48 protein-coding genes and 4 pseudogenes are annotated in these 57671 nt (G+C 59.1%); 38 read left to right on the forward strand and 14 right to left on the reverse strand.

Annotated features, from left to right (window positions below; translation table 11 throughout):
* Positions 1–338 precede the first annotated feature (338 nt).
* Entirely contained in the window at positions 339–1664 is a 1326-nt protein-coding gene (gene hemN, locus CK218_RS15910) for an oxygen-independent coproporphyrinogen III oxidase (protein WP_095807908.1), read from the forward strand.
* An 88-nt stretch (positions 1665–1752) separates the two neighbouring features.
* On the opposite strand, the gene CK218_RS30170 is transcribed toward hemN, so the two are convergent.
* On the reverse strand, positions 1753–2064 hold the full coding sequence (locus CK218_RS30170; RefSeq protein WP_143749642.1) for a hypothetical protein: 312 nt from the start codon (positions 2062–2064) through the stop codon (positions 1753–1755).
* A 20-nt stretch (positions 2065–2084) separates the two neighbouring features.
* On the opposite strand from CK218_RS30170, the gene CK218_RS15920 reads away from it, so the two are divergent.
* The 14 genes from CK218_RS15920 (at position 2085) to CK218_RS15985 (ending at position 16081) form a co-directional block, all read left to right on the forward strand.
* Entirely contained in the window at positions 2085–2474 is a 390-nt protein-coding gene (locus CK218_RS15920; protein ID WP_095828281.1) for a hypothetical protein, read from the forward strand.
* Between the two features lie 565 nt (positions 2475–3039).
* A complete protein-coding gene (locus tag CK218_RS15925) occupies positions 3040–5070 on the forward strand; it encodes a conjugal transfer protein TraG (RefSeq protein ID WP_095776541.1) in 2031 nt (676 codons plus the stop codon).
* A gap of 116 nt (positions 5071–5186) precedes the next feature.
* Complete coding sequence (locus tag CK218_RS15930) at positions 5187–5600, forward strand: CopG family transcriptional regulator (protein WP_095776689.1); 414 nt, start codon at positions 5187–5189, stop codon at positions 5598–5600.
* Entirely contained in the window at positions 5597–6565 is a 969-nt protein-coding gene (gene trbB, locus CK218_RS15935) for a P-type conjugative transfer ATPase TrbB (RefSeq protein WP_095828282.1), read from the forward strand. The genes CK218_RS15930 and trbB overlap by 4 nt, the downstream gene beginning before the upstream one ends.
* Before the next feature lie 10 nt (positions 6566–6575).
* The gene (locus tag CK218_RS15940) at positions 6576–6884 is read left to right on the forward strand and encodes a TrbC/VirB2 family protein (protein WP_095776539.1); all 309 of its coding nucleotides are present in this window, start codon (positions 6576–6578) and stop codon (positions 6882–6884) included.
* Positions 6884–7156: a VirB3 family type IV secretion system protein gene (locus tag CK218_RS15945; protein WP_095776538.1), complete on the forward strand. Its 273-nt coding sequence runs from the start codon at positions 6884–6886 to the stop codon at positions 7154–7156. Before CK218_RS15940 ends, CK218_RS15945 begins: the two co-directional genes overlap by 1 nt.
* Positions 7150–9600, forward strand: a complete 2451-nt coding sequence (trbE, locus tag CK218_RS15950) for a conjugal transfer protein TrbE (RefSeq protein ID WP_095828283.1) — start codon at positions 7150–7152, stop codon at positions 9598–9600. The genes CK218_RS15945 and trbE overlap by 7 nt, the downstream gene beginning before the upstream one ends.
* The gene (trbJ, locus tag CK218_RS15955; protein ID WP_095828284.1) at positions 9597–10322 is read left to right on the forward strand and encodes a P-type conjugative transfer protein TrbJ; all 726 of its coding nucleotides are present in this window, start codon (positions 9597–9599) and stop codon (positions 10320–10322) included. Before trbE ends, trbJ begins: the two co-directional genes overlap by 4 nt.
* Positions 10323–10355: 33 nt before the next feature.
* Positions 10356–11678 carry a P-type conjugative transfer protein TrbL gene (gene trbL / locus CK218_RS15960; protein WP_095802349.1) on the forward strand — a complete coding sequence of 441 codons (1323 nt, stop codon included), beginning with the start codon at positions 10356–10358 and terminating at the stop codon, positions 11676–11678.
* The gene (gene trbF, locus CK218_RS15965) at positions 11679–12410 is read left to right on the forward strand and encodes a conjugal transfer protein TrbF (RefSeq protein ID WP_095828285.1); all 732 of its coding nucleotides are present in this window, start codon (positions 11679–11681) and stop codon (positions 12408–12410) included.
* Positions 12400–13428, forward strand: a complete 1029-nt coding sequence (gene trbG, locus CK218_RS15970) for a P-type conjugative transfer protein TrbG (RefSeq protein ID WP_095828286.1) — start codon at positions 12400–12402, stop codon at positions 13426–13428. Before trbF ends, trbG begins: the two co-directional genes overlap by 11 nt.
* Before the next feature lie 11 nt (positions 13429–13439).
* Complete coding sequence (locus tag CK218_RS15975; RefSeq protein ID WP_095828287.1) at positions 13440–14654, forward strand: TrbI/VirB10 family protein; 1215 nt, start codon at positions 13440–13442, stop codon at positions 14652–14654.
* Positions 14655–14667: 13 nt separating this feature from the next.
* Positions 14668–14955, forward strand: a complete 288-nt coding sequence (locus CK218_RS15980; RefSeq protein ID WP_095776531.1) for a DUF2274 domain-containing protein — start codon at positions 14668–14670, stop codon at positions 14953–14955.
* Positions 14956–15322: 367 nt separating this feature from the next.
* On the forward strand, positions 15323–16081 hold the full coding sequence (locus CK218_RS15985; RefSeq protein ID WP_095825950.1) for a Crp/Fnr family transcriptional regulator: 759 nt from the start codon (positions 15323–15325) through the stop codon (positions 16079–16081).
* Here CK218_RS15985 and CK218_RS15990 read toward each other — a convergent pair.
* Positions 16078–16497 (reverse strand): hemerythrin domain-containing protein, encoded by a 420-nt coding sequence (locus tag CK218_RS15990; protein WP_245420474.1) that lies wholly within the window; start codon positions 16495–16497, stop codon positions 16078–16080. The genes CK218_RS15985 and CK218_RS15990 overlap by 4 nt on opposite strands.
* A gap of 240 nt (positions 16498–16737) precedes the next feature.
* Here CK218_RS15990 and ccoN point away from each other — a divergent pair, with 240 nt between their 5' ends.
* The 8 genes from ccoN to ccoS all read left to right on the forward strand — a co-directional run bounded on the left by ccoN (position 16738) and on the right by ccoS (position 24812).
* On the forward strand, positions 16738–18348 hold the full coding sequence (gene ccoN, locus CK218_RS15995; protein ID WP_095776528.1) for a cytochrome-c oxidase, cbb3-type subunit I: 1611 nt from the start codon (positions 16738–16740) through the stop codon (positions 18346–18348).
* A gap of 11 nt (positions 18349–18359) precedes the next feature.
* Positions 18360–19091 carry a cytochrome-c oxidase, cbb3-type subunit II gene (gene ccoO / locus CK218_RS16000; protein ID WP_095776527.1) on the forward strand — a complete coding sequence of 244 codons (732 nt, stop codon included), beginning with the start codon at positions 18360–18362 and terminating at the stop codon, positions 19089–19091.
* A gap of 10 nt (positions 19092–19101) precedes the next feature.
* Complete coding sequence (locus CK218_RS16005) at positions 19102–19257, forward strand: cbb3-type cytochrome c oxidase subunit 3 (RefSeq protein ID WP_095776688.1); 156 nt, start codon at positions 19102–19104, stop codon at positions 19255–19257.
* Entirely contained in the window at positions 19254–20117 is an 864-nt protein-coding gene (gene ccoP, locus CK218_RS16010) for a cytochrome-c oxidase, cbb3-type subunit III (RefSeq protein ID WP_095776526.1), read from the forward strand. The genes CK218_RS16005 and ccoP overlap by 4 nt, the downstream gene beginning before the upstream one ends.
* Positions 20118–20348: 231 nt before the next feature.
* Complete coding sequence (ccoG, locus tag CK218_RS16015; protein ID WP_095828288.1) at positions 20349–21890, forward strand: cytochrome c oxidase accessory protein CcoG; 1542 nt, start codon at positions 20349–20351, stop codon at positions 21888–21890.
* Complete coding sequence (locus CK218_RS16020; RefSeq protein ID WP_095776525.1) at positions 21887–22384, forward strand: FixH family protein; 498 nt, start codon at positions 21887–21889, stop codon at positions 22382–22384. Before ccoG ends, CK218_RS16020 begins: the two co-directional genes overlap by 4 nt.
* Positions 22381–24660 (forward strand): cation-translocating P-type ATPase, encoded by a 2280-nt coding sequence (locus CK218_RS16025; RefSeq protein ID WP_095776524.1) that lies wholly within the window; start codon positions 22381–22383, stop codon positions 24658–24660. The genes CK218_RS16020 and CK218_RS16025 overlap by 4 nt, the downstream gene beginning before the upstream one ends.
* Positions 24657–24812, forward strand: a complete 156-nt coding sequence (gene ccoS / locus CK218_RS16030; RefSeq protein WP_095776523.1) for a cbb3-type cytochrome oxidase assembly protein CcoS — start codon at positions 24657–24659, stop codon at positions 24810–24812. Before CK218_RS16025 ends, ccoS begins: the two co-directional genes overlap by 4 nt.
* Positions 24813–25065: 253 nt before the next feature.
* Here the strand turns inward: ccoS and groL are convergent, their stop codons facing one another.
* The 8 genes from groL to CK218_RS16065 all read right to left on the reverse strand — a co-directional run bounded on the left by groL (position 25066) and on the right by CK218_RS16065 (position 34758).
* A complete protein-coding gene (gene groL / locus CK218_RS16035) occupies positions 25066–26715 on the reverse strand; it encodes a chaperonin GroEL (protein ID WP_095828289.1) in 1650 nt (549 codons plus the stop codon).
* Positions 26716–26777: 62 nt separating this feature from the next.
* Positions 26778–27074 carry a co-chaperone GroES gene (gene groES, locus CK218_RS16040; RefSeq protein WP_095776521.1) on the reverse strand — a complete coding sequence of 99 codons (297 nt, stop codon included), beginning with the start codon at positions 27072–27074 and terminating at the stop codon, positions 26778–26780.
* Between the two features lie 318 nt (positions 27075–27392).
* A complete protein-coding gene (locus CK218_RS31140) occupies positions 27393–27560 on the reverse strand; it encodes a hypothetical protein (RefSeq protein ID WP_245435056.1) in 168 nt (55 codons plus the stop codon).
* Positions 27557–27730 carry a hypothetical protein gene (locus CK218_RS31145; RefSeq protein ID WP_245322453.1) on the reverse strand — a complete coding sequence of 58 codons (174 nt, stop codon included), beginning with the start codon at positions 27728–27730 and terminating at the stop codon, positions 27557–27559. Before CK218_RS31145 ends, CK218_RS31140 begins: the two co-directional genes overlap by 4 nt.
* A 234-nt stretch (positions 27731–27964) precedes the next feature.
* Positions 27965–29134 (reverse strand): Wadjet anti-phage system protein JetD domain-containing protein, encoded by a 1170-nt coding sequence (locus CK218_RS16050; protein WP_095828290.1) that lies wholly within the window; start codon positions 29132–29134, stop codon positions 27965–27967.
* Complete coding sequence (locus CK218_RS16055) at positions 29131–32595, reverse strand: SbcC/MukB-like Walker B domain-containing protein (protein WP_095828291.1); 3465 nt, start codon at positions 32593–32595, stop codon at positions 29131–29133. The genes CK218_RS16050 and CK218_RS16055 overlap by 4 nt, the downstream gene beginning before the upstream one ends.
* Positions 32592–33242 carry a DUF4194 domain-containing protein gene (locus CK218_RS16060; RefSeq protein WP_095802963.1) on the reverse strand — a complete coding sequence of 217 codons (651 nt, stop codon included), beginning with the start codon at positions 33240–33242 and terminating at the stop codon, positions 32592–32594. Before CK218_RS16060 ends, CK218_RS16055 begins: the two co-directional genes overlap by 4 nt.
* Positions 33232–34758, reverse strand: coding sequence for a Wadjet anti-phage system protein JetA family protein (locus tag CK218_RS16065; protein ID WP_095802962.1), 1527 nt, complete (start codon positions 34756–34758; stop codon positions 33232–33234). Before CK218_RS16065 ends, CK218_RS16060 begins: the two co-directional genes overlap by 11 nt.
* Before the next feature lie 773 nt (positions 34759–35531).
* Between CK218_RS16065 and CK218_RS16070 the strand changes: the two genes are divergently transcribed.
* The 10 genes and pseudogenes from CK218_RS16070 to CK218_RS16110 form a co-directional block, all read left to right on the forward strand.
* Positions 35532–36383, forward strand: coding sequence for a type IV toxin-antitoxin system AbiEi family antitoxin (locus tag CK218_RS16070; protein WP_095802961.1), 852 nt, complete (start codon positions 35532–35534; stop codon positions 36381–36383).
* Positions 36370–37296, forward strand: a pseudogene (locus CK218_RS16075) (nucleotidyl transferase AbiEii/AbiGii toxin family protein). Before CK218_RS16070 ends, CK218_RS16075 begins: the two are co-directional and overlap by 14 nt.
* Before the next feature lie 148 nt (positions 37297–37444).
* Positions 37445–38131: a hypothetical protein gene (locus CK218_RS16080; RefSeq protein WP_095828292.1), complete on the forward strand. Its 687-nt coding sequence runs from the start codon at positions 37445–37447 to the stop codon at positions 38129–38131.
* Positions 38128–38625, forward strand: a complete 498-nt coding sequence (locus CK218_RS16085) for a hypothetical protein (protein WP_179294522.1) — start codon at positions 38128–38130, stop codon at positions 38623–38625. Before CK218_RS16080 ends, CK218_RS16085 begins: the two co-directional genes overlap by 4 nt.
* A 330-nt stretch (positions 38626–38955) precedes the next feature.
* Positions 38956–39612 carry a LuxR family transcriptional regulator gene (locus CK218_RS16090; RefSeq protein WP_245322454.1) on the forward strand — a complete coding sequence of 219 codons (657 nt, stop codon included), beginning with the start codon at positions 38956–38958 and terminating at the stop codon, positions 39610–39612.
* Between the two features lie 81 nt (positions 39613–39693).
* The gene (locus tag CK218_RS16095; RefSeq protein WP_095828294.1) at positions 39694–40374 is read left to right on the forward strand and encodes an acyl-homoserine-lactone synthase; all 681 of its coding nucleotides are present in this window, start codon (positions 39694–39696) and stop codon (positions 40372–40374) included.
* 69 nt (positions 40375–40443) lie between these two features.
* Positions 40444–40866, forward strand: coding sequence for a hypothetical protein (locus tag CK218_RS30180; protein ID WP_141245923.1), 423 nt, complete (start codon positions 40444–40446; stop codon positions 40864–40866).
* A 39-nt stretch (positions 40867–40905) separates the two neighbouring features.
* Positions 40906–41997, forward strand: a complete 1092-nt coding sequence (locus tag CK218_RS16100; protein WP_143749643.1) for a serine protease — start codon at positions 40906–40908, stop codon at positions 41995–41997.
* Position 41998: 1 nt separating this feature from the next.
* On the forward strand, positions 41999–42337 hold the full coding sequence (locus tag CK218_RS30185; protein WP_141245924.1) for a hypothetical protein: 339 nt from the start codon (positions 41999–42001) through the stop codon (positions 42335–42337).
* 1020 nt (positions 42338–43357) lie between these two features.
* Positions 43358–43831: pseudogene (locus CK218_RS16110) on the forward strand (transposase); the annotation flags it as partial.
* Between the two features lie 769 nt (positions 43832–44600).
* Here the strand turns inward: CK218_RS16110 and hxsC are convergent.
* Entirely contained in the window at positions 44601–45761 is a 1161-nt protein-coding gene (gene hxsC / locus CK218_RS16120; RefSeq protein WP_095802535.1) for a His-Xaa-Ser system radical SAM maturase HxsC, read from the reverse strand.
* A gap of 1 nt (position 45762) precedes the next feature.
* A complete protein-coding gene (hxsB, locus tag CK218_RS16125; protein ID WP_210201065.1) occupies positions 45763–47181 on the reverse strand; it encodes a His-Xaa-Ser system radical SAM maturase HxsB in 1419 nt (472 codons plus the stop codon).
* A gap of 2179 nt (positions 47182–49360) precedes the next feature.
* On the opposite strand from hxsB, the pseudogene CK218_RS16135 reads away from it, so the two are divergent.
* The 3 genes and pseudogenes from CK218_RS16135 (at position 49361) to CK218_RS30625 (ending at position 54499) form a co-directional block, all read left to right on the forward strand.
* Positions 49361–50472 (forward strand): annotated as a pseudogene (locus tag CK218_RS16135) (DUF6361 family protein).
* Positions 50465–53785, forward strand: a complete 3321-nt coding sequence (locus CK218_RS16140) for a helicase-related protein (RefSeq protein WP_210201068.1) — start codon at positions 50465–50467, stop codon at positions 53783–53785. Before CK218_RS16135 ends, CK218_RS16140 begins: the two are co-directional and overlap by 8 nt.
* Positions 53786–54247: 462 nt before the next feature.
* On the forward strand, positions 54248–54499 hold the full coding sequence (locus CK218_RS30625) for a hypothetical protein (protein WP_170954326.1): 252 nt from the start codon (positions 54248–54250) through the stop codon (positions 54497–54499).
* Between the two features lie 417 nt (positions 54500–54916).
* Here CK218_RS30625 and CK218_RS30950 read toward each other — a convergent pair whose 3' ends face one another.
* Positions 54917–55315: a hypothetical protein gene (locus tag CK218_RS30950; RefSeq protein ID WP_210201071.1), complete on the reverse strand. Its 399-nt coding sequence runs from the start codon at positions 55313–55315 to the stop codon at positions 54917–54919.
* Between CK218_RS30950 and CK218_RS16150 the strand changes: the two are divergent.
* Positions 55247–55548: pseudogene (locus tag CK218_RS16150) on the forward strand (DUF2958 domain-containing protein); the annotation flags it as partial. The gene CK218_RS30950 and the pseudogene CK218_RS16150 sit on opposite strands and share 69 nt — an antisense overlap.
* A 26-nt stretch (positions 55549–55574) precedes the next feature.
* On the opposite strand, the gene CK218_RS16155 reads toward CK218_RS16150, so the two are convergent.
* Positions 55575–56015 (reverse strand): MucR family transcriptional regulator, encoded by a 441-nt coding sequence (locus CK218_RS16155; protein ID WP_095802530.1) that lies wholly within the window; start codon positions 56013–56015, stop codon positions 55575–55577.
* 513 nt (positions 56016–56528) lie between these two features.
* On the opposite strand from CK218_RS16155, the gene CK218_RS30630 reads away from it, so the two are divergent.
* A complete protein-coding gene (locus tag CK218_RS30630; protein ID WP_170954327.1) occupies positions 56529–56786 on the forward strand; it encodes a hypothetical protein in 258 nt (85 codons plus the stop codon).
* The last annotated feature ends 885 nt before the right edge of the window (positions 56787–57671 follow it).

Raw genomic sequence — 57671 nt, forward strand, 5'->3', positions numbered from 1 at the left:
CGCCGATCCGGTCGATATCGAAGCTGGGATACTGGCCGAGCTCCGCATCCGACTAGTCGGATGCGCCATGCCGCCTTCCAGCAGCATCTCCTCGCCCACGCGGACGCTGAAGGGAAGGGGATAAGATACTAGCCCCAAACCGTGTGCACGATACTCTCGACGGGAAACCCATGGCGCTTGTCGCGGACCAGCGCGTCCTCATACCGTCGCTGTCCAGCCAAGGCTGAACAGCGCTTATCGCTGCGAATCAGACCGAAAGCGGAACGGCCTGATATAGCGCAGAGACTCAGGAGAGCGCAGTGGTAAGGATGGAAGGCATCAACATGGGACGGTAAGTATTGCAGACCATAAAAGATCGCGAGGCCCGCCTGCCTTGGTACACCATCTATCCGACTGTCTCGGAGTTCTCTGGGGCGGTCGGCGCCGAGGCTTATGAGGAATGGCTCAAGAACCTACCGGCTGACGATCCGGCGTCACTCTACTTGCACGTTCCGTTCTGCCGATCAAAGTGCTGGTTTTGCGGCTTTCCCACCGCCATCACTCGCCATGATGCGCCGATCTTCGATTATCTGGCGGCGCTGCGTGACGAGATACGTTTGGTCTCGGAGCACGCGCCGCAGGCGCTGCCCGTCAGCGATGTGCATTTTGGCGGCGGAACGCCAACTCTCATGGGGCCAGTAGAGTTTCTCGCCCTGATGGAGTTCCTGCGCCGCCACTTTGCGCTCGCGAAAACGGCTACGATCGCCGTTGAGATCGACCCACGCACGTTCACGGCCGAGATGGCCGAAGCCTTGGAAGCAGCAGGCGTGAGCCGCGCGAGCCTCGGCGTGCAGAGCTTCGATCCCATTGTTCAAAAAGCGATCAACCGGGTCCAAAGCGAGGCGCAAACGGCGGCTGCCGTCGAAATGCTGCGTCGGCATGGAGTGAGAAGCATCAACTTCGACCTCATCTTTGGTCTCCCGCATCAAACGGTGCAATCTTGCGTCGAGACCACGAGAGCGGCGGTCGCCATGCGCCCCAACCGGCTTGCGGCGTTCGGCTACTCGCACATCCCGTCCTTTATTAAGAATCAGCGCCTCATCGAGGAGGCATCTCTTCCAGGCAGCGCTGCCCGCGCCGAACAGCATGCGGCCATTGCTGTGACGCTGATTGCCGCCGGCTACCGAGAGATCGGGCTCGACCATTTCGCCTTGCCCCACGACGATCTCGCCCTAGCACAGAAAACCGGTCGCCTGCGACGCAACTCGCTGGGTTACTCGGCCGACACCTGCAAAACCGTGATCGGTTTCGGCGCGTCGGCTATCGGGCGTGTCGGCGAGGGTTACGTCCAGAACGAGGTTACACGGGATTCCTACAGCCGGCACATCGCAGCTGGCCGTCTGGCGACGTCAAAGGGCTACCGTCTTACCGACGAAGACCGCGCGCGAGCCGCAATCATCGAGCGACTAATGTGCGATCTCAAGGCCGATGTGCCGGCAATCTGTGCCGCCCACGGGTCTGATCCGATCCATTTTCTCGAATCAGCTGAACGCTTGGCGATGCTTACCAAGGACGGAATTGTGGACATCGAAAAGGGTTTTGTCCGCGTATCGCGGCAGCATCGCTTTGCGATTCGCGCTGTTGCTGCCGCATTCGATGCTTTTCTCGACCGGGTTGCCCCGTGAGTCAGCCAACGAGTGTGAGGGAGGCCAAGGCGACGCCGAAGCGAAAGTCGACGCACATGCGGTTTGCCTTCTTGTAGATCAGGATTTTTTAGCCGTCGCCGGCGTAGCGGGCCTCAAGCGGCTTCCCGCCCTCCAAGAAGGCCGCGGTGAGGGCGCAACGAGCCTCGAGATCTGCTTCCGATATGCGGACGGCTGCACAGGCGACGCGCAGATAGGCGAAGCGGGGAAGCAAAAGTTTCTCAAGAGTGGTGAAGAAGCCCGGCCTCGTTAACGCCAGCGAGCGCCCCTCAGGAGCGGCAGCCAAGGAGCAGCCGTTTATCGGCGATCGACTAAAACGATCGGTCGTGTGGAGTTGGTCGACACCTGTGAACAAGCCGTGTGCGACATTGCAATAATCCATCTAATGGCTCAACTGCCCACATGGCCGCGAATGAACTGGATTTGTTGGTTTTCCAGATGGCAGTGGAAAGCGTCCGCTCACTCTGCTTGAGCTTCAATGACAAAGCGGCGGAAATAGCAGCGAGGAGCCGCGGAACCCTGCTTTTCGACGTGCGGGTTGACGATGACGCCGACATTCAGCGGATCGCAGCCATCCGATATCGAGACGACCAGATGGGTGTGGTGGCGTTGGACAGACAAGGCCTTGTTAGCCGCTACTGCGTCGTAAATGGTACCTTTTCCCGCTTCATTGTGCCGTTGGAAAATTGGACCAGCATGCCGGTGTCAATGCAGGCCAAAATCGATGTCACTCACCTTGCTAGCCTGTTCCTAGGGGCGTTGCGAAATGCGGGTCATATGCTTGGCAACTAGCGCTTGGCGGAACGCGTCTGTGGAATCCGCGTGGGCGTTGAACCGGTGGCCCATCGAGTTTCTGCAGCGCGCAGATGTGCCACGGCCGGGGAGTGATAGCCGCCTGTTCGACAGCATCGCCGGCGAACCTTGACACACAAGGAATGTTGGCAATTCGGCGTCCGAGAAGATCGCCCAAGATATCCTCAGCGCCCAATATGTCCCAGCTCGCCTGAGAAATTCCCATGGCGGCCAGGCTCACCTCGCGATCCGATCTCGATAGGCCTGTTGTGCCCCAGATCGGACTCGATGTTCAGGATTCCTCAGCGGCTTGCCCGCACCGCCACCGCCAGCTCTCCTACCAAATATCCGACGTGCTCACGATAAGCACGAACGATACGGGCCCCGCTCCGACACAGCAGTCAAGACTTGCTCGGGAATGCGCGAATATCGATACACATCTCGAAGGGAGAGCAACGGCGCGCCAAACAGCCTCATCGCACCAAGTCGTACATAGGGTGTATTCCCGTTCCGGCCGCGCCGGGCGATTCTCGATCCACCTCTCCAGAACGGCGGAGCAATCTCAGTGACGCCCACAAAGCTTCTGATTGGGCAGATCGCCATTGTGTTCGCCATCGTTCTCCTCGGCGTGTGGGCTGCCACACAATGGTGCGCTCATATGCTAGCCTTTCAGGAACAACTCGGCGCGCCCTGGTTTGTCGCGGCTGGCTGGCCGATCTACGAGCCGTGGAAACTGTTGGAATGGTGGTTCCAATTTGATGCCTATGCGCCCGAGGTATTCGACAAGGCCGGCATGCTTGCGGGCACCAGTGGATTGATGGGTTTTGCCGCTGCGATCGCTGGTTCCCTCTGGCGCGCGCGTCAGCGCGGGTTGGTCACTACCTATGGCTCCTCTCGATGGGCGGCGACGCGGGAGATCGAGAAAGCAGGGCTGTTTCAGCCGGCAGGCGTCTTCCTTGGCAAACTGAATGATCGGTATCTGCGTCATGACGGGCCAGAGCACGTCATGGCGTTTGCGCCGACACGTTCGGGCAAGGGCGTCGGACTGGTTGTGCCAACTCTTGTCTCCTGGTCCGGATCGGCCGTCATTCACGACATCAAAGGCGAGAACTGGCAGCTGACCGCCGGCTGGCGGTCGAGGTTCTCATATTGCCTATTGTTCAATCCGACTGATCCGCGATCGGCCCGCTACAACCCGCTCTTGGAAGTGCGCAAAGGTCCGAACGAGGTCCGCGACGTTCAGAACATCGCCGACATCTTGGTCGATCCTGAGGGCGCGCTGGAGCGGCGTAATCATTGGGAGAAGACCAGCCATTCACTCTTGGTCGGCGCCATCCTGCACGTCCTCTATGCCGAGGAGGAAAAGACACTCGCTCGGGTCGCCACGTTCTTGTCGGACCCGCAGCGCTCATTTGTTGCAACGCTACAGCGGATGATGACGACCGACCATCTGGGCGCGGCGGAAAGGCCTCAAGTACACCCCGTTGTGGCTTCTGCGGCGCGCGAGGTGCTGAACAAGTCGGAGAACGAGCGTTCAGGCGTCCTCTCGACCGCCATGTCTTTTCTCGGGCTCTACCATGATCCGACCGTGGCTGCGGCCACTTCGTCTTGTGACTGGCGGATTGCCGACTTGATGGATGCCGCGCGACCTACATCGCTCTATCTGGTCGTGCCGCCATCTGACATTTCGCGCACCAAGCCTTTGGTGCGACTGATCCTGAACCAGATCGGCAGACGGCTCACGGAGCGCCTCGAGGGTGACCCAAAGAAGAGTCGCAAGCATCAACTGCTCATGATGCTGGATGAGTTTCCGGCGCTCGGTCGCCTCGACTTCTTTGAGACCGCGCTCGCCTTTATGGCCGGTTACGGAATTCGCGCCTACTTGATCGCGCAATCGTTGAACCAGATCTCCAAAGCGTATGGCGAGAACAACGCCATTCTGGACAATTGCCATGTGCGAATTGCCTTTTCCTCCAACGATGAGCGCACGGCCAAGCGAATCTCGGACGCGCTTGGCACGGCCACGGAATTGAGATCGATGCGCAACTATGCGGGCCACCGGCTGGCGCCCTGGCTCTCGCATGTCATGGTGAGCCGCCAGGAGACGGCCCGCCCGCTGTTGACGCCGGGCGAGGTGATGCAATTGCCGCCCTCGGACGAACTGGTGCTCGTTTCGGGATTGCCCCCCATCCGCGCCAAAAAGCTGCGCTACTACGAGGATCAGAACTTCACCGAACGGATGCTGCCTGCGCCGGTGCTGCATGACGGTCTCTACCCCGACTGCCCTGCGCCGCGCCAAGACGACTGGACTGGCCAAGTACGCCGAGTCGACCGTCGTCTTGCCTCCGACGACGAAAACGCTGGCGCCGCGCTTGCGGACGAGGGAGGTGTTCAGCAGCAGCGCCATCCCGGCCTGCCCGAAGAACATACCGCCGTCACCCGGGAACCGGACCAGGACGATCTGTCCAGACCCGCAGACGATGATAGCGAGGCGATGGCCGACAAGCGCGTCATGGACCGGATCTCCACCGTCGGACGTGCCTATGGCATCAACGAGGGAAGGGGCGATGACAAGGATATCGTCCCCGGCTTCTGAAGGCCGGCGCGTAGCCGGCGTACTTCAGCGTAGATAACGGCCATAAGCGATTTCGGGGGTTTGGCCGATGCTTGTTCCCGTCGCCGGCGCAACGCCGGCCCGTCGGAACGAGCCGCATGAAGACCCACCGCATTCGTCACCAGTTTCTGCTCGAACCCGAATTGAGCGAGAGGCTGGAGAACCTCAGTCGCGATCCCTCGACGACCAAATCAGCCATTGTGGCCAAGGCTGTTGAGGCGTTCATCGAGCGGCGTGGCGAGAACGAGCTCGACCGGCGCTACGGTGTGCGGCTCGATCGTCTTTCACGCGACCTCGTTCAAGTCCGGCGCGATGCCGAAATGATCCTGGAGAGCCTGGCGCTCTTCATTCGCTTTTCGATCACGCTTCACGCGCACACGCCGGTTCCAGACAAGGCGACGCAAGCCATTGCTCAGGACCGTTTCGACAAATTCATCGAGCAGGTCGGTCGCCAGATTGCTTCCGGGAAACGGTCTCTCGGCAAGGAGAACGGCAGGGGAGGGGAACGATGAGCTCTCATCCGGAGGCCGACCATCGTCGCCGCGCGATGCTGCGCACCGCCATGGGCCCTGCGATCACCGAGGCGCTCTCCGATTCATTGGTGATCGAGGTGATGGTCAATCCCGACGGCGCGCTGCGGCTCGACCGGTTGGGCGAAGGCCGCGTCGATACGGGCGTGCACATGCATCCTTCGGAGGCGGAGCGCATTATCCGCCTGGTCGCGTCCCATATGCGCGCCGAGGCTCATGCCGACAACCCGATCGTCAGTGCGGAACTGCCGTCGGGCGAACGATTCGAAGGACTGCTGCCGCCTGTGGTGCTGGCGCCGTGCTTCGCCATTCGCAAACCAGCGGCAAAACTCTACACGCTGGCCAACTATGTCGCCGACCGCATCATATCGCCGCTGCAGGCCGATGTGCTGAGTAAGGCAGTGCGCGAGCGGCGCAATATCCTGGTCGCAGGCGGCACGTCCTCGGGCAAAACGACCCTTGCCAATGCGCTGCTGACCGAAGTCGCCGACTGCGACGAGCGGGTGATCCTGATCGAGGATACGCGCGAGCTGCAATGCGCAGCAAAGGACTGCGTTGCCTTGAGAACGAGGCGTGGTTCTGTAACGCTTGCCGATCTCGTGCGCACGACGCTCCGGCTCAGACCCGACCGCATCATTGTCGGCGAAGTGAGGGGCGCGGAAGCGCTCGATATGCTCAAGGCATGGAACACGGGCCACCCCGGCGGCATCGCCACCGTTCACGCCAATTCGGCGCGCTCGGCTCTTTACCGTATTGAGCAACTCGCTCAGGAGGCCGTCGTCACCGTTCCTCGACGCCTCATCGCCGATGCGATCGATCTGATCGTCTTCATCGCCGGGCGCGGATCATCGCGCCGCATCGACGCGATTGCTGAGGTCACCGGTCTCGACGGCAGCGGCGATTACGCCGTCACCCAGCTCACGCCTCCTCAACTCCAGCAGCTTTGAAAGGTACTTCATGCTCAAGAAGCTTCGCTTTCTTTCGTCCACCGCGCTCGCGCTTCTAGTCACCGCCCCGGCATACGCGGCTGGTTCCGGCATGCCCTGGGAACAACCGCTGCAGCAAATTTTGGAATCTGTGCAGGGCCCGGTCGCCAAGATCGTCGCGGTGATCATCATCATCACCACCGGCCTGACGCTCGCCTTTGGTGACACGGCCGGCGGTTTTCGCCGGCTTATCCAGATCGTCTTCGGGCTGTCGATCGCATTCGCGGCATCGAGTTTCTTCCTCTCCTTCTTCTCCTTCGGCGGCGGGGCACTCGTCTGATGGCCACCGGAGAACAGCATATCGACGGCTTCGAGGTACCGGTTCACCGGTCGCTGACCGAGCCCATCCTGCTTGGCGGTGCGCCGCGAGCGGTAGCGATCCTCAACGGTACAGTTGCCGCAGCCATCGGGCTCGGCCTTGAGCAATGGATAGCCGGGCTGGTGCTCTGGACTGCCGGCCACACGCTGGCGGTCTTTGCCGCCCGCCGCGATCCGGACTTTGCCAGCGTGCTTGTCCGGCACCTTCGTCTGAGGGGGTGGCTGGCATGCTGAACCTTTCGGAATATCGCGGGAAGGCCGACCGGCTTGCCGACCATCTGCCCTGGGTAGCACTCGTCGCGCCGGGCATCGTGCTCAACAAAGACGGCAGCTTTCAGCGGACGCTGCGGTTCCGCGGCCCCGATCTCGAAAGCGCGACGGAAGCCGAACTCATCGGCATTTGCGCGAGGGCGAACAATGCGCTGAGACGCCTCGGCACCGGCTGGGCATTGTTCTTCGAGGCAGAACGCGTCGAAGCGTTGGGCTATCCGGCCTCGCGCTTTCCCGACGCGGCGTCGTGGCTCATCGATGAAGAACGGCGCGCGGCTTTCGAGGGCAAGGTCGCGCATTTCGAGAGCCGCTACCATCTAACATTGCTGTTCATGCCGCCAGCGGACAGCCAGGCTCGTGCGGAAAGCGCGCTCGTCGACTCTCATCATCCAGAATCCGAAAGAGACTGGCGCCAGGAGCTATCGCGGTTCCGCGACGATACCGACCGCGTGCTGGATCTGCTGTCCGGCTTCATGCCCGAAGTGCGCGCGATCGACGATGCCGAGACGCTGACTTACTTACACGGCACAATCTCGACCCGTCGCCATCCGGTCACAGTACCGGAAACGCCGATGTATCTGGACGGCATCCTAGTCGATGCGCCGCTCACCGGCGGCTTGGAACCGATGCTGGGCGATCAGCATCTTCGCACGCTTTCAATTCTTGGTTTCCCGAACCTCACTCGCCCCGCAATCCTCGATGCCCTCAACCATCAGGATTTTGCCTATCGTTGGACGACGCGTTTTATCCCTCTCGACAAGACGGAAGCGACCAAGACGCTTACCCGGTTGCGGCGGCAGTGGTTTGCCAAGCGCAAATCGATCGTGGCTATCCTGCGCGAGGTTGTAAGCAACGAGCCCGTTCCGCTCGTTGACAGCGATGCCGACAACAAGGCGCTCGATGCCGACGAAGCACTTCAGACATTGGGCGGGGATCATGTCGGCTTCGGCTATCTCACCACGACCGTGACGGTGTGGGACGAGGATCGCCAAGCCGCCGCGGAGAAACTTCGCGCGGTCGAGCGCATCGTCAATGGGCTCGGCTTCACGACAATCCGTGAAAACGTCAACGCGGTCGAGGCGTGGCTCGGGTCGCTGCCAGGCCATGCCTATGCCAATGTTCGCCAGCCGCTCATTCACACGTTGAACCTTGCCCATCTTATGCCGCTGTCGTCGGCGTGGGCCGGTCCGTCGACAAACGAGCATCTCGCCAAGGTCACCCGGCAAGAGGCCCCTCCGCTTCTCTTCGCCGTGACCAGCGGGTCGACCCCGTTTCGGCTCTCCACTCATGTCGACGACGTCGGTCACATGCTGATCGTTGGTCCGACCGGTGCCGGCAAGTCGGTCCTGCTTGCGCTGATCGCACTTCAGTTCCGACGCTATGCCGGCGCCCAGGTCTATGTCTTCGACAAAGGCAATTCAGCCCGCGCAGCAACACTCGCCATGGGTGGAGAGCACCACGCACTGGGTGCCGACGGGGCGCTTTCGTTCCAACCGCTGCGCAACATCGACGACCAAGCCAGCCGGAGCTGGGCGGCCGAATGGATTGCCACCCTCATCGCGCATGAGAACGTCACCATCACGCCTGAGGTGAAGGAGGCAATCTGGTCGGCGCTCGGCAGCCTCGCCACCGCGCCGGCGCAGGAACGTACGCTGACCGGCCTTTCGGTCCTGCTTCAGTCCAATGCGCTGAAGTCCGCATTGATGCCCTACACACTAGATGGCCCCTACGGCCGGCTGCTCGATGCCGATGACGATCGCCTGGCTCTGTCCGACGTGCAGTGTTTCGAGACCGAGGAGCTGATGCACAGCCAAGGCGCTGTGCTGCCGGTGCTCACCTATCTGTTCCATCGTCTCGAGGAGCGGTTCGACGGACGGCCGACGCTGCTCATGCTCGACGAGGCTTGGGTCTATCTCGACAACCCGCTGTTTGCCGCCCGCATTCGCGAATGGCTGAAGGTGCTGCGCAAGAAAAACGTGTCGGTGATCTTCGCTACGCAGTCGCTTGCGGATATCGCCGGCTCTTCAATAGCGCCCGCGATCATCGAGAGCTGCCCGCAGCGGATTTTTCTTCCGAATGACCGCGCCGTGGAGCCACAGGCGAGAGCGGCCTATGAGGGCTTCGGTTTGAACGAACGGCAGATCGAAATGGTCGCCCGCGCGATGCCGAAGCGGCAGTACTATCTGCAGTCGCGTCGCGGCAACCGCCTCTTCGAGCTGGGCTTGGGTCCCATCACACTCGCACTTTGCGGCGCCTCCGACCCAGCCACACAGACGCTGATCGACAGCGTCTTGTCCGAAGACGGGCAGGAGAATTTTGCCTCCCGATTTCTCGATGCGCGTGGCCTCGGTTGGGCCGCCGAGCATCTCCAGCAATTCCCTCAACCTGACATGGAGCAATCGTCATGATGCGACGCCGCCTTCTCTCCAGCCTGATCACTCTTTCCCTAATCGCCAAGCCATTGGCCGACTATGTCCAGCCAGCCTATGCCCTGATCGTCTTCGATCCATCGAACTATACGCAGAACATGCTCTCGGCCGCGCGCGCGTTGGAGCAGATCAACAACCAGATCCAGTCGCTGCAGAACCAGGCGACCATGCTGCAGAACATGGCGCGCAATCTTCAGAGCATGGACTTTTCCTCGGTTGGCCAGCTTACCGGTTCGCTGCAACGGATCGACGGGCTGATGGACCAGGCGAGTGGCCTGAGCTTCGATGTCGGCAAGCTCCAGGACCAGTGGCGCCAGCAGTATCCAGAAAGCTACGACGCCACGATCAAGGTCAGCGACGTGGCGAGCGCGGCTCGCGAGCGTTGGCAGAGTGCCATGCAGGCGTTCCGCCAGACCATGGGTGTCCAGTCGCAAATTGTTGAGAATGTCCGCGGCGATGGCGACCTGCTTGCCGACCTTGTCAACCGCAGCCAAGGCGCGGCCGGTGCGCTTCAGGCAAGCCAAGCCACCAATCAGCTGATCGCGCTTTCGACCAAGCAGCAGATGCAGATCCAGACGCTGCTTGCGACGCAGTTCCGCGCCGAGGCCGAGGATGCCGCCCGCAAGGCGCAGTCCGAGGAAGCTGCCCGACAGACGACAAAACGCTTCCTGGGCACCGGCACCGCCTATCTCGGCAACTGATCACTCGCACTTCAACATGAGGAAGGCGGCGGCATGAACGACCTTGGCGTCATCGATCGCTTCATGGAGACTTTTATCCGCTATATCGATAGCGGGTTCGGTCTTCTTTCGGTCGACGTCGCCTTCCTCACCACCATCCTGATCGGCATTGACATCACACTTGCCGGCCTGGCCTGGGCATTCGGCGGCGAGCCCAACATTCTCGGCCGCCTCATCCGCAAGGTGCTCTATGTCGGCGTCTTCGCCTTCATCCTGAACAATTTCAAGAACCTCGCCGACACCATCTACCGCTCCTTTGCCGGCCTCGGCATCAACGCATCCTCCGGCAATCTCTCCGCCGACAATCTCCTGCATCCAGGCCGCATTGCCGCGACCGGCTTCGAGGGCGCTTGGCCGCTTCTCGATCAGGCGAGCCAGCTCCTTGGCTTCCCGGAAATCTTCGGCAACGCGCTCACCATCTTCGTGCTGCTCATAGCCTGGTTCCTGGTCATCATCGCCTTCTTCATTCTGTCGATCCAGCTCTTCATCACCATCCTCGAGTTCAAGCTCACCACCCTGGCTGGCTTCGTACTTGTGCCCTTCGCGCTCTGGAACCGATCGGCGTTTCTCGCTGAACGCGTTCTCGGCAATGTCATCTCGTCGGGCATTAAGGTGATGGTGCTCGCGGTGATCGTCGGTATCGGCTCCACGCTTTTCGGCGAGTTCGCTTCGGCGCTCCATGGCAAGGAGCCGGATCTGGCGGCGGCCATGTCACAGGTGCTGGGCGCGCTGGCGCTTCTCGGGCTCGGAATCTTCGGCCCTGGGATCGCCTCGGGCCTAGTCTCTGGCGCACCGCAGCTCGGGGCCGGCGCCGCGCTCGGGACCACGGCGGCCGCTGCCGGATCGGCGCTCGTTGCCGGGGGAGCTGCCTTTGCCGGTGTGCGCTTGGCAACCGGCGGCGGGCTTGCCGCCGTCCGAGCCGGCACGACCGTGGGCTCGGCAGCTTCCTCGGCTTGGCAGCTAGGACGAGCAACCTCGCCCGACTCCGGCCTGTCCGGTGTGGCTGCTGGAATGCAGGGTGTGGCAAGCGCCGCCGGCGGCGCCGCGATGCGAGCAGCAGGATCTGCTGCGGGGAGCTTCGGGCCTGGCGTCAATGCCGGGCGCGAAGCCGCATGGACCGCCAGCGGCGGTGCGCCGACCGCGTCAATGACCGGAGGTCCGGCCGGTTCTGCTCCTACTACCGCGCCCAATTGGGCGAGACGCATGCGCGCCGAACAGACCGCTCGTGCCCATCGCCACGCCGCCGTCCAAGCCGTCCGCGACGGTGACAGACCGGGCGGCACCGCCAATCCCTCTCTCAATGACAAGGACGACTAGATGCTCTTCAAGCGACCCGTTCAACGTTACGGCAAGACGCCCGAGCCGGTCACGCCATATCAGAAGGCCGCCCAGCTGTGGGATGAGCGCATCGGCTCATCGCGGGTGCAGGCCCGGAATTGGCGGCTGATGGCTCTTGGCTGCCTGGCTTTGACGACTGGGCTCTCCGGCGGACTCGTGTGGCAGTCGATGCAGAGCCGTGTCGTGCCATACGTCGTCGAGGTCGACCGCTTCGGTGAGGCGCGCGCCGTTGCACCGGCAATCCGGGACTACGAGCCGTCCGATGCACAGATCGCCTGGCATCTCGGCCGCTTCATCCAGAATGTCCGTTCGATCTCCACCGACCCAGTGCTGGTACGGCAGAACTGGCTTGCGGCCTACGACTTTGCCACGGACCGGGCGGCGCTTTTCCTCAACGAGTACGCCAAGTCGAACGACCCCTTCGGTAAGATCGGCACGCGCAGCGTGTCGGTGCAAGTGACCAGCGTGATCAGGGCTTCCGACAGCTCGTTTCAGGTCAAATGGACTGAGCAGGTTTTTGAGCGCGGCAGCCTTGCCAGCACGACGCGCTGGACCGCGATCCTCACCATCGTGATCCGCCCCCCGAGCAATACCGACCAGCTGCGCAACAACCCGCTCGGCGTCTTCATCAACGCCATCGACTGGTCGCGTGAGCTCGACAGCGCCGCGCCAACATTCGTTGCCCCGAAGGAGCCTGCAAATGACAAATAGAGTCCCATCATTCCGTGCCGCGCTACTCCTGTTCGCGTCAGCAGCCGTCCTTCCCGCTTGCGCCTCGAAGCCGGTGCCACCGCCTGAGATTTCCTACGATGCTGCCGATTTCAAACCAGCTGCGATCGAAAAGCCGCCGGAGAAATCGGTGAAGATTGTCCAGGTCCCAAAGCCGCTACCGCTACCGGGCCAGTTGCAGCCCGATCCGGATAAGGTCGCTGAGGAAAAGCGCTCCCCTGAAGAAAGGGTAACCGATGCCAACAAGGCGGCGACGCAGCAACCCACGAGATATGGCTATGTCAATGCGGTCCAGGTCTATCCCTTCACCGACGGCGCACTTTATCAGCTCTACGCCGCGCCGGAGCGCGTCACCGATATCGCTCTACAGCCGGGCGAGAAGCTAACAGCCGTGTCGGCTGGTGACACCGTGCGCTGGGTGATTGGCGACACCGTCAGCGGCACCGGTGACAATCAGCGCACCCATGTGCTGGTCAAACCGTTCGCCCCGGCGCTTAGCACCAATCTGGTGATCACCACGGAACGGCGCACATACCATTTGCAGCTTCAAAGTACCGAAAAGACTGCCATGGCGGCGATCTCCTGGACTTACAGCGAAGACCAGATCATCGCGTTACGCCAGCGGAATGCGCAGGCCGACGCCGCCATGCCGGCAGCTTCAAATGTGGCGCTCGAAAACATTCGCTTCCGCTACTCGATAAACGGTGACACGCCGCCTTGGCGGCCGATGCGTGCCTTCGACGACGGCAACAAGGTTTATATCGAATTCCCGCGGCGCATTGATCAGGGTGAGGCACCGCCACTCTTCATCGTGGGTGCTGACGGGAGCAACCAGCTCGTCAATTACCGCGTGCGCGGGAACTATTACATCGTCGATCGTCTCTTTGCCGCCGCCGAATTGCGCCTCGGCGTCAAGCAGCAGCAAGTGGTCCGCATCACCAGGATCGACGGCCGGCAACCGCCGCGGCGAATACCGCTCTTCGCGCGGTCCAGCAGGTGAGGGGAGCACTCATGACCGACAGTTTCCCACCAGATGCACCGCCGAAACTCGATCCCGAGCAGCTGCAGTTGCGGGCTTCTCCTCGCCGCGCGGTGCGGTTCAGACGCGGCGTGATCGTCGCCATCGCTGCACTTGGATCTGGCGCAATTCTGGGCGTCACGATGATAGCGCTTCAGGGGACGGCGTTGCGCATCAGAGAGCAGGCGGAAGACCTCTACAACACCGAACGTAAGCCAACCGCGGAGGGACTTGAAACGCTTCCCAAGGACTATTCCGTAATGAAGCCGAAGCCTGCCGTGCTTGGGCCACCTCTGCCCGGCGATCTCGGCCGCCCCATTCTTGAACGCCAGCGACAGCTTGGCATTGCCCCGGGGCAGGAGGCCTCCGCCGAGGAGGACCGGCTTGCCCAGCAGGCGATCGAGGCACGTGAGTCGCAAGTCATGTTCCGGATCGAGAACCGGCCCAGGGAAACGAAGGTCGCCGACAATGCGCAGGGAGCGCGGCCGCCGTTTGAAGCACCACTTGCACAACCCGACGCGGGAGACGCCAAGGCTTCCGTTGCACCGGCTGAGGGTGATCAGAACAATCAGCAGCGCAAGCTCGACTTCGTCCAGCAGAGCACAAATGGGATCTATAATCCGCACGCGCTGCAGACTCCGGCTTCGCCCCACCAGCTGATGGCCGGCAGCGTGATCGCCGCAAGCCTCATCACCGGCATCAATTCCGACCTGCCTGGCCTCGTGGTTGCACAGGTCACCGAGAATGTGGAGGACACAGTCACCGGCAGCACCTTGCTCATCCCGCAGGGCTCGCGGCTCATCGGCACCTATGACAGTGTCGTCGCTTTTGGACAGAAGCGCGCGTTGCTAGTCTGGCAGCGCATCGTGATGCCCGACGGGTCGTCGATTGAAATCGACAATCTGCCAGCGACAGATACTGCCGGCTATGCAGGGCTGGAGGACCAGGTGGATTTCCACACCTGGCAGCTGATCAAGGGAGTTGCTCTAGCCACGCTGTTGGGCGTCGGCACCGAGTTGAGCTTTGGAGAAAGCGAAAGCGACCTCGTCAAGGCGATCCGGGAATCCACTCAACAGAACGTCAGTCAAGCTGGCCAGCGCATCACCGAAAAAAACCTCAATATTCAACCCACCATTATTGTCCGTCCTGGTTGGCCGCTGCGCGTCATCGTGCACAAGGACCTCGTGCTACGACCATACACAAATTGAATAGGAGCCGCTCATGGCGAACTTGAAGTTAGGAAAGCTTCCGGACCGGACGCCTTCCAAGATCACCATCACCGTCAGCGCGGGCCTCAGCCAAGCACTGAAGGACTACGCGGCGCTTTACCGACAGACCTATAATGAGTCTGAGACAGTAGCTGAGCTCATCCCATTCATGCTGGTCGGGTTCTTGGAAGGCGATCGCGCGTTTGCCCGGGCCAGAAAGGAAAGCTTGCCTGCCGCCGGCATGTCAGAGAAATTGCGACGCGTGTCAGGTTCAGGTTCCGAGTTATCGAAGGCTGAGTAGCGGAGCCGCAATGGGGTGCGTCGCTGACATTCAGTGAAAGAATCGCCAAACGAACAATCCAAGGTCCTGAGCGGATACAAACCGGAGCCCTGCCTGCGGGTTCCGGCGGGCCTCCTCTGCCATGCGACCCCCATTGGGAATACACGCGTCGTCAAAGGATCATAAAGTGGCGCCCTATGTCTCGCCAAGCCTGGCAGCTAATTCCGGTCTCATTGGTGGTCCGTCGTTTTTGCCTCGCCGGAAGTCTGGACTCGTCAAAGAGTCAAAGCCCTGATTTCGGTCAGCCTCCGCACGGACAAACTGCCGCAAGGATTTCTCTGCCATCGCTTGCTATCCTGCCGAACTTGGGATCGATGGCGCGAGCGTAATGACAGTACAGCAGGACATTCACAGTTCCGGCATTCCCGTTCTTTGCCTGTCTTGCGCCGCACGGCATCGCGGGATCTGTGGTGCGCTCGATCGAAACCATTTGGTTTGGCTCGCCAAGACTTCGTCGCGGCACAAAATCGAGCCGGGGGTCGAACTGATCGCCGACGCCGCGGCTGTTGACAGCTATTCAAACATGCTTTCAGGCGTTGTGAAGCTGACGAAGTGCCTTTCGGACGGCCGCCAGCAGATTGTCGGTCTTCGGTTCGCACCGGATTTTCTGGGCCGGCCCTTCAAGGTGAAAAGCACGATCAATGTGGAAGCGGCAACCTCCGTCTCGCTGTGCTCGTTTCCGAAGGCGGCCGTTGAACGGATAATGAAGGAATCACCGGAACTCCAGCTTCGCTTGCTCAAGCAGACGCTGAACGAACTCGACGAGGCACTTGAATGGATGGTGACTCTCGGGCGCAAGACCGCACCCGAGAAGGTGGCGAGCTTTCTCCTCATGATCGCCCAGAATATGGATTCCAGTATCGACCCGGCGGCTAGGTCCTCATGCTTCGATCTGCCCCTGACACGTGCCGACATCTCTGATTTCCTTGGACTGACGAACGAGACCGTGAGCCGCCAGCTTACGCGGTTGCGGGCTGACGGCGTGATCCGGATCAAGAACAACCGCCATGTAACGGTGGACAGCATGATCCGGCTGGAGCAGCGCTGCGGCGGCCGAGGCTCGCGGCAACCGGCCTTTGAGACCTAAGCGCCTGCGTCGCTTATTGCGATCCGCGGCAGGACGTGCTCGCGTTCGAAAGCGATGTGTCGCCGCAAGCCTTCGAAGAAGCCTCGTAGCATGAACCCGACAGCTTCCGGGCTCTCTATCGGATTACCATGACCTATCGCTAGGAGCGTTTCGGCCACCGCGCTAGCGAAGCATTGATCCTCAAGGTGCTCGACGCGCAACCGGCTGGTAGAGGCAAGTTTGCCCTCGGCCGGCGTCAACTGCGCCTCATACGCAGGGAAGACCACCGTCTCCTCAAACCCATGAATGTCACGGAGCAGCGGAACGATTTTCTTGGCCGTTCCAAGACATTTGAGGCGGTCGACGTTCGGCAGTGCATCGGCAATGCTTTCCAGTGAGTCGCAGAGATTCAGCTTTTCCCGATGGGCACGCTTCATGACCTCGCCCGGAATCGCCTCTGTGCCGGCCCGACGCGAGGAAGCTGCACTTGTCCGTGAGTGGGGTCGCCCGTGCTGCGTTTCCTCGTTCAAATCGCCACCTTCTGATTCACCGAACTCGATGCTGCCCGAAGCAAAATCGTGCGGCTCTGACATAGATCAGGGCAAGCAGGCGGCAACTAGGGAATTAATGCACCGCGGTTTAGCGTCGCGCATTGGAATCCTGGTCGGGGACATGTCATGAAATTTGGCACGGAGATCGTCCTTCTAAGCCTGTTTGCCTTTGGCGCCCTCGTAGCTGCCGGCCTGGGGGTGGATGAACCTTTTCGCCAGCACATGTGGGTTTTGTTCTTCGCCGTGGCTGGCTTCACTGCGATCCTGCTGCGCAATACGGATTTCAAGCCCGCGGCGCCGATCGACCCATCCGCCTATGTGGATGGTCCAATCCGCTACGGCGCCATCGCGACGGTGTTCTGGGGCGTCGTCGGCATGCTCGTCGGCGTGCTCATCGCGCTGGAGCTTGCGTACCCTCAGCTTAATATCGGCCCTTGGTTCAATTTCGGCCGTTTGCGCCCGCTGCACACATCGGGAGTCGTCTTCGCCTTCGGCGGCAACGCACTGCTTTGCACATCGCTCTATGTTGTCCAGCGCACCTGCCGCGCCCGGCTGTTTGGCGGCAATCTGGCCTGGTTCGTCTTCTGGGGTTACCAGCTGTTTATCGTCATGGCCGCGACCGGCTACCTGCTCGGCATCACCGAGGGCCGCGAATATGCCGAACCCGAATGGTACGTGGACCTCTTGCTGACCATCGTCTGGGTTGCCTATCTCATCGTGTTCCTCGGCACCATCCTGAAGCGCAAGGAACCGCATATCTACGTCGCCAACTGGTTCTATCTATCCTTCATCGTGACCATCGCGATGCTGCATGTGGTCAACAACCTGTCGATGCCGGCCTCTTTCCTCGGCTCGAAGAGCTACTCCGCCTTCTCCGGCGTCCAGGACGCCTTGACGCAATGGTGGTATGGCCACAATGCGGTCGGCTTCTTGCTGACGGCCGGCTTCCTTGGCATGATGTATTATTTCGTGCCCAAGCAGGCGAGCCGCCCGGTCTATTCCTACCGGCTGTCGATCATCCACTTCTGGGCGATCATTTTTCTCTACATCTGGGCCGGCCCGCACCACCTGCATTACACCGCCTTACCCGACTGGGCGCAGACGCTCGGGATGGTGTTCTCGATCATGCTGTGGATGCCGTCATGGGGCGGCATGATCAACGGCCTGATGACCCTGTCGGGCGCCTGGGACAAGCTGCGCACTGATCCGATCATCCGCATGATGGTGATGGCAGTCGCCTTCTACGGCATGTCGACCTTCGAGGGTCCGATTATGTCTATTAAGACGGTCAATTCGCTGTCGCACTACACGGATTGGACCATCGGGCACGTCCATTCCGGCGCGCTCGGTTGGGTCGGCATGATCTCGTTCGGCGCGATCTACTACATGGTGCCGAAACTGTGGAACCGTGACCGACTCTATTCGCTGCGGCTCGTCACCTGGCACTTCTGGCTGGCGACGCTGGGGATCGTCGTCTACGCCGCGGTGATGTGGGTGTCCGGCATCATGCAAGGCCTGATGTGGCGCGAATACGACGAGCAGGGGTTCCTCGTCTACTCCTTCGCCGAAACCGTCGCGGCCATGCATCCCTACTACGTCATGCGTGCCATCGGCGGTGCCATGTACCTCTCCGGTGCCATGATCATGGCCTGGAACATCACCATGACCATCCTCGGATACCAGCGCGAAGAGCAACCAATGCCGGGTTCCGAGCCCGCCCTTCGGCCGGCCGAATAGGGAGCCAGACAATGGGCTTGACAGACAAACACGCGATCATCGAGAAGAACGCCACGCTGCTTCTCGTTGGCTCTCTTCTTGTCGTCACCGTCGGCGGCATCGTCGAAATTGCACCGCTGTTCTATCTCGACAACACGATCGAGAAGGTCGAGGGCATGCGTCCCTACTCGCCGCTCGAACTTGCCGGACGCAACATCTATGTGCGCGAGGGGTGCTACCTCTGCCACAGCCAGATGATCAGGCCTTTCCGGGACGAGGTCGAACGCTACGGCCACTACAGCCTGGCGGCTGAGTCCATGTACGACCACCCCTTCCAGTGGGGCTCGAAGCGCACCGGCCCTGACCTTGCACGAGTCGGCAACCGCTATTCCAACGAATGGCACGTTCAGCACCTTGTGGATCCACGTTCGGTGGTGCCGGAATCTATCATGCCTCGCTATGCCTTCCTGAAGGACGCTCCGATCGAGGTGAAACACTTCTCGACACATCTGGTTGCGAACGCGGGTGTTGGCGTCCCGTACTCCGATGACATGATCGCGCACGCCAATGCCGATCTAATGGCCCAGGCCGACCCGAATGCCGATAGCTCCGGCCTCGAGAAACGCTATCCGAAAGCCAAGGTCGGCGATCTGGACGGCAATCCGCAGCAGGTGACCGAGATGGATGCCCTCGTCGCCTATCTGCAAATGCTGGGAACACTGGTCGATTTCAAGACCTATGACGATGCAGCCGGCTACCGCTGAGGGGGACGCAATGAGCTATGATTTGATGCGGGAATCCGCGGACAGCTGGGGTCTGCTTGCTATGGCGCTCTTCTTCGTCGGCAGCATTGCCTTTGCCTTGCGTCCCGGCGGCAAAACACAGGCCGAGCAAGCCGCCCAGATTCCACTCAAGGGCGACCGAACATGAGCGACGAGCACATCGACGAAGTCTCGGGCATCTCAACGACCGGTCATGAATGGGACGGGATAAGGGAGCTCAACAACCCATTGCCCCGATGGTGGGTGATAACCTTCTACATCACCGTCGGTTGGGCGGTGGCTTATACAATCGCGTATCCCGCTTGGCCCATGCTGTCTTCCGCAACCAAGGGTGTGCTTGGATATTCCAGCCGCAACGATGCCAAGAATGAGCTGGCGGCGGCGGAAGCGGCGAAAGGCAAATACGCCGCGGCGGTGGACTCGAAAAGCGTCTCTGAAATTGCGTCGGACTACGCCTTGCGCGAATTCGCGGTCGCGGCCGGCGGCGCCGCATTCAAGGTCAACTGCACGCAGTGCCATGGCTCCGGCGCCCAAGGGTCGAAAGGTTTTCCAAACCTGAACGACGATGACTGGCTGTGGGGCGGCACGACCGAGCAGATCCAGCAAACGATCGCGCACGGCATCCGCTTCGCGTCAGATCCGGACACGGGCCTGTCGGAAATGCCGGCCTTCGGCGACATCATCACCGCCGATCAGATCGCACAGGTGAGCGCCTATGTTGCCAGCCTTTCCGGCAAGGTCCGCGATGCAAGTCTGATTCAACCCGGCGCCAAGATTTTCGCAGAAAACTGCGTCGCCTGTCACGGCGACAATGCGAAAGGCAACAGGGAACTCGGCGCACCCGACCTGACCGACGCGATCTGGCTCTACGGATCGGGCGAGACAGCCGTCGCCGTCCAGGTCCGTGCGCCGAAGCACGGCGTCATGCCGGCCTGGATCGGGCGTCTCGGCGAGACCACGGTTAAGGAAATTGCGGTTTATGTGCATTCGCTTGGCGGCGGAGAATAGGAACGGAAGCCTATTCTCAGCCCTCCCCCGCCAAGCGACGAGGCCCGGCTTTGCCGGGCCTCGACACCATTCCGGCATGCGGCGAGTTGTACCCTGCTGCAAGGCGACGCGGTCCCATTCGGCGAAGCGGGCTCGCTGCAAGAGCGGACGTCTGTCGACGCGGACAAGTCCGCCGCACAACGATGCATAAGCCGTGGGCAAGTGGAGATACAGGTGCCGGATAAAACGCAGATGGAGCGGCTCGAGGCAAAAGTGGTTAACTCCGCCAAGACACGACAGCCGCTCTATGCACCGCGCAAGAAAATCTTCCCCAAGCGCGCCTCGGGTAGCTTCCGCCGCTTCAAGTGGCTCGTGATGGCGATCACGCTGGGCATCTACTATCTGACTCCCTGGCTGCGCTGGGATCGAGGACCGTTTGCTCCTGATCAGGCCGTGCTGATCGATCTTGCCAACCGCCGCTTCTATTTCTTCTTCATCGAGATATGGCCGCAGGAATTCTACTATGTCGCCGGCCTTTTGATGATGGCCGGAACCGGCCTCTTCCTGATCACGTCCACCGTCGGCCGCGCCTGGTGCGGCTATATCTGCCCGCAGACGGTATGGGTCGATCTTTTCGTGGTGGTGGAGCGAGCCATCGAAGGCGATCGCAATGCCCGCATAAAGCTCGACGCCGGCCCATGGACGGTGCGTAAACTGGTACTGCGCGTATCGAAGCACGCCATCTGGCTGGTCATAGCGGCAGCCACCGGCGGCGCCTGGATCCTCTATTTCGCCGACGCGCCAACGCTGATCAGCGAGGTATTCACCGGCACCACCGCTCCGGTCGCCTACGTCACCATCGCGGTGCTGACGGCGACCACCTACACGTTCGGCGGGCTGATGCGCGAGCAAGTCTGCACCTACATGTGCCCGTGGCCGCGCATCCAGGCTGCCATGCTCGACGAGAATTCGCTCACAGTCACCTACAATGACTGGCGCGGCGAACCTCGTTCGAGGCACGCCAAGAAGGCCCACGCGGTCGGGCAGCGGCTCGGCGACTGCGTCGATTGCAATGCCTGTGTCGCGGTGTGCCCCATGGGGATCGACATTCGCGACGGCCAGCAGCTCGAATGCATCACCTGCGCGCTGTGTATCGACACCTGCGACGGCGTCATGGACAAGCTCGGCAAGGAGCGTGGGCTGATCTCCTACGCAACGCTCTTTGACTACAATGCCAACATGATGCTGGCGACAGCAGGCGGCTCCAGTTCGATCAATCCGTCGCTGGTCAGGACTGCTGTCGGCACCTTCTGCGATCAGGTGGCGTATTTTCACATTCGCAAGATCTTTCGGCCGCGCACCTACGTGTACATAGGCCTGTGGTCGATGATCGGGCTGGGCCTGCTCTATTCGCTGCTGACGCGCGATAGGCTCGAACTGAACGTCCTGCATGACCGCAATCCACAGTTCGTGACGCTGTCCGACGGTTCGATCCGCAATGGCTATACCGTCAAACTGCTCAACATGATCCCCGAGCCAAGGACAATCATTGTCGCGTTGCAGGGCTTGCAGGGAGCCGAAATGAGCGTCGTCGGCAGTGATCTGCCGGCAGATCGCTTCTCCAGCATCGCGGTCGAACCCGACCGGCTGAAGATACTGAATATTTTCGTGCGCCAGCCAGCGGGTGAGGTGCGACATGTTGCACAAACCTTCAAGTTCCGGGTCGAGGATAAGGCGAACTTCGAATCGGACGAATACACGGCCACCTTCAACGCACCGGAGATCGCCAGATGAGCACCCATACGCGAAATACGCGTGAGTTCACCGGCAGGCATATGCTGCTCACCATTCTCGGCTTTTTCGGCGTGGTTGTCGCCGTCAACCTGACCATGGCGGCACTCGCTAGCAAAAGCTGGACCGGGCTTGTCGTCGAGAACACCTATGTGGCCAGTCAGCTATTCAACAAAAAGGCCGAGGAAGGGCGCGCGCAGGCGGCACTCGGCTGGACCGGCAACCTGACGATCGCTCGGAGTGAGGTCCGCTACAGCTTAAGCGATGCCACCGGCAAGCAGGTTCCCGTGCATGGCGTGAAGATACTGTTTCGTCATCCCGCTTATGAGGCCAAGGACAAGTCCGTCACTCTTGCCTTTGCTTCGGCTCAGGAGTTTGCAGGACAGGATGTGCCTGAGGATGGCGTCTGGATCGTCGAAGTCGATGCCGACGTCGGACTCGCGGAGCCCTATCGCGACGTTCGCCGGATCATGATTTCGCAAGGAGCGCTGCAATGAGCTGCTGTGCACCCGGCGCGGAACTGCCGATGGATCTGACCGGTACCACATCGGTCCTGCCGTCTGGCCAGGAGATCAGATTGGCGAGCCACTTGGTTGGCGATGATCTTCGCCAGATCGACCTTTCAGTTCCGACAGTTCATTGCGCAGCCTGCATCCAGACGATCGAGAAGGCATTGGGAAAGCTCGATCGCGTCGAGAGCGCCCGCGTCAACCTGTCGACGAAACGGGTCTCGGTCAGATGGCGTGGTTACGACGTGCCACCGTTCGTCCTCGCGCTTGGGCGGCTAGGCTACCAGGTGCATCTGTTCGACCCCGAGGTCGGCGACAAGAACAAGACATTATCCGAACTGATCCGCGCGGTCGCGGTTGCTGGTTTTGCGGCGGGCAACATCATGCTGTTTTCGGTCTCGGTCTGGTCCGGCGCCGAAGGCGCGACCCGCGACTTGTTCCACTGGGTCTCTGCGCTGATCGCCCTCCCAGCGCTTGCCTTCGCCGGCGGCATTTTCTTCCGCTCGGCCTGGAACGCGCTGCGCCACGGCCGCATGAATATGGACGTGCCGATCGCGGTCGGGGTGTCGCTGGCCTACGCCATGAGTCTCTATGAGACGATCAATCATGGCGATCACGCCTATTTCGACGCGTCGGTATCGCTGCTATTCTTCCTGTTAATTGGGCGTACGCTCGATCATGTCATGCGCGAGCGGGCCCGGACCGCCGTAAACGGTCTGTCGCAGCTGGCGGCGCGTGGTGCCATGGTGCTGCGCGGCGAGGGCGCGCGCGACTACCTGCCGGTTGTCGAGATCGAACCGGGAATGCAGCTGCTCATCGCAGCGGGCGAAAGGATTCCTGTCGACGGACAGATCATTCGGGGATCATCTGATCTCGACTGCTCCCTGGTCTCCGGCGAAAGCACGCCCAGAAACGTGGCGCCAGGCGTCCTCGTGCAGGCTGGGGTACTCAACCTTACCGGCTCGCTCACGATTGAGGCGACAGCCGCCGCGAAGGACTCGTTCCTGGCGGAAATGGTTCGGTTGATGGAGGCGGCGGAGGGCGGCCGCTCGCCCTATCGCCGCATCGCCGATCGTGTCTCCGCCCTCTATGCTCCGGTGGTCCATCTCACGGCCTTAATAACATTCATCGGTTGGATGGTTGCGGTCGGCGACTGGCACCTGGCAATGACGACTGCAATTGCCGTTCTCATCATCACGTGTCCATGTGCGCTCGGCCTCGCCGTGCCGATCGTGCAGGTGGTCGCGGCGCGGCGTCTGTTCGAAAGCGGCATCATGGTCAAGGACGGTTCGGCCATGGAGCGCCTGGCGGCGATGGATACGGCGGTGTTCGACAAGACCGGAACGCTCACGCTCGGACAGCCCCGGCTCGTCAATGCGTCGTCGATCGATCCGGCCGTGCTGGCGATCGCCGCCGATATGGCCGCGCATTCGCGTCATCCGTTTTCAAAGGCCATAGCCGGTTTTGCCGCTGCTGGGGGGCAGCACAAGTTCGATGCCGTCACAGAGCATCCGGGGTTTGGAATTGAAGCCACTGTCGCCGGAAGTATCTGGCGGCTGGGCCGGCGCCGATGGGCTAGATGTAAGGCCCGAACCTATGGCGAAAGCGGGCATGGCGGAACAGTTCTGACGAAAGACGGGGGCATTGTCGCATCCTTCGTTTTCGAGGATGCCTTGCGCCCCGATGCCGGGGCTGCCTTGGCGCAGTTGAACGATGCCGGGGTTTCGGTCGAAATGCTGTCGGGCGATACCGCAGACGCCTGTGGCGATGTCGCAAGAATATTGGGCATCGACAGTTTTGTTTCGGCGCTGCTGCCGTCCGGGAAGGCTGAGCGGATCGAAGTGCTGACAAAGGCCGGCCACAAGGTCCTGATGGTGGGCGACGGGCTCAACGACAGCCCAGCGCTGGGCGCGGCGCACGTCTCGATCGCTCCAGCCACCGCCGCCCATGTGGGCCGCAACGCCGCCGATTTCGTGTTCCTGCGTGAAAGCCTTTCGGCGGTACCCCTTGCGCTGGGCGTCTCGCGAAAGGCAGGGCGGCTGATCCGCCAGAACATAGCCATCGCGATCATCTACAACGCCGTTGCCGTTCCGATCGCTATCCTCGGCCACGTCACGCCGGTAATCGCGGCGGTCGCGATGTCCGCCTCATCGCTGCTGGTAATCGGAAACGCGCTGAGGCTGCAGGGCTTTATGCTCGCCGAGCTGACAAGGGCTTCTTCGGCAAGGCGTTCCGGCATTCGCTCATCAGCGCGGGCGTCATGACGACACTCGTCTACCTCATACCAGTCGCCCTATTTTTGGGCGCACTGGGGCTGTCTGGCTTTCTATGGGCGTTGAGAAGTGGCCAATATGAGGATCTTGATGGAGCCGTTCAGCGCATCCTCATCGACCAGGACGACAAGCCCGGACGCTGAGCAACCGCCGCTGAAGCCTGCGCCGGCGGAACACCGACGGAGCACTGTGAAGGAGATCGCGCCATAGGCCATGGCCTAATGCACTGTCAGCCGCCTGGGCAAGGAAGGGCGAACAGAATGAAGTCAGTCATTGGTGTCCGCCGTGAAAGTGCCGCCGTGTGTAGCCTTGCGAATGGGCGATCGGGCTTGGCTCCGCGGCAGAGAAGGGGCGGCATCGCTGCCGCCCCTCGAGATTGTTGCAGGTGCGTGGACCTTAGAAATCCATACCGCCCATACCACCCATGCCGCCGGGCATGCCGCCCGGCATACCGCCGGCAGCTTCCTTCTTCGGAGCTTCGGCGATCATGGCTTCGGTGGTGACGAGCAGGCCGGCGACCGAGGCTGCGTCCTGGAGAGCGGTGCGGACGACCTTGACCGGGTCGACGATGCCCATGGCGATCATGTCGCCATATTCGCCGGTCTGGGCGTTGAAGCCGAAGGTCGCGCCTTTGTTTTCGAGGATCTTGCCGGCCACGATCGAGGCTTCCGCACCAGCATTGGCCGCGATCTGGCGAGCCGGAGACTGCAGCGCGCGACGAACGATGGCGATGCCGGCGGTCTGGTCGGAGTTGACGCCGCCGACAGTGATGGCCAGCGAAGCACGCAGCAGGGCGACGCCGCCGCCGGGAACGATGCCTTCTTCCACGGCCGCGCGGGTCGCGTTCAGCGCGTCGTCAACGCGGTCCTTCTTTTCCTTGACTTCCACTTCGGTCGCACCGCCGACGCGGATCACCGCAACGCCGCCGGCGAGCTTCGCCAGACGTTCCTGCAGCTTCTCCTTGTCATAGTCCGAGGTGGTCTCCTCGATCTGCTGCTTGATCTGGGCAACGCGGCCCTGGATCTCGGCCTTCTTGCCGGCGCCGTCGACGATGGTGGTGTTCTCCTTGGAGATCGACACCTTCTTGGCGCGGCCGAGCATGTTCAAGCCGACATTCTCGAGCTTGATGCCGAGGTCTTCCGAGATGACCTGGCCACCGGTCAGGATGGCGATGTCTTCCAGCATGGCCTTGCGGCGGTCACCGAAGCCCGGAGCCTTGACGGCGGCGATCTTCAGGCCACCGCGCAGCTTGTTGACGACCAGCGTGGCCAGGGCCTCGCCTTCGACGTCTTCCGAGATGATGAGCAGCGGCTTCGAGGTCTGAACGACGGCTTCCAGGACCGGCAGCATGGCCTGCAGGTTGGAGAGCTTCTTCTCGTGCAGCAGGATGTAGGCGTCTTCCAGATCGGCGACCATCTTGTCGGCGTTGGTGACGAAGTAGGGCGAGAGATAGCCGCGGTCGAACTGCATGCCTTCGACAACTTCCAGCTCGGTCTCGGCGGTCTTGGCTTCCTCGACGGTGATGACGCCTTCGTTGCCGACCTTCTGCATCGCTTCCGCGATCATCTTGCCGACCGACTCGTCGCCATTGCCGGCGATGGTGCCGACCTGAGCGACTTCTTCCGAAGTCTTGATCTTCTTGGCGGCCTTGCCGAGAGCGGCGACGACTTCGCTGACGGCGAGGTCGATGCCGCGCTTGAGGTCCATCGGGTTCATGCCGGCGGCAACGGCCTTGTTGCCTTCCTGTACGATCGCCTGGGCGAGAACGGTCGCGGTGGTCGTGCCGTCGCCGGCGATGTCGTTGGTCTTCGAAGCGACTTCGCGGACCATCTGGGCGCCCATGTTCTCGAACTTGTCCTCAAGCTCGATCTCCTTGGCGACGGTGACGCCGTCCTTGGTGATGCGCGGGGCGCCGAACGACTTGTCGATGACGACATTGCGGCCCTTAGGGCCGAGGGTCACCTTCACCGCGTCGGCGAGGATGTTGACACCGCGCAGCATGCGCTCACGGGCGTCGCGGGAGAATTTTACGTCTTTTGCAGCCATGGTTAGCTCCTGACAAGGGCTCGGGAAGAGCCCGAAAACTCAATTGATGGAGAGGCCGATGATCAGCCGATGATGCCCATGATGTCGGATTCCTTCATGATCAGAAGGTCCTCGCCATTGAGCTTGACTTCAGTGCCCGACCACTTGCCGAACAGGATGCGGTCGCCGGCCTTGACGTCCAGCGGCACGAGCTTGCCGCTTTCGTCGCGGGCGCCGGAGCCGACGGCGATGATCTCGCCTTCCTGCGGCTTCTCCTTCGCCGTATCCGGGATGATGATCCCGCCGGCGGTCTTGGATTCGGATTCGACCCGGCGAACGACCACGCGGTCATGAAGCGGGCGGAAATTCGACTTTGCCATTTTGGATATCCCTGTGCGGAGGTTGAAAGGTCTCCGTTGCCGGAGCCCGTTAGCACTCGCCAGCGGGGAGTGCCAACGTGGCGGTGAGATAGGCTGTAGGTTCGTCCTGGTCAAGACGGATGAGCGGACAGCCGAAGAGCAAAAAGTTGGGAATCGACATGGAAGCCTGGCCTCCATTACGGGCGCATTCCAATGTCTGAGCGCGTTTCGGCCGTCAGCTCTGGGCTGACTTTTGTATCCTATTTAGAATGTGAAATTATGTGAAATTAACGGCCGAGCCGTCGGCGGCATCCATAAACTTGGGGTCGCAACGAGCGCTCATCGCTCGGCAGGCACTTGCAGAGCACATTGGAATGTCTTTCTGACGACGATGTTTCCCACCGGCAGCTTGCGCGGGTGCCAGCCGGACAGCTTGCGCGCCAGCTCGGGACGATCGACCCGTATGCGTGAAGAAGAAGCGAAGCCGGCCGACGCAATGCTGTTCATCGTCGGCACTGAACCCCATTATCCTGTTGCTCGATCTGGAACCGGCGGCGGTCGTCGGTGGTCGCTGTATCCGGCCACCGGCCAAGGAAGGTGGCCAGGCGTCCGATGTCGCGGAGATAGTTGCGCTGCGTCTCCTGGCTGAACCGGCGCAGCATCATGTCGTTGATCAACCGCTGGCGCAGCTGAACTATCGGTGGATTGAGAACAGGATAGGCATGGTCGGACTCCTTGTTGAAGGGCTCGTGATGCTCTGCCGCTGCCGAACCACCCTCAATGCGAGCGCGACGACCGGTTCTTGTCTACCTAGACCCCAAGCGCCCACCCGCGTAGCGGGTTCGTTCTTCGGCCCCGCAGTCTCTACCGCTTGAAAAGACTCCGTGGACATTACGACCAGCGTTAGGGCCTCATCGTGCAGTTCCGGATAGCGGCGGGATCATAGGATCGAGTTCTTCCTGTTCCATGTATTTTGCGCCAGGCTTTGAAAGATAGGAAGCTAGCTCCGAGAGCATCGATGCGCCTGCTTTTGCAACTCGGCCTGCCGCCAGCGGCGGGGGATTGCCATATTTTTCGGCTAACTCAATGGACATGAGGTGTGGGAGCAGCCTACGGCCGAATGCTTTCTCGACTGTGAGGAAAATCCAGATGCCATCAGGGTCAATGTCGGACCAGTGGTAGAATGGAACCTCCGCAGGGATGTTGCGGGCAATCGAGCCAAACGCTTTCTGGAGTCCTGCAGATGGGTAGCCGCCGCCATAGAGAACGAGGCCGCGGCGATTCCGATCAGCCTCTGTTACATGTCTAACGAAGCTTGTGTAATTCTCCACCACGAGCACGTATTCCGGTGCGCGGCTAAAAGCGATGGTATCCGTCGTATCGGCTGGGATGCCAACGAAGGGAACGTCACGTTGGCAAGCTCCAAGGGTGATCGGTCCTGAAAGGAGTAGGGGAGGAGGCGCCTTCTCCAACCCAAGCGCACCAAGTGCCTCGCGGGGCGTTGCGCCCTCTGGGATGTCAATGAACACGCCTCGAAGGACCTTCGTGACGGCAGCCTCGAGCTGTTCCAACGCTTTGCTGTCGGCAACAGTCCTTCTGGAGAAAGTGCGATAGTCCAGTCCGATATGCCGCCGTCTGTAGATCGCTTGCGCGAGGATGAGCGTACGCTCGAGCGAACGTACGTCGCCGGGGGCAATGCCTGCCCACCGCCGATTCCTGGACCAGGTATCGGCAGCTTGCTGCGCATGTTCAGCGAACGGGGCAGACAACTCGGTCCGGCGAAATAGATCCTGGAGCGTTGACGCCGAGCGTTCGCTGGAAGGAATTCGTTCGACGAAACGATAGAGGCTTGCCGCGTCTGCGATCCGCACAAATTTGATCTCGCTAGCTCGCCGCCCCTTCTCCATCCTAAGCTCGATTGCACCCGCCCGACTTGCCTCTTCCAACTTCTTGCGAAAGCTGTCGGACTCGACGATGCTCGAAAAAGCGCTGCTATCGGGATAAGCGCGTGCGCTCGCTCGACCATCTTCGTGCCTATCCAGAAGATGAGATAGGAGGGCGCTCGGATCGGTAAATTTCACTCCGCTGCCATCCTTCGCAATTCATCATCATCCATGAGTTCGGGGTTGATGCGCTGCAGTTCCTTACGGGCTTTTTCCTTCACCTGAACTACTGTCGTTTCCGACTGCCCGCTGCCAATGTTGTCCACCTCAACAATGGCATGCATATAGCCTAGCAGCGACGGTCGCCGCTCAGGTGGCGCCGCCACGATCACCTGCAGGCCTAGGCTCTCATAGAAGCTCATCATCTGCCGCTGGTTCTTGCCGTCCAGCTTGGCAAAGGCTTCATCGAAGACGGCGAGCGCCATTCCAAGTTGCGATCCCGATCTTCCTTCGGCGGTCCCATAAACGGAAGCCAGCGAGGCACCGATGGCCACATAGAGCGGGACTTGTTGCTCGGCACCGGAGCCCGTGCCGCGGCGAGTTTCCCATCGTGTCTTATGCCCGGTATCAAGGTTCTCCATATGAATCTCGAAGACGAAAAAGCTCCGATAGTCCTCAAAACTGTCGAAATCTGTATCGGGGTCCTCCAGGATGCGCTTCACCTCGTCGAGGACGGGTTTGTGCGGAGAGTCTTCGGCTATCTCACCCTTGAACAGAAGATCCAACGCATCCTCAGAAGTCACGTAAATCTCGACCGCTTTCAGGATCGGAGCATATTGAGCCACTTGCGTCCTGCTGAACGAATATCGCTCCCCGTGGAATGTGTGATTGCGGAGGCTATGGTTCAGCGAGTCGATATCTCTCTTCAGTTTGGAGATGCGTGAGTGGAGAGAGTTGACGAACTCGCCGCGAAAGATAGAGGAGACTCGCTCCGAAGCTTCAGCTGCCAGTGCTTCATGGCGCGTGAGCTCGTTCTCTTCAATATCGCGAAGCGTGGCCTCCACCCAGGGCAGTATATCCTTCAGGATGTCGCTTTCTGCTCCGACCTCCGAGCTTATGGGAGCGATGTCGAAATAGCTCCTCATGGCGGCCCGCACATTCCTGTCGGCCTCCATCATTCTATCTTTTGCCTGTTTGGAGCGATCCTCCGCGCGCTGCCCAATCCCACGATGGATCCCAGCTAGTGCTTCGTAACGGGCAGATGGATCAGTTTGGATTTGTTTACCGGCGATCCTCCCCCGGTACCTGCGGTTGGCCGGGAGCGGGGCCGTCAAGCGCCAGTTGTATTGGAACATGCGACGGGCGAGATCTCGTGAATGGCGCGACCCCTCTTGGTTGGTAAGGCCCGTGAGCGTCTTACTCGCGGTTTCAGCTTGTTTTTGGTAAGCGCCCTGCCTCTTCTGGATTGAGTTGAGCTCGGCATTTCTGGCCTGGACGTAGGCCTGCTGAACCTTCTTCTTCTCCTCAAGCTCATATAGGCGTTTCAGGTCGCCTTGATCGACCGCCTCCAGCCTGGATCGAGCCTCTCCTGCCAGCCTCTCCTGCGCTTGCGCTCTTTCAAGCAGGCGTGCAACCGTCTCGCTGTCCGCGGGCGAAGCCACGAAAGCGGCGGAGCGGTCAACCTCGGAAAGGATGCGCCTGCGCTGGGATAGGGTTTCGATTTCTCCCTGCAGCACCTCCAACCGCCTTTTCTGCTCCAGGAAAAGTTGCTCCTGCGCCGCCCTACCGATCTTGAGGCGGAAGGCTTCCTCCAGGCGGGTCCCTCGTAATAGTCCATCATCATAAAGGCCGTCAGCCATGAGGGCACGGCCGGGTTGGTTAAACTGCTCCATGGTGCGGGCCAGTCGCACATTGCCATATCTGCGCTGCAGGAAGGCGACTGCGTCTTTGTCTTCGGACCTGAAAAGCGATGGGAACCAACCTGGCTCGACCGGATCTTTGTATCGCTCGAGCTTGTTTAGGCTGACTAGGGATGCCTGGCGTAGATCCCGCCTGTTTTCTCTCAGGATCGTCGTCGCCATGTGAATATGGTCGCGATCGACGAAGATCGCTTCCCTATCTCGACCGAGAAGACCTTCAGCCGCTTGTCCCCAATTCTTGTCGGTAAGGTCTACGATGTCGCAAAGCGCTCTCGGAACCATCCCGGCCATGCGAAGGAGCCTCATCAACTCGCGGGTATGGTCGCCGAGGTGAGAATCCCGTGAACCGGAAGCGGCCGCCTGGATAGATCGAGACAGCTTGTCGAGCTCCTCATTCTTGGTATGCCAAGCGGCTTCCGCCTCGCTGCGCGCCCTGCCAATTCTCTCGGCGGTGACCGGGAGCGAAGCCACGAACGCTTGTTCGATCACTGTGGTGGCTTCCGTGTTCCCGCGCTTGACCGCCTCGGCCACCGCGGAGGCGTGAGCAGCCAATTCGCGGGAGCTTACATCACCCTTTCCGAGTGCTTCGGCCGCGGCTGCGATCCGCTGCATGTGCTTCACTCTTTCAGAGACCCGTTTGAGGCAATCTGCGGCGGAAAAGGAATGACTTTCGGCCATCTTCGTAAGATCGTCGATGCCCACCTTGGCTTTGATCGCTTCGATCTGCTTGATGATGCGGTGCACATCCTGGGTCGCTTCGGTGATCGAACTGTTCAGATCGTTGATTTCCTCGCTCTCTGCCAGAAGAGATGCCTCGGCTTCCTTGACCTCTTCTTCGAGTGCCCTCATCGCCGCGGAGGCCGCGAGGTATCTCGCCTTGCGACTGATCCAATCCTCCTCGACGTGTTCGTTGAGGAAGTTTCTAAAATCTTCCGCTCGCGCCTTGACCACTTTCAGCCGCTTTGCGCGCTCTCGCATGTTTTTGATGGTCTGGTTGACTTGTCGGTAAGTCTTCAGCGACTCTCGCAGTTCACCGATCCTCATCGGAGACTCCTCAAGGATATAGTTCCTGACGAAGTCTGTTGCGGACAGGCCCTGGTTGAGCGTCATGCCGTTCACAATCGCTTTTGCAAGCGCGGCGGCGTTTCCGGAAGTTGGCGCCGATCGTGGAACCAAGTCACGCATATATTCCCGGATGTGATCCGTGGCGCTGTCGCGATGGTTTACGAAACCGCTCCCGCATTCCCTCTCCAGTGCTTGCCTCACTTCCTCCCATTGCGCGAATTCTTGCCTTCCTTCCCGCTCACGCAGGAAATCTGTCGTCTTCAATATTTTGCCGCGAACGACGAAGCGGCCGAGTATAGTTTCCGCTGGCTGTGTCTTCCTCGCTTCCATGGCGAGACCTACTGTCAAGTCTGGCTTCACTCCATCGACGTCGCGAAAACTAATGGTCACATAGGTAAGGCAGGCTTCCCGCCGAAAATCGCCCTCTCCGCGCGCACCGAGGCAATACCCCTGTACCGTGCGCCTTGGACCGCTTCTGCGACGATTCTCACCAGCGACTGGGTTGAGGTTCATGTAGCGTCCGCTGGCGCCAGTGAGCACCACTTGGATCATGTCCAGGATTGTTGATTTGCCCGACGCGTTTTCACCTAGGAACCCGACGTGGCCGCTAACCGGAATATCTTCGACAGTGAACGAATGCCAATTCACCAGCGTGAGATGCACGAGTTCCATCATTGCAATTTTTCCTCGACGGAACCGAGCTGGCGGGGCTCATAGTCTTCCAGGGCAACCTGCTCCTCAATGCGCCTCAACGCGTCGGATCCGGAAACAAGCTTGATTATCGGCCGAACCACCACTTCCCGATCCTGAAGGACACGATCGAACTCTCCGAGCCAGATCAGGTTACGCGCAGCAAGATCCTCAAGAACGTCTTGGAACCTGGACTGCGACACAAGCATCTTTGTGCCCCTTTCGGCCATTTCCCTGTATTTCTCATAGAGGACGTTGAATGTGGTCAAGACGGTCGCGCGTTCTTCAACGTTGCCCTGGTTCGCTTCGTCCTGCCAATGAGCCGCTGCCACCAGAAGCACGATAGTCTCGTCAGCCTTCATTTTTGGCGTCGACGACATCTCCTCATCATCCAGCACGATCCCTGCCCACTGTTCGTCTTGCTCCCTGTGAACCCGGTAGCCGATGCAATCAAAGAAATCGTCGATCACTCTTCTAAATCGACTATCCATAATTACATCATAGACGGTCGCCACGCCACGATCGCCCGAATAAACGAATTGGTGACGGAGGAGGTATCGGCAAGCTTTCCGAAGATCGGCACCCTTGTCCCCGCCGTATCGGGCCTCAACCTCTTCGAACTCAGTCAGCATCCAGGCCTCCAGCCGCCGCAGCCCGCCTCCGGATGAGGAAGTTACCGCACTTTGTCCACTCGCTATCGTGCTGATGCCGCTGAGAGTCATCCACGATCTCAAACGCCGCCGCGATAGAAGGCGGAACGTCGCCCGGCTTGGTGAACCGTCGGATCACATCGAATGCAATGAATGAGTCTACGTCTTCTATCTGCAGGAAACGTGCCTCTTTCGTCACCGCCAACGGAACTTTCTCGTTCAGCCATTGCAGTAGTTGTTTCTCGTCTGGAGCGATTCGTTCCAAGTACTGCTTCTTGAGTTTCTTACGCAACGCCAGCAACGGATCCAGGACTTTGGGTGGGACCGCCATTGACTCCAGCGCCTTACGTGGTTGCCGCGGCTGCGCGAGGTGCCTTTCCGACCACGGCGTTCGCATCGGCTCGACCGGGAGGGGTACCCAAGCGAACGCAGAAACGGCAGGGCGCTGGTCCATTACCTTGTGAAGCCGGTGTACGAGAGATGCGGCTCGGCTTGAAATGCCACTGCTCCCTTGCTCCGCATATTTGACCGTGTTGCGAAGACGCTGTTCAAGCTGTCGCCGAAAGATGGCGATCCGGTCGAACATTTCGCCAATCCCATCAAAGACTTCATGAATCGATAAAAGGTCGGTTTCTGCTGTTCTAAGCCCATTCTCGTGGGTGTCGGCCATCCCGTTTTCGACGTAACCCGAAGCGATCATCTTCATGATCTCGGGATCGAGAGAGATATCGCGAGCCAGGTCAAGGATGTGGTCTTTGAATCTAAAGGGATGATTGAAAGTGTGGATGGCTTGAAAATCCTTCAGAACCAACTCTCCGATGAATTCTTGGAAGTATGCGTCTACCCTCTCGCGCATGCTACGCGATTCCATAATAGTCCGGCGGACGCGCCTCAGGTCGGAGAGAATCGCCCTGAGCGTCTTAAGAAAGGCGGTGGCGTGTTCTCGCGCCTGCACCACGGCATATGCAGCATCCACGGCCTCTTTTCCCGAAGAGGCCGGCTGGAGTTTCGCCGCCAATTCTAGACTCTGCTTCACGTTGACAACGACGCCGCCAAAACGCTGGCTCACGTCGGATTTCAGGCTGACCAGGAGCTGCATGACCAAGCTCGCGCCCATGGGCATATCTACGGTCACTCTTAGCCCGTATTCTTCCTCTTCGAGCCAACCGGTCTGGACCAATTTCTGGTAGGCAACACTTGCGACCCTCAACGCCGCCTCTGCAGCCTCATTCGCCTCGCCGGCAAATTTCAGCCGCCGGCGCCGCTTTGACACTAGATCAGGTAGGCCTTCACCAACATCTTCGCCTTCGGCAAGAAGCTCAGGCATCCGCTTGATAAGATCGTAGATTGCATGGACCACCTCCTGCGGGGTGGGGAAGGAGGCACCACGAGAGAAGAAGCGCTCGTAGGTATCTAGTAATGCCGCCTCATAGAGGAACCGGAATTTGCGTGAAAAGATCAGGAACGCGTCATCATTAAGATAACGGAAAAGTGCCATTTGTGGCGTTTATCCCCAAGGTGCCCGGTCGTTTTTATGCCATTGCTCTGTTGGTCAAACAACCCAAGAAAGGGACGGTGAAGAACAATATTTTCGGGTCTGAGGCAACATCTTTAGTTAAAGGGCCGCTAATTGTCGTCTCGAGTGAGCTGAGGAGTCAGTCGGTACCCACAGAACCCAGCGCGAACTTCGGCCACAGGAACCGAGCCTTCGGGGTGGCGCGGGCGAGACGTCCTCCGCGCCCATAATGACAGCGCCCTCAAGTCGAGACGCGATGAACGCTTGCGCCTCATATCAGTCCTCAAGCCGACTACTGGCGCATTCCAGAACCGGTCATTCGAGCGATAACGGAGGCGACTCCGTCGATTGCGATGCTCTTCAGAAAGCGCTTTGTAGGAAACTTCGAAACGATCGATATCACTTGCCATACAATTGAAATCTAACGTGTCAAAAGACGGCAAGATCTCGGATTTGCTATGTTTAAGCAACGTGTTGCTCGACTCTTAGCGAAAATCGCCACATTTTGCTACAAAACTCCTGCCCTCTATAACCCGCAGAATTCTTCCATTTTCGGAAGCGATCTTTTTCTGACTGTGGCGCGTCCTAATCGGGCGGCAGCGAAAACCGGCGTGAACTCTCCACCCACGGACCCAACGTTATTCTGCAGGCCCTGGACGTCGGTTTGAGAGGGGCTCGATTTGTACCCTTTGGGTTTATAAATGCGGAAAGATGTAAACTTGACTGTGGTTTAGAAAATGCCCATAATATAAACCATGAGTGAACAATTCTCAGGAAAGCTAAACCACCTTCAACGCGAACTTCCCGAAGGGCTGGTCGTGGATTCAGCGTGGTTGAAGGAGCGGGGCTACTCCGCCCAGCTTTGCCGAAAATACGTCACTAACGGCTGGCTGGAGCGCGTGGCTCACGGCGTCTATCGCAAGCCCGGCGGAAAACTCCTGTGGGAGCATATCGTCATATCACTGCAGACCCTGCTGATGAAACCGCTCCTTGTCGGCGGGGGCACGGCGCTGTCACTCCACGGATTTTCCCACTATCTTTGGCGGGAAGAGAAGAAGGTTCACCTCTACAGCCCCGACGAAGCGCCAACCTGGCTGAAAAAGCTCCCGCTGCAAATCAAGTTCGTTTATCACAACAGCGAGGCCCTGTTTCGCAATGAGCCTATACACTTCGGGCCTACCAGTCTGGCGTGGAACCTCAAAGACAGCAGCCATGTCAGCGACGACAATATCCACGGCGGCTCTTTCCGGGTCATGCTATGGGGCCAGTGGGAATGGCCGCTGACGCTTTCAACGCCTGAGCGCGCCGTCCTCGAAATGCTGGACGGGCTGCCCGGCCATGAGAGTTTCGACCAGGCCGACAAAATCATAGAAGGGCTCACCACCCTCAGCCCCCGGCGGCTGCAGAAGCTGCTCCTTGATTGCAAGAGCATCAAGGTCAAACGCCTGTTCTTCTTCTTCGCCGACCGCCACAATCACCCGTGGCGCAAGCACCTCAACAAAGAGGCCATCGATCTTGGAACCGGCAAGCGGATGCTCGTGCCGGGCGGTCGCCTTGACCCCACCTACCTGATCACCGTGCCGGAAGAATTATATGCCGGTCAGTGAACAGTACCGCCGCCAGGTCACCTTGCTAATCCAGACGCTCCCGGCTGTGGCCGAGGAGAAGGATTTCGCCCTCAAGGGCGGTACCGCCATCAATCTGTTCGTCCGCGATATGCCGCGCCTGTCGGTCGATATCGACCTGACCTTCCTGCCGGTTATGCTGCGGGATGAATCGATGGCCGCCATTGAGGCTGCGCTTCTGCGGGTCAAGAAACGGATTGAGGACTCAGTCGCAGGCGTGCGCGTCTTTGAAAGCCGCCAGAACGACGGCAGCCTGACCCGCCTCGTCGTTCAGGACAGGAACCGTACGCAGATCAAAATCGAAATCACTCCCGTTCTGCGCGGCTGTGTTTTCGCCCCGGAAATAAGGTCGGTGTCGGCAACCGTGGAAGATAAGTTCGGCTTCGCGGAGATTCAGGTGGTCTCGTTCGCGGACTTATATGCGGGCAAGATCATGGCGGCCCTGGACCGGCAGCACCCCCGCGACCTTTTCGATATCAGGGATTTGCTGGCCAACGAGGGGATCACCCACGACTTGCGCCAAGGGTTTATCGTCTATCTCATCAGCCATGGCCGCCCCATCGCTGAAGTCATCGCCTCCGGTCAGAAAGACATTGCGGCCTAGTATGAAAGGAACTTTGCCGGGATAACCGAGGAGCATGTACCGCTCGCCGAACTTCACGCGGCGCGGGCGCAGCTTGTTGAAATCTTGATCGGCAGTATGCCCCAGGCGCATCGTGAATTTCTGGTCGGTTTCAAGAAGGGCGAGCCTGACTGGGAAAAGCTCGGATTGGCCGGCGCTGCGGAGCTGCCGGCGGTGAGATTCAAGCAGCAGAACCTTGATAGGTTGAGCGCGGAGGCGAGGGCGGTCTTAATTGAACGTCTGGGAACAGTATTGGGAATCGGCGATAAGTAATCACGTGGTCGCACTGGTCTGCGCCGCCGTCGATGTGAAGCGAACCCAAAATGCGGGCTCGACTACGCGGACTACGGCTGGGCTGCCGGGCTGCCTGCGTTGAGCGCTTCAACGTTTTAACCCAATTTGGCCTTCGAAAGGGGGCAGTATGGACGTTCGCCTTCGTTTCCCCCTCGGAAACCCCATTGTGCTGGCCGATAGCTGGCCGCTTGAAGGCTATGGTGCCGTCATCGAGTTCGACCGCACGGGAGAACAGGCAACGGCTATTATCGTGACCTTTCGGGATCAGCCAGTGTCCTTGGCTCCCAAAATTACGGCGACGCCCGAAAAGACGGAGAAGGCGCACATTCATATCCGTGGAGATTTCGAGACCCGCGCGTCTGCCATTGTGCGACGCCTCAGCGAATATATCGGGCTCTATCAGGGACTCGACGTTCGCCTCGACAACGTCGAGGTTACTTTCCTCGGCAAGACCGATCAGGAACGCGACGAGATCAAGCTCAGCAAGTTCAACGTCTCCAAAGCAGCACGCAAGCGGCGCTTCGCCTTCAGCATGCTTGCGCAGGCGTTTTTTGCAGGAGAGAGCGGCGACGACCCCTCTTTCGTATCCCATATGGCGGGCCTCGCCCGCGAGGCGCTTATAGCTGAAGAGTATATTGATGCCTTCCGCTATGCGTTCTTGCTTTGCGAAGCGCTCTATGGGGGCGGAAAGTTTAAGACTGTTCAGCTTGTTCAGGCGATGCACAGCAACGACCAATTCAGGGCCATCGTCGAGGCCGCAATGAATGACTTCGATACGAACCCATCCATCGGCGGTCGAATGCCAAACAATTGATCGCCCAGCATCCTACCGCTCTGGCCATGATCGAATACCTCGTAGCGCAAAGGGGGTTCTATTTTCATGGCAATCTGGAGCGGAAGGACGCCTGGCACCCGGACCATCAGAACAAGGCACAGGAACTTGCTGAAATCGCCGTCGGTCTGGCCGGCGGGATAGCCCACAGCTTTGCCGACCAAATGTTCAAACCTGAAATTGCCTCTCGCTATTTCGAGAACGCAAGGAAGCAAGGAGCAATAATGACGATCAACGTTGAGATGAAATTCAAAGACGAGGCAGGCTTCGAGCAGAACCGAACCATGAGAATAAATACGCCAGGCACGCGCGCGACGAATTCAATGGCGATGGCAGTGCATGCCCAATTCCTGGAATGGGCGCAGGTTGAAATGAGCGACAAAAATCTAATCTCGGCTGTAGCGGTCGATGCTAAGTCTGGCAAAGAGCTTTTTCGCTCGCACTACCTGAGTTCAGATGGCGCCGCCACCGGCTAAATCGAAACGTTTGGCGCGGGACCCGTAGGAAGCGAACGGCGCGATCGACCGTTCATTGAACCGAAATCCCAACACCCCTCGGCTAATCCGTGTTGGTAACCGCGAGTCAGTTGCGAGGACGTGGTGTAAACAGAGGGACCTGCACGTGTGGTGCAGAGAGCGTTCACGCAAGAAGCCCGTTTCCAATTTGATATCGATCAGACTCTGCATATTCAAAGTTCCTAAGATCCGTTATAAACGGATTTTGGGGCGTTGGGCTCAGGCATGATCGACTCAGATGTATTCGACTTCGTCGAGCGATGCCGCAAACACGCGACAGCAGGAGCGCTCTTGAGCGATCTGCTCGCGACTGTAAAGAATCTTGGATTTGAGCATCTTATCTTAAGCGGCGTGCCTTTGGGCGGGCAGAAGCTCGCGCCTATGGTGGAACTGAACGGTTGGCCTAAAGGCTGGCTCGAGCGCTATGTGGAAGCAGAGCACGCCGCGGTGGATGGCGTCTGCATCTATTCGGCGAAAACGTTGAAGCCGTTTCTTTGGTCCGAGGTTCCAGCCAAGTGGTCCAATACGGAAGAATCGCGGCGCGTCGCCGGCGAAGCGACCGAGTTCGGCATCTGGAGCGGCTTCGCCGTGCCGATGCTGAGTGTACACCACTGGCAATCCGTGCTCTCGTTCGCCTCGTCCGCGAGGGTCTGCAAGTTGTCGCAACGCCAACAGGTGCAACTGGTCACCATGGCTGTCTACGCCGGCATGACGATCCAGTCGTTTTCAGATGACGATGAAGGCGACGAAGGCCTCCTGACCGATCGGGAAAGGGAAGTTCTCTTGTGGGCCGCGGCCGGCAAGACGTCGTCGGAGACTTCGCAGATCCTCGGCCTGACTGAGCGCACCGTGAAATGGCACGCGACACGGGCGCGCCAGGCCTTCGGCGTCGCGACCACCACGCAGGCCGTCGTCGAAGCGGTGCGCCGGCGTCTCATCCACCCCTAAAATGCGTCAACTGTCCGATCGGACAGGTGACGTACATTAGACAGGCTGCAACTATCCCCAAGAACGATCGAGGATCGCGCGATGATTACGGCTCATGTCGTCAATGCGCATAACAAGCATCTCTATGAAAACGAATTCGACGAGTTTCTGCGCCGCCGGCACGATTTTTTTGTGCACCAGAAACGCTGGCGCCCTCCAAGCCCGGACGGTCGCGAACTAGACCAGTTCGATACTGACGCGGCCACCTATCTGCTGGGTATCGAAGAGAATCGCGTTGTGACCTCGGCCCGATTGATCCCAACGAGCGAGCCGCATATGGTCTCGGAGGTCTTTCCTCACATGTGTGAGAAATCAGGCGTTCCCAGGCGGCCCGACTGGGCCGAATGGACCCGCACCTTCGTCGTTCCCGACAAGCGCTCGACCGGGTTGCGAGGCACGCTGACGCAGCTCTGTTGCGCAGTCATGGAATACGCGCTCGACGAGGGCCTCAGCGCGGTCGGCGGCGTCCAGGAGACCTATTTCATGCCCCACCACGGCGCGCTGAATTGGCACGCCGAGCCGCTCGGCATGGCCAGGGAGGAAAAGGGCGAGTGGTACATCGTTGCGTTTATTGAAGTGAATGAGGCAGCGCTGGCGAGCGTGCGGAAGATACTTGGGGTTAAGCGGTCGTTGTTGATGCGGCGAGGGATGCAACGACCGTTCGTCGACAGCAAAACAGACCGTGTAATCGGACTGCGGAGCCGTCGCGACGGAGGTCATTAATGTTCATGGCTAAATGAGCGCTTATTCGGACACAAATTGAACAAGAAACCACATCAAGGGAGACAAATCGTGAAACGCCTGATAGTTGCAGTTTTGGCGCTTGCCACAGCAAGCCATTATGCTCACGCACAAGATGCAGCGCGACCTGAGGTCGTCGTCGTTGTTCCCGAAGAAGTTCAACAGGCCGATAGAGATAAAATCAAAGACATAATAACAAAGTCATTTGATTTTGGGGTCCAAGTCGGTCCGCTCGGAGGCGGAATAGGGATCTCTATAAAGTCGGCCGATCAACAAAACAAGTCTATTGATCTATCCAGGTTTTCGCAAATGACGCCGCAAGAGGTACAGAAGAATTTTCTCTGCGATGCGCTTTGCGACACTGCGGCCGCCGGCGCCGCTGCGGCCTGCAGCGGCCTCTCCGCGGGCGTAGCCGTTGCTGCGTGCCTCGCCGCCGCAGCTGCAGGGAGAGATGAGTGCCATAGACATTGCTGATCAAATGTCGGCTTGCGTCCTATAGGGCAGAGGTTCATTATGAAGCGCCTGATTGTTTGTACCTCACTATTTACAGCTCTAACCTGTGCATCTCATGCGGATGACTCAATGGATATCCAAGCTGCGATCCGGCAGCTGAATGATGTAGAGAAGTCGCTCACCTCTACTGCAGTGAAAATGCAGACGGTCGAAAAGAGCATTGAGCACGACTCTGCTCTTCAGACGATTTATCTGAACAAGTCTGAGGAGGTGCGTAGAGCGCTCGATTGCTTGAACGACAAGGTCATTTACGGCGATGATAGTCGGGCCAATTACTACTGTGGGACTGCCGAGGAAAAGCGTGCGGTGGAGGGGACCGCCGCATTCATGATGGCATCTAAACTTAGCCCGGATAGCGATCCATCTTACATCGCCGTCGAGCAGACGCCTTCTAGGCTCTGCACGAAAGAACAGACCGCGTCGCTCGGCCTTCCTCCGGAAAGTTTCTATGACGAGCCAGAGACAGCATTCTGCAGTGGCTTTAAGGTGGGGGAAAAGCTTATTGCGACAGCAGGGCATTGTATTCCGGACGAATCGTTCTGCGCTAATACCAAAATCGTCTTTGGATTCTATCGGTCTGACGCTGAAACTGAACCAACGCGGATTCCGGTCGGAAATGTGTATCAATGCAAGAAGATTGTTGCCGGTAACTATGCTCCTGATACGTTAGAGGCAGACTGGAGGGTTATAGAAGTGGACCGGCCTATAGAAGGTAGGCCGTCATTTTTGATACAGGACAGGTCTCCTGGAGCCGTCACCAAGAACCAATCGGTTACAGTGATTGGATATCCAATTGGCATGCCTGCCAAAATTACGAGGAACGCGTCGGTGATAGCCGTCGAAGAGAACTATTTTGTTGCGGATAGTGATACGTACGGCGGCAACTCTGGTTCGGTCGTTGTCGACGCTGACAAGCTGGCCAAAGGCGAATTGGTGGCTAAAGGCATAGTTGTGCGAGGCGCAAGAGACTTTATCCGAAAATCACCTTGCTATGCATCCAACCGATGTCAAAAGGTTGAACTCGGAAATGGTCAATGTGGAGGGGAGAGTTCCACTCATGCGTGGCTGATCAAGAACGCCATAGGAAATTAATATGAAGGCGCTCATGTTTGCGCAACTACTTCTAGTTTCGCAACCAGGATCAAGTGGCGAAATATTATCGGTTCACATTTATCCGCAGCTTGTAGAGGTGCGCGTAGCGAGCAATGGGTGTACAACCAAAGACTCGTTTCAGTTCCGGTTTATCGGTGCGGAGCAGGGAAGAAGAAGATATTCGTTCGAACGACTGGCTCGTGCGGTCGATTATTGCAAGGCGTGGCTACCTGAAGGCGTGACGCTTTTTTACGTGCCAAGTGACATTGGTGTGGAGAGCTTCTGTGATGTTCAAGTGGTCAACTTTCCGAACATGAATGGCGAACGTCCTGTGTGCTGAAGTAAAGACTAGTGCTGTGCCTCGCGTAGTGAAATCAATGTTCTTTGGTCGTCCGAGCTCTATCTTCAATGTTAATGGTTCGCAGCCTTCTGGCTGCCTATCAGTTTGGGAGACCGTCGGTCGCCGCGGATTTCTCAGCGGTGTTGCGGCGACCCAAATCGCTGTTGCTGCGCATGGGCTGTCCCATGCCGAGGTCTCGACGACATAGATGTTGGGGCTCAACCTATTTTTCGTTCTATCAGCGAAGCGGGCAAGACGATCCTCGGCTGTTACTTGCAATGAGCGGCGTGCTTGCGGCGAGAGCCGCGTTCCTGCATAATGCCTGGCCGATCCGTTCGTCGGCTTTCTGGACATGCCGAGCAGTCAAGACGCTAACCGGAAAGCTCGAATACTTCGATCTGCGTGACCTGCATGAGGCCGATCACGAACAAAGCTTTCTGGGTCAAACTCCGAGCCGCGCTTCGCGGCGATCGGAAAGTTCAATCAACTGACCGAACTCCGCAACGGGCTTCGCCACAGCCGAACCGTCGATGAGATCACTCGCAAAGAAGGTGAGGCCGCGATCTTGTGATTTGAACAGGTGCTAAGTCGCGTTTCTGGGCCTGTGCGGCAAGCTGTGGAGGTTAGCCCCCGTCCGAAGGCAGGCTATTTTTCTCTTGGTCACAAAGAAGGCCGCTCTGCGCTCTTGCCGGTCACCTCGACGGTTGAGCCCCCGCTGAACCGGACATGCTCCCCGCCTTTAACTGAAGGAGAGATTTTCCCGCCTCAATAGCGGAGAGGGCGAAGTCGGCGACTGAATCGGTTGGATCGACAGCTCAATTCGCCCTTTTGAACACTTGCAATAGCGGTTTGCAACTGGGCGTCGGGATAAACACTTGAGGCCTCTTTTTTGCGAAATCTGTAGGTACCCCATGGGCGCGAGGTCGCGTGTCGATACGACTAGCAGGCTGTTGAAAAAGTCACTGGTCACCGGACCGCAGCGGTGATTCACTGGCTCCGAAGGGATTCGGAGGATAGCGAGTGCGCGGCGGGGACGATCGAACTGGCGAACTGTTCAGCTACGTGGACCTTGAAGCCCGTGTTCGGCGCGATCATCCATTGCGGGCGATCCGGATGATCGTGAATGAAGCCCTGTCGGCGCTGGAGCGTGAGTTCGCGGCGCTGTATTCGCCGATCGGACAGCCCTCGATCCCGCCGGAGAAGCTGCTTCGGGCGATGCTTTTGCAGGCGTTCTATTCGATCCGCTCGGAGCGGCTGTTGATGGAGCGGCTGGAATACGACCTTCTGTTCCGCTGGTTCGTCGGGATTGGCGTTGACGATGCGGCCTGGGATCATTCTGTCTTCTCCAAGAACCGTGACCGGCTTCTTGAGGGCGACATCGCGGCGAAGGTCCTTGCGGCGGTGCTGGCGCAGCCCAAGGTCAAGAAGCTGCTGTCGACGGATCACTTCTCGGTCGACGGCACGCTGATTGAGGCCTGGGCTTCGATGAAGAGCGTCAAAGCCGAAGGACAGCTCAGGCGAAGCGCCGAAGGATGGCTCCGCTGGCGCATCGTCGAAGCGGATCTGTGGGATCGCAGCTACCTAAACCTCGGCGGCCCCGCCATGATCACCATCGGCGGCGACAACAATGGCGAGATCGCCTTTGGCGTCCTGCAAGCCGGCCTCGATCTCAGCTACAGCCCCTCGATCGTTCACTTCACATGGGCCGGATGTGACGAGATGGACGAAGTCACAGACGATGGCCACGCCGAACTGCTCGACGACGGCTCGATCGAGATCACATTCACCTACCACAACGGCGACGAGGGCATCCTCAAGGCAATACGGCAGACTTCTTCAACATGCCAGATAAATCAAATCGGTGTCGACCATCAGTATTATTACTTTCTCATGAGTTGCTAAAAGTGAAGAGCGGCCAAGTCGTGGGCCTTGAGGTTCTCGATAATGTCCACGTTGAACGTCCTGATGGTAGCCAGTTGCTGATCCAGTTGAAGCACACCGTACAGCGGAACGCGCAAGACCTCCCCATCAATCTTACGACCATGGACAGTGACCTGTGGAAGTCGCTATCGAACTGGTGCAAGGTGATCATCGACCCTGCGGAGGGCGGATATCCATCCCCGCTCTGATCTACCTCGCGGTCAAGGCGGGTAGGGCGGTCTTGGATATCAGCGACTCATAGTCAACGCGTTCCATGGAAGCCGTCGTCACCCCTGCAATTCTGGGAGCATGCATCGACCGCGGATGAAATGAAAGCAAGACGCTATTGAAATGCTGAGATGTGGGCGCTTCGCGCGAGGTTGCTAGATGAAAAGAAGCCGCCACATTGGTTGCGCTTCGAGCAGTCGTTGCATTCCTCTACATATTCATTTTTCCAGTCGCTGATCGACTGCTTTGCGTATCCATGGAGGGATCTATCAAGCAGACAAAGCTGGTGATTGTAGACAGAGACGTTGATCCTGGCGGCACCCAGATACTGGACTGCCGCCCGCAACTCACTTCTATAATCGTAGGGGTCCATCCAGAGCTTATCCATATTCGCCCTTGTGAACCCAGTGATCTCAAGGCCCATAAACGCTACGTGATCGACGAAAGTCAGGTTTCTAAAAATGAAATCCGACAGGTCGGCCAGTCCTTCGTAAGTCTGCTTGTGAACCACAACCCGTATCTCGACTTCAGCCCCAACGGCCTTCAGGTTCATGATCCCACGGATTGTCTCGTCAAAAGCGCCTTTGGACTGAACGACATAGTCGTGAACCTCCGGGTCCGCGGAATAGATCGGTATGCCTATCGAAAGGCGGCGATGCCCAATCGCTTGATATCTTTGTGCGAACGCCTTGTCCTTGAATGACCGGCCGTTTGATAGAATGTGGATTGGCGTGGAGGGGAGGTGGTCGCGGGCACAGGACAAAATCTCGAAAAAGTCCTCGCCGACTAGCGTTGGCTCTCCTCCGGTTATGCCGAGAAACGGTGTCGTTGAGGGCAGCAGCGGCAGCACATCTATGATTTCTCGCGCCAGCCAGTGATCATCGACATCTTTTGGCGGCTGAGAGCACATCAAGCAGAGATGGTTGCACCGCTCGGTCACCAGGAAATAGTTGGCGTTGGCCTGCTTGCGAAAGAGGACGCGCACCGCCTTTCGATCCGGCCCGAAGCGGATAACGTCTCCATCGCCGAGGTAGGAAAAGTAATCAGGCAGAACGATCAGCTCTCGGTTTGAGAAGATCTCCTCAGCCTCGGCCTGATGCTCTTCAAAGGTCACGACCCATCGGCAGTCAGGAGCAGACTTGTCACCCCGGAAAAGATAGGCGTCATGATCTGGATTCGGCGCCTGACCTGTTGTTGAGGTCATAAGCCGCAGTGCCGATCGAGGGGCGGACGGTTCGATGCTGGCTGACGAAGCAAATCCGCTCAAACGTAGCATCTTAATTCGCCCAGCTTAGAAACAGCTCACGAGTAGCAACGTCGCTTTCCATCAGCGCAATCAATCTTTTGAAGATCGACATGTTACGATTGCAGAAGCCGGAGCGGGTCTTGAGGCCAACGAAGTCGCTATGCGTTGCGGTGTGGAACACCGGGTCGGAACCACAAAACGGCTCGTAAGCGCACTCGGAACACATTGGGACTGAACCCGCGAAGGATTGCTCGATTGGGTCCAGTAGGGCATCGGCCCCAAAGATCTCAGCGTAGGTGTTTTCGTGAACATTCCCGAGCAGGAAGGTTTTGTCGCCCATTTCAGCCAACATTCGAGCCTCGTCGGAGGCGTATACGCTGGCGTCGTAGTTGTAGACGACGGCTGAGATACCGATGCCAGCTGGGCTCATAAGGTCCACGTATCCCGGCTCGAATGGCGTCAGCATCTTCGTGAGGATGGTCGCCGCGTAAAACTCCTTGAACGGAATTCCCCTCCGATTGAGCTCCAGGATGTAGTTCAGTCCTTCGAAATAGAAATCGAGCCAGCGGTCCGCGTCGTAGGCGGCATAGAACTTCGTCTTGACGGCGAAACCGTATGGAGAGAGCGGTCGAAGGAATATCCCCGGGAACTGCAAGCTAACGTATTCGTCGATGATCGTGCGGACTTGCGAGAGGCTAGCCTTCGTAGTGGTCATCAACGCGCTAACTCGCTCGTGGCCGAGGGCGTTTCTAGCCTTGTGAATGCCTGCGACGGCCAACTCGCAGCTGTTTTTTCCGGGGCGGGGGCGGTTGGCGTTGTGAAGGGCAGCCGGACCATCTAGCGATGTGGAGATCAGGATGCGATGCTGGCGGCAAAACTCTAGGATTTCGTTCGTCACGACGGCGAGGTTTGTCGTGATAACGAACTGCAAGGATCGTCCGGCTGTCTGATTGATCTCTTCAGCCCGGCGCACGACATGCTGGATCAGAGGGAAGTTTAGGAGGGGTTCGCCGCCTTGGAACTCGATCTTTATCGCCGGACTTGGAGATTGAAAAATAAGCGCTAATGCCTTCTCGGCAGTCTCCTCCGACATGTCGAAGGCCGAGCGATCCTCGCTTTGACGAGAAACCTGACAGTACGGGCAGGAATGTTCGCACCGCAGGGATACGACCATGATGTGAAGCGACGTGAAGTTCTCAAGCCGCTTTGCCTTGGTGCGAACCTTTAGCGCCAGCAGGTCTCGCCCCAAATTTGAGGAGGCATCGAACAGAAATTGACGGCTGCGAAGACGGGAGTACGCCGGGTGGGTGCTTGGCAGTTCGTGCTTGACAAGGGAAGCCAGCACGGCGCGCGGCAGCACCAGAAATTCACCGGCTTGGTTCGTCAGGACATACCGTTCGTCATCCAGCGGCGAAAAACGGAAGTAAGCCAGCTGGTACGTGTCGTCCACTGGTCGGCGAAAGTCGCTCGCCGGAGCAAACCTAGTCATCCGCCTGTAGGCCCGATCTCGAGAAGGCCAATGCCAATATCGCATTCCTAACTGAAGCTGTTTCGGCTGCGATCGTGCCTCGCAGGTCTTGGTCCAACACCTCGAGCCGCAGCCTCTCTATCGCTGCGTCCGCCGAAGCTCGCCCGACCGCCTTACTGAAGTTGATCGTGCAAACGGCGAAGCCGCCTTCGATGGCAATCTCGATGGCAGCGTTCCCGGTTGCCCGGTACGCTGCGCGCTTCACACAATCGAGACCGAAGACAGACAGATCAAACTTGGCTTGGGCAGTCCGGACGAGCTCGCTATCGCGAGGAGCGTCCGCCATCAGCAATAACTGTAGCCAGAGCAATGAGACCCGTGACTAGCATGGCTCGAATGGCTGGTATGGTACGCCATGATGACGCCCGTACCATTGGAGCGGTCGAGAACCTCACCGTAGCCGAGGTCCGCTGGAACCGTCCCAGCCTCTGCCAGCTTGGTCGAAGGCTGATTTGCCGATTCGACAAGCGTTGCGGCCTGTACTTGGCCGCCAAGAATCATCGTGGCCGACAAGGCCACTGGCGATAGAAAACTGCGTTTTGACATTTTCCAAACCCCCGTTTGCACGGAATCATTAGCAAGGCCCGTCAAGCTGGGCAAGTACCAATTACGCAGAAGTGCTTAAGCTTCCACTAATATGATTGTTCAATACTGCATTGTCTTCGCGGACGCTAACTCCCACAGCTCGGCTCACCGTCGGCTACGTCCCGGAGGTCACCTCCCACAACCCATGCAAGATAGGCGGCTGCACCATTGTCTCTTGATCAATTCAGCGTCGCAGCTATCGCAGCAGGCTCTCCCGCATCTTGAGTGGCACGTTCCCATTAGGTGTCTGGGAGACTATGAGAAGCCTACGTTAAGACCGAGTGTAGGGCCGTTGATCGGCCGGAGGCGTCTCCTTGTCGACAAGGAATTTGATCCCTCGGTGGAACCAACTTTCGCGCTATTAGCTGCCACTCTGCTCGGCCATCGCACCGGCTGCGGGAGATCCAAAATTCGGCGCTATAAACTTTCCTGTATTCCACGACCTTCTCATCTCGCATCCACTGAGAGGTAGAACACGGGCAGGAAGTGATCTTTTTGCGGATTTGACACGAATCCTATTTAGCTGCGTCGACGAACATTGGTCAGTACTTAGGGAAGTCGTTCGGAGTAGCTTCCGACGCCACACCCCAGCCACTACTACCTCGCCGGCAGCTCGGCCTTGGCGCTAGTTGTCTTGACCAACGTTAGGAAGAGTGTTGTTCAATCCAGTTCACTCGCGTCCCTCATAAAACTCGACACAGGGAGCTGCCTCTTGAGGCGAAAACCAGGCGCAAGACTATTTCTTGTCGTGGCGGAGTTCGTCGCCAACGCAAACTCGAATAGAACATACTACTCCGTATGAATTTAGTCTTTCACATGACGTCCAGAGACGTCGAGTCCGCGTGGCACCGCATGGTACTTCAGGGTATACCCCCAAGTGACTTTTCGGGGTTTAGGCCCGTCGCTAAGGTGTCACAAATAGTCGGTGCCAACCTAGATGTTACGCCGTGCGGTGCTCACCGAGTTACGGGTGACACCATGGCATCGAGCCGGTGGACTACCAGCTTAACCGAATGGCGGCTTTGCGCCCCATTTGAGTCGTTCGACGAGCTTTCGCGAGATCTCAAAACCGGACAACACGTCCTTGCCATGCGAGTGACAAATTGAGGGTCGGAGCCGGACGCGTAGTTTTTTGGTGGGAGACTGTGTGAGAACATGGCTCGACGCATCGCTCACTGCCTGCTGGCGCTGCCCTCTCTCCCGCCGGTCCTCTCAAGGCATTTCCCATCTGCTGTGATTTTCCCAGCGAACAACTGCCAAGAGCCTCGCCTATCGTTTTTTAATAACACCGAGTTTAATTCTTGCATGTCGGACACTGCAACGCTCTTGAGAATAACTTCTGACTCCTAGTTGCTCGCGCCGGTCAATTCCTGCATGGTGCCATAGCTGGTCTAGGGATGAACCAAGCAGTTTACACACCTGGTTTTTTAGGAGCACCCCATGCGTGGAGATACTCTTGTCTTCAATCGGATGGATTGATTTTGACGAAAAGGAGCGCGAACGGGCCCATGCCCTGATGCAGCTCTTCACCGAGCAGGAAGCAAGAGATGAACTCGGTCTGGGCGCGATCCGGGATTCCATCGCCGATTACATCTTCCCCGGCACCAGCACCGTCCAAACCCGCCTCCGCTACTGTTCGTCCCCTGGATCTTCTCTCGGCTTCCTCGCCATCGAAATTCCATCGAGGTGCTGGACCAGATGCGGTCCGACCAGCTCAAGCTTCGCAATGCCCTGGTTGCAGGCAAGGAGAACAATGGCGTTATCGGCGTGAATGCCGGCCGTGAATTGAAAAGACTGCCTGCCAGCGTCTATTGGGCTGGTTTGGAGAATTGGGGAATCCGGCTGTTCCCGGGATCAATCGACTCCTATGCCGCCTCGCTGCCTTCCTGGCCGAAAGAGACCAGCAGGGACCACGACGAAGACGACTATGGTGCGAACCGTTCCGGGTCAGCGCTATGGCACCCGCAGCTTCCCGCGGCGCCGAAAGGCCTCTTCGAAAATGCGAGCTTTGCGCTGAAAGACGAAGAAGCCGAATTCATCGTGGACCGTCTCAACGCCAGCAATCCCGACAGCTTGCTTACCTTCCTCGCTCGAAAGGGCGGCAATGCTCGGGCCGGCTACATTTGGGCACATCCGCACGTTTCCGAATTCCCCGCCCGCATGCGCCGCCTCGTCGAGCACGCCTCGATCTTCTCAGAGGCCATGTACGGCGCTGCCCTCCAGTACAATCTCCAGCTCAGCCAGCTGCGTGACAAGGATGACTGGGTCGAGAACTACAAGTCGGAGATCGAGAAGTGGCAGCAGGACCTTGATCTTGCCCGGTTGAAGCACTGGTCGCTGGAAGACTTCTGGGATGAGATCCGCCACCCGGCGCATCGGGTGCTCGAGCCCGCGCGACGGTTCGTGATCGATTGGACCGAACTGCTCAAGACCAGCGGCGGCCTCAAGCGAGACAAGGCCAAAGGGCAGGCATTGGTGAAGGAGCGAGAGCGGCGCCTGAAGAAGGGACAGTCGCGCTTCACCAACCAAGCAGCACTGGGCCGCTGGAAGGGATCGTCTGGCGCTTACCGCCTCCAGTTCCGCTGGTCGCAAGCAAGCCGTCATTTGCAGGATCTTGCCCGTGGCTAAGTCGCCACTGGATCCAGAAACGCGCCTGCTCTACGGCGATAGCCTCAAGGCTCCTCCGGGCTACGAATTCGATTGCGGGGTGGCCACAACCTTCTCGATGGATTTCGAGACGGCCCTGGCTGTCCCGGTCAACATTGCCTTCTTGTCGTCCAAGAACCGAGACGATGTCCTGAGCGACCACGTCGCACTGCTCGAAGCCTTTGAACGCACTGCCAAAAGGCTTGTCGTACGTCGACGCCGGGCAGATCAATGCCGACAAAGCGAAGGATCACGCCTGGCCTCCCTCCTTGAGAAGACGGTGGTTGAGGTGAAGTCGCCAGGCGATGGCAGCTTCCATCCCAAGCTCTGGTTACTGCGCTTCAAGCCGCTCTACGCCGACGATCCAATTAAAATGCGCTTGCTGATCCTGTCGCGCAATCTAACCCGCGATAGATCCTGGGACGCTGCGCTGTCACTCGATGGCAAGGTTGTCTCGAGGCCTTCCGCTGGCAACAGGCCATTGCACGATCTGCTCAAGGAATTGCCAGGCATGGCCGTCGGGTCAATGGATGACGCGCGGCAACGCGTGACCTTGGCGATGGCCGACGAACTCAGATACGTCGAATGGGATATGCCCGCAGGCTGCGACACCTTGGATTTCCACGTCAATGGCATCAAGACCGGCGGCTGGAAGCCAACCAGGAGCAGGAGCATCGCCGTGATGTCACCGTTCGTTGACGAAGAGGCTTTGGAGCATCTGGCTGCCCTGGCACCGCGCGCAGCCAAGAAACTGATCAGCAGGCCCGACCAGCTCGCCTGCGTGCCTGCAGCCACGTTGAGCAAATTCGACCAGGTCCTGGTCCTCTGTGTGATGGCGTTGCAACCTGACCTGATCATCCTCGACGAATTCCAGCGTTTCCGCGAGCTGCTCTCGGGCGACGACGATGCCGCCGACCTGGCGCGCGCGCTGTTCGAGTATGGGGATCAGGAAGCGAGTGCCCGCACCCTGCTGCTGTCGGCCACGCCCTATAAGATGCTGACCCTGTCCGAGGATTCACCCGATGACGGCGACCACTATAAGGATTTCCTTAAGACCATCGGTTTCCTGCACGGTCGCGATCGCGCGTCCGCAGTTGCGGATGAACTCGACCTCGAGATGCGCCAGTTCCGCCGTTTCCTCCAGCGATTGCCGGCCGCGACCAAGCAAGCCAAGAAGGCGCGAAAGGGCATCGAAGCGCGGCTCAAGAAGGTGATGAGTCGCACCGAAAGGATCGACAGCACCATCGAGAGGGACTCGATGCTGAGCGAGCCATCAATGGAAGCGAAGATAGCCGCGGACGATCTTCGTCAGGCCATTGTGGCGGCTCAGGTCGCGCGAAGCGCCGGGGCGCCTGAGATCATCGAATACTGGAAGTCCGCGCCTTACCTGCTGAACTTCATGCGGGAGTATAAGCTCAAGAAGTTGCTCAAGGACGCGGTGGCGAAGCCAGACCCCGCCCTTGTCGCAGCAGTCGCCGAGGCGGAGGCGTTGGCACTGCGGATGGACGACATCGAGAAGTACAAGCCGGTCGAGCCGGGAAATGCCCGGCTCAGGGCACTGATGTCGGACCTATTCGACGCCAAACTCGATCAGCACCTCTGGATATCTCCGTCGCTCCCCTATTATGGCGACGAGGCAAAAGCGCCGACGCTGACCAAGGCGTTGGTCTTCTCCGCCTGGCAGATGGTGCCGGACGCGCTCGCAGCCCTCATCTCCTACGAAGCCGAGCGGCGTATGGGGGCTGCGGAAACGAAGCTGGCCTACTCGGACGCAGCGAAACGCCGGCCTTTGCAATTCCGGCTCGACGCCAACAATCGACCGGCCGCGTTGCGCACTCTCAATCTCATCTACCCCTCCCCACTGCTGGCCGAACTCGGGGACCCCTTAGCGGTTTTTGCCGCAGCTGCCGAACGGCCCTCCACCGAGGAGATGCGGACCGCCCTGCGCCACAAGCTTGCCGAAAGTCTTGCTGGGCTTCCCAGGGCCGAGGATGGCGACAACTCTAGCGCGCGAGATTGGGAATGGTCGAGCGTCGCATTGCTGAATGTTGCGGCTGGCAATCGGGCGTCGGAGTGGCTCCGGAGCGGAGCGTTCGCCTCGACCGGCAATGAAGCCGGCTTCCGGGACCACGTCGTCGAGCTGATCTCCGCAAAAGGCATCGGAGAAGATGGCAGTGAAGCTACATTGGAACTGCTCGTCGATATTGCACTAGGCAGCCCCGCGGTATGCGCCGTCCGTGCTATCAGACGCATTGCACCTGAACTTGCCTGGGACGCGCCAGAGCTGCTTGAGGCTGCGGCCCATGTTGCCTGGGGCTTCCGAACCCTGTTCAACCAGCATGAGACCGTGGCGCTGCTGCGCCAGGAGAGCGATGAGCATTATTGGCGCAGCGTTCTCGCCCATTGCGGAGCACACAATCTCCAGGCCGTTCTCGACGAATATGTGCATTATCTCGTTGAAGGCGAGGGGCTGGTGGCCAAAACGCCGTCCGAGCGCGCAAGAGGTGTGGCAGAGGCCATGGTCAGGGCGCTGTCCATTCGCCCCTCCCAGATCGAGGTCGACGACGTGAGGGCTGAGAACGGACGCTTCGTCTTCAAGAAGCCTATCAAGATGCGCGGTCGGTTTGCCATGCGGCTGGCCGAACTCAAGGATGAGGAAGGTGGTGCCGTCCGGCTGTCAACTGTCCGCGAAGCCTTCAATTCGCCTTTCAGGCCATTCGTCCTTGCCACGACCTCGATCGGCCAGGAGGGTTTGGACTTTCACCCGTTTTGCCACCGGGTCTACCACTGGAACTTGCCCGGTAACCCGGTCGATCTGGAGCAGCGTGAAGGGCGCGTTCACCGCTTCAAGGGCCACGCCATTCGCCTGAACGTCGCCGAGGCACACGCTGACGCAGTGCGACAAGGCCGAATGCCACCTGCAGACCCCTGGGCCGCCATGTTCGCCGCAGCACGACGCGCTACCAAAAGCCGCGACGAGCTCATTCCATATTGGATCTTTGAAGGCTCGACTAAGGTGGAGCGGCGCGCGCCGCTGATACCATTGAGCCGAGAGGAGAAACGGCTCCAATGGCTGAAACGAAGCCTGACGGTCTACCGGCTGGCATTTGGGCAGCCACGGCAGGACGATCTCCTGGCGCACCTTGTCCGGCTAGTCGGTGATGGCTTCGATGCCAGCGAGTTCGACGAGCTCCAGATCCAGGTTGCGGCCCTAGGATGTCTGTTCTCGAAGCGGGCCTACGAAACGCAACAATGCGCCCCCCATTTCGGCCGTTGCCGACATGAGGCCGGTTAACTAAAGCGGACAGGAGCGTTGCCACATCACGCTGACGCCTCTGTACTGCTTGACCCTACATGAAATTCCGAAAGTCGTAGACTTCATCCACCATATTGGGATTCTGCTGGATGATATCGCGAGGGTCTTGGAGTACCCAAGCGTCACCGGCAGCTTCTTGTAGAGTGTGTTGTTGTTCCAATCCATCTTGGTGAGCCCAAGAATGGCTGAGCACGTGTCGTGCCAACCGCCTTGGCCCGTGAAACGGCGGACCAGCACCGGCGAAGGCGTCGGCTTGAGCGCCCCCTCCTTGTAGACGTCGCGACTTGCTCCCTGCATGTGGACGCCTTTGACGCTACCTTGCGTCCATAATAGCACCTCACTGGGGCTAACTGGAATGTACGTGCCGCGGGTCACTGGATAGCCGTCTGGCCGATCCTAGGCATTGAAACGGATCCCTTGCCAAGGGACGTTTCGGACGATTTGAACGAGTTCTACATCCGTCCCTTTCCGGAACGCATCGATGGCGCCGAGGATTTCGTCTTCCTTGAACTCGGGGTTCTTGTGGATGGTGATGCACGAGGGCGACCTTCCAAAATGCGCGCTTTGGTAGATTTCCAGGCTGCGCGAGAGCACGGCCTGCGCGGCCTGCAGTTGCCAATCGCCGAGCCGCCGAATGTCTTTGGGCCGCGCCTGGTTGCTCCCGGCTATCAATCCAGCACTTGGTCAATCTGATCGTCGCCGGTGAAGTGTCGGATCATTTGCGCGGCATATTCGCGTCGACTTCCCGGATTTTTCCTTAGATGATCGCACGTTGGACGGCCCCTTCGCAGGATCAGGCACCTTGGCGCGTGACATTGTCAGGCTTCTGGATATAGGCGGAAGCTCAACTCCCAGGCCGCCGCAATGCCCTTTATTCGGTACGGGAGATTAGGGATCATACGTCTTACCGCGCATTTCGCGAGTCGTGGGTCCAACAACCGGACCATCGACCGTCACCACGGGAAGGATTGTGGCGACGAATCCGGCCATCACACTCGGTGCCATGCGGTTGGCAGTCGCCTTTTCCGTCGCTAGTCCGCCGGAGCCGATGACGTTCCCTTCTAGCCGGCGCAGCCGTCTTCTTTGGAACGTCCTCCGAGACAGAAACCATCAACCAAAGGAAAAGACCATGACCAACAATCGCAACACCAACCCGAGGCGAAATGGCCGCTCCACCAAACCTACACCGTGCGCGACGCCAGGGAAGGCCAGAAGGGCTTCTGGGTCCACATCGGCTCCCTCTTCGCCCACGACGACGGCGAGGGCGGAACGCTCCTCCTCGACGCACTGCCCATCGACGGGCGGGTCGTCCTGCGCACGCCTAAGGCTGACGAATAGGAGGCCGCCATGCAGTTCTTGACCAAAGACTGCGGGAGAAGCTGCTGGCGAATGGTCGCCAGCAGCACCTCTCCGCGGCACCGACGACGAACCGAGTTCGTCCCGGTCCTTAAGCTGTTCACGCCGGATGCCGGCGCGACCTGGCTCCTGACGGAAATTTACCCCGAGCACCCTGACCTCGCATTTGGACTTTAGGACCTGGGACTTGGCTACCTGAGATCGGTAGTCTGAGCCTCTACGAGCTCGCTGCCGTTCGTGGCCGCCTGGGCTTGCCTGTCGAACGCGACCTGTGTTTCAAGCCGGACAAGCCGCTGTCGGCCTATGCCAGTGAGCCTCACGCTTCGGCCGCATCCAGGTGTGACGTTCGTCACGATGCTCAACGCCAGCCTTCCGGGTGGCGTTGAGTGCCCAAGGCAATAGCGGCCAGACCTCAGGCCCTGGCCTTGCGTTTCGTCGCTGGTTTCTTGGCTGGAGCTGGCTTTCGTCCCAAGCCCAGCGACTTTGCCAATGCCGATCGGGTCGCCGAATAACTCGGCGCAACCATGGGATAGTCCTTGGCCAAACCCCATTTCGTCCGGTATTCGTCAGGCGTCAGCCCATGACTGGTCGCAAGATGCCGCTTGAGTGACTTGTATTTCCTGCCGTCCTCAAGGCTAATGATGTAGTCCGGAAACACCGACCTTTTGGGATTAACTGCCGGTTTGGGGACAGGCTCTGGTGTGGGAGATGGCGGGCTAATATTCGACAATGCCGAATTCACGCTCGCGATCAAATCCGGCAATCCGGACACTGGAACCGCGTTCTTTTGGACATAGGCAGCAACGATATCGGCAGTAAGTTCAATCATATTATTGTTTGGTTCCCCGGGCATTGGCGTGCTCCTTCAATCACCACGTCCTCATATCCGTCAGGTGACGATATGCAATCAACCTATGCCACTTGGAATTTGTCCGATCAATCCGGATATTTGATATTTCTGTATGACGCGAGGGCAAAACGATCTTTTGTTTAGCGGCAAAGCGTACCCACGCCAAACCCTACAGCCTGAAAATCGTATAGAGAGATGAAATTGCCTCAACGGACGCTAGGCAATGGGCATGAAGGCGGGGCTGGATTATGCGAACCACGTTTCCTCTTCCCATTTTTTGAAAGCTTTCAAAGATTATTTTAGCATGCTGCCTAGACATGCCCGTCAGTTGGTAAGCAACGTTGTACAGGTGTCCAAACGCGGCGCAGCCGGGTGAATAGCAAATGGCAATCGTCGATGGACCCGGGCCGTCGACAGCCTTCCATAGCCTAGCCCGGTCGGCCATATTTATCAGGCGGTGGCCGGCTCGCTCGGCAGAAAGACTGCCATCAGGAACGTTGAATGAAGGGGAAATGAATGCTGTCAACCTCGGCGAGCAAGGATGGCAACCGGCGAAGCTTCCGCTATCGCCCAGAACTCTCCGGTATTTGGCTGATGCATTGTTCGAGCTTCTCCAGGCGGAACTTCGCCTTCGGGAAGTTCATGGCCGGCGTCGAAACGTCGATGGCGTCGCAAAGGCGTGGTCGTCATGAGGTCGCGCCCCAGTTCGGCAATGCGCGCGCGCACCTGTTGAGCGTCGTCCTGGCGCAACGCTCTAATCAATCCACGTCCTAGCATCAGTCTTCCTTGCGCCATCCAAAAAGCCTTGCGGGTCTATCCACGAGGACCCTGGCGAAGACTAAGAGGCTCCTGGGAAAAGTCCGGCGAGTAGCAGCAAAGGGCCTGAACACGGGGCCGACGCTCGAAGGTAGCGCCGGCAAATAGCGCGACTGTGACGCCGCATCGGCTGCGGAGTCGGCGGCTGAAGTGTGGATAACCAGCCCTTGCTATAGCCGCTTGCGCCAGCCGGCGTGCACCCCAGCAGTCATGGTGGCGGAGCATGTTAAACTGGCGTTGTTTGGGCCGTCACTCGGCTACCGCGAGGGCGTGCATCAACCGTTCGGTGATCGCGTGGCTGGCGCCGCGAACAAAACCGGAGGATCGGTTCTATTCGACATACGTGTCGACGGCGATACCTGCATAACAGCAATAATGGTGATGGAGAGAAGCGGTGGCGCACGCGCGGTTCGGGTACCAGGCGCACGAAATGGTTGAATCTCCGCCTCAGTATGATAGGGCAGGTGCAGAGAGGACGCGCCGTCACTATAGCCAGAAGCTTGGGAGATATTTCCCACCTCGGAACTTGAGATCGACGATAAGGCCCCCGATCGGGCCGCCGTCACCGCCTATGACGAAGCGCACATCGCCGCCTACGCTGCCTTGCTGGTCGCGGAAGCAGAGGGCGCCGATTGGAGCGACGCGGCTTGGGACATCTTGAAAATCGACCCTAAGCGCGAACCGGCACGGGCACTTGATGCCTGGACATCGCACTTGGCGCGGGCGCGCTGGCTGGCGATCAGCGGTTTACAGAGTTTCCGAAGCGACTTGTTGCAATAGGCAACGCCCCCCCCAAGTTGTCATTTGGGGCACCCGTGGCTCGAAAAGGAGGAGGGTGCGAGC

Origin of the sequence: Mesorhizobium sp. WSM3879 (assembly GCF_002294915.1) — a bacterium.
In the GTDB taxonomy this organism is placed as follows: domain Bacteria; phylum Pseudomonadota; class Alphaproteobacteria; order Rhizobiales; family Rhizobiaceae; genus Mesorhizobium.

Bases quoted from the DNA above. Each gene is read 5' to 3' on its own strand.
- CK218_RS16155 (WP_095802530.1), bottom strand. From the start codon at position 56,015: ATGCCCGGGGAACCAAACAATAATATGATTGAACTTACTGCCGATATC.
- groES (WP_095776521.1), bottom strand. From the start codon at position 27,074: ATGGCAAAGTCGAATTTCCGCCCGCTTCATGACCGCGTGGTCGTTCGC.
- CK218_RS16055 (WP_095828291.1), bottom strand. From the start codon at position 32,595: ATGATGGAACTCGTGCATCTCACGCTGGTGAATTGGCATTCGTTCACT.
- ccoP (WP_095776526.1), top strand. From the start codon at position 19,254: ATGAGCGACGAGCACATCGACGAAGTCTCGGGCATCTCAACGACCGGT.
- trbE (WP_095828283.1), top strand. From the start codon at position 7,150: ATGCTGAACCTTTCGGAATATCGCGGGAAGGCCGACCGGCTTGCCGAC.
- ccoG (WP_095828288.1), top strand. From the start codon at position 20,349: ATGGAGCGGCTCGAGGCAAAAGTGGTTAACTCCGCCAAGACACGACAG.
- trbJ (WP_095828284.1), top strand. From the start codon at position 9,597: ATGATGCGACGCCGCCTTCTCTCCAGCCTGATCACTCTTTCCCTAATC.
- CK218_RS15990 (WP_245420474.1), bottom strand. From the start codon at position 16,497: ATGAAGCGTGCCCATCGGGAAAAGCTGAATCTCTGCGACTCACTGGAA.
- ccoS (WP_095776523.1), top strand. From the start codon at position 24,657: ATGACGACACTCGTCTACCTCATACCAGTCGCCCTATTTTTGGGCGCA.
- CK218_RS15940 (WP_095776539.1), top strand. From the start codon at position 6,576: ATGCTCAAGAAGCTTCGCTTTCTTTCGTCCACCGCGCTCGCGCTTCTA.
- ccoO (WP_095776527.1), top strand. From the start codon at position 18,360: ATGGGCTTGACAGACAAACACGCGATCATCGAGAAGAACGCCACGCTG.
- CK218_RS16025 (WP_095776524.1), top strand. From the start codon at position 22,381: ATGAGCTGCTGTGCACCCGGCGCGGAACTGCCGATGGATCTGACCGGT.
- CK218_RS15930 (WP_095776689.1), top strand. From the start codon at position 5,187: ATGAAGACCCACCGCATTCGTCACCAGTTTCTGCTCGAACCCGAATTG.
- ccoN (WP_095776528.1), top strand. From the start codon at position 16,738: ATGAAATTTGGCACGGAGATCGTCCTTCTAAGCCTGTTTGCCTTTGGC.
- CK218_RS15975 (WP_095828287.1), top strand. From the start codon at position 13,440: ATGACCGACAGTTTCCCACCAGATGCACCGCCGAAACTCGATCCCGAG.
- CK218_RS15945 (WP_095776538.1), top strand. From the start codon at position 6,884: ATGGCCACCGGAGAACAGCATATCGACGGCTTCGAGGTACCGGTTCAC.
- CK218_RS31140 (WP_245435056.1), bottom strand. From the start codon at position 27,560: ATGAACAGCATTGCGTCGGCCGGCTTCGCTTCTTCTTCACGCATACGG.
- CK218_RS15985 (WP_095825950.1), top strand. From the start codon at position 15,323: ATGACAGTACAGCAGGACATTCACAGTTCCGGCATTCCCGTTCTTTGC.
- groL (WP_095828289.1), bottom strand. From the start codon at position 26,715: ATGGCTGCAAAAGACGTAAAATTCTCCCGCGACGCCCGTGAGCGCATG.
- CK218_RS15920 (WP_095828281.1), top strand. From the start codon at position 2,085: ATGGCCGCGAATGAACTGGATTTGTTGGTTTTCCAGATGGCAGTGGAA.
- trbF (WP_095828285.1), top strand. From the start codon at position 11,679: ATGCTCTTCAAGCGACCCGTTCAACGTTACGGCAAGACGCCCGAGCCG.
- CK218_RS16080 (WP_095828292.1), top strand. From the start codon at position 37,445: ATGGACGTTCGCCTTCGTTTCCCCCTCGGAAACCCCATTGTGCTGGCC.
- trbG (WP_095828286.1), top strand. From the start codon at position 12,400: ATGACAAATAGAGTCCCATCATTCCGTGCCGCGCTACTCCTGTTCGCG.
- trbL (WP_095802349.1), top strand. From the start codon at position 10,356: ATGAACGACCTTGGCGTCATCGATCGCTTCATGGAGACTTTTATCCGC.
- CK218_RS16060 (WP_095802963.1), bottom strand. From the start codon at position 33,242: ATGCTGACTGAGTTCGAAGAGGTTGAGGCCCGATACGGCGGGGACAAG.
- CK218_RS16005 (WP_095776688.1), top strand. From the start codon at position 19,102: ATGAGCTATGATTTGATGCGGGAATCCGCGGACAGCTGGGGTCTGCTT.
- trbB (WP_095828282.1), top strand. From the start codon at position 5,597: ATGAGCTCTCATCCGGAGGCCGACCATCGTCGCCGCGCGATGCTGCGC.
- CK218_RS30630 (WP_170954327.1), top strand. From the start codon at position 56,529: ATGCTGTCAACCTCGGCGAGCAAGGATGGCAACCGGCGAAGCTTCCGC.
- CK218_RS16100 (WP_143749643.1), top strand. From the start codon at position 40,906: ATGAAGCGCCTGATTGTTTGTACCTCACTATTTACAGCTCTAACCTGT.
- CK218_RS30185 (WP_141245924.1), top strand. From the start codon at position 41,999: ATGAAGGCGCTCATGTTTGCGCAACTACTTCTAGTTTCGCAACCAGGA.
- CK218_RS16070 (WP_095802961.1), top strand. From the start codon at position 35,532: ATGAGTGAACAATTCTCAGGAAAGCTAAACCACCTTCAACGCGAACTT.
- CK218_RS16095 (WP_095828294.1), top strand. From the start codon at position 39,694: ATGATTACGGCTCATGTCGTCAATGCGCATAACAAGCATCTCTATGAA.
- hxsC (WP_095802535.1), bottom strand. From the start codon at position 45,761: ATGCTACGTTTGAGCGGATTTGCTTCGTCAGCCAGCATCGAACCGTCC.
- CK218_RS15980 (WP_095776531.1), top strand. From the start codon at position 14,668: ATGGCGAACTTGAAGTTAGGAAAGCTTCCGGACCGGACGCCTTCCAAG.
- CK218_RS30170 (WP_143749642.1), bottom strand. From the start codon at position 2,064: ATGGATTATTGCAATGTCGCACACGGCTTGTTCACAGGTGTCGACCAA.
- CK218_RS16065 (WP_095802962.1), bottom strand. From the start codon at position 34,758: ATGGCACTTTTCCGTTATCTTAATGATGACGCGTTCCTGATCTTTTCA.
- CK218_RS16020 (WP_095776525.1), top strand. From the start codon at position 21,887: ATGAGCACCCATACGCGAAATACGCGTGAGTTCACCGGCAGGCATATG.